54 protein-coding genes, 1 other RNA gene and 1 pseudogene (1 of these 56 running past the window's edge) are annotated in these 56,633 nt (G+C 60.8%); 21 read left to right on the top strand and 35 right to left on the bottom strand.

What is annotated here, in order from left to right; all coding sequences use genetic code 11:
* The 5 genes from norR to AC1RME_RS28760 form a co-directional block, all read left to right on the top strand.
* A protein-coding gene (gene norR / locus AC1RME_RS28780) for a nitric oxide reductase transcriptional regulator NorR (RefSeq protein WP_493092059.1) crosses the window boundary here: on the top strand, window positions 1–1,437 show its 3' portion. Its footprint begins 117 nt before the window's first position; 1,437 of the gene's 1,554 nt are visible here — the last part of the coding sequence; its start codon lies beyond the left edge, outside the window; the stop codon is at window positions 1,435–1,437.
* Between the two features lie 125 nt (window positions 1,438–1,562).
* Complete coding sequence (locus tag AC1RME_RS28775; RefSeq protein ID WP_096822815.1) at window positions 1,563–2,465, top strand: chemotaxis protein CheV; 903 nt, start codon at window positions 1,563–1,565, stop codon at window positions 2,463–2,465.
* 27 nt (window positions 2,466–2,492) lie between these two features.
* Window positions 2,493–2,951, top strand: a complete 459-nt coding sequence (locus tag AC1RME_RS28770; protein ID WP_192561003.1) for a GNAT family N-acetyltransferase — start codon at window positions 2,493–2,495, stop codon at window positions 2,949–2,951.
* Window positions 2,952–3,013: 62 nt separating this feature from the next.
* On the top strand, window positions 3,014–3,331 hold the full coding sequence (locus AC1RME_RS28765; protein WP_493092057.1) for a hypothetical protein: 318 nt from the start codon (window positions 3,014–3,016) through the stop codon (window positions 3,329–3,331).
* Between the two features lie 87 nt (window positions 3,332–3,418).
* Window positions 3,419–4,168 (top strand): YkgJ family cysteine cluster protein, encoded by a 750-nt coding sequence (locus AC1RME_RS28760; protein WP_493092055.1) that lies wholly within the window; start codon window positions 3,419–3,421, stop codon window positions 4,166–4,168.
* Here the strand turns inward: AC1RME_RS28760 and AC1RME_RS28755 are convergent.
* The 4 genes and pseudogenes from AC1RME_RS28755 to AC1RME_RS28740 all read right to left on the bottom strand — a co-directional run bounded on the left by AC1RME_RS28755 (window position 4,165) and on the right by AC1RME_RS28740 (window position 6,558).
* Complete coding sequence (locus AC1RME_RS28755) at window positions 4,165–5,229, bottom strand: methyl-accepting chemotaxis protein (RefSeq protein ID WP_425220395.1); 1,065 nt, start codon at window positions 5,227–5,229, stop codon at window positions 4,165–4,167. The genes AC1RME_RS28760 and AC1RME_RS28755 overlap by 4 nt on opposite strands.
* Before the next feature lie 243 nt (window positions 5,230–5,472).
* A pseudogene (locus tag AC1RME_RS28750) lies at window positions 5,473–5,754 on the bottom strand (PAS domain-containing protein); the annotation flags it as partial.
* Between the two features lie 147 nt (window positions 5,755–5,901).
* On the bottom strand, window positions 5,902–6,141 hold the full coding sequence (locus tag AC1RME_RS28745; protein WP_096822819.1) for a hypothetical protein: 240 nt from the start codon (window positions 6,139–6,141) through the stop codon (window positions 5,902–5,904).
* Window positions 6,142–6,252: 111 nt separating this feature from the next.
* A complete protein-coding gene (locus AC1RME_RS28740) occupies window positions 6,253–6,558 on the bottom strand; it encodes a fimbrial protein (RefSeq protein ID WP_096822820.1) in 306 nt (101 codons plus the stop codon).
* 89 nt (window positions 6,559–6,647) lie between these two features.
* On the opposite strand from AC1RME_RS28740, the gene AC1RME_RS28735 reads away from it, so the two are divergent.
* From AC1RME_RS28735 to AC1RME_RS28700, 8 genes are all read left to right on the top strand, one after another.
* Window positions 6,648–6,782, top strand: coding sequence for a hypothetical protein (locus AC1RME_RS28735; protein WP_493092053.1), 135 nt, complete (start codon window positions 6,648–6,650; stop codon window positions 6,780–6,782).
* Between the two features lie 440 nt (window positions 6,783–7,222).
* Window positions 7,223–8,383: an efflux RND transporter periplasmic adaptor subunit gene (locus AC1RME_RS28730; protein WP_096822821.1), complete on the top strand. Its 1,161-nt coding sequence runs from the start codon at window positions 7,223–7,225 to the stop codon at window positions 8,381–8,383.
* Window positions 8,380–11,481: a multidrug efflux RND transporter permease subunit gene (locus AC1RME_RS28725; protein WP_493092051.1), complete on the top strand. Its 3,102-nt coding sequence runs from the start codon at window positions 8,380–8,382 to the stop codon at window positions 11,479–11,481. The genes AC1RME_RS28730 and AC1RME_RS28725 overlap by 4 nt, the downstream gene beginning before the upstream one ends.
* An 8-nt stretch (window positions 11,482–11,489) precedes the next feature.
* Window positions 11,490–12,167 carry a heavy metal response regulator transcription factor gene (locus tag AC1RME_RS28720; RefSeq protein WP_053123617.1) on the top strand — a complete coding sequence of 226 codons (678 nt, stop codon included), beginning with the start codon at window positions 11,490–11,492 and terminating at the stop codon, window positions 12,165–12,167.
* The gene (locus AC1RME_RS28715; RefSeq protein WP_493092050.1) at window positions 12,157–13,521 is read left to right on the top strand and encodes a heavy metal sensor histidine kinase; all 1,365 of its coding nucleotides are present in this window, start codon (window positions 12,157–12,159) and stop codon (window positions 13,519–13,521) included. Before AC1RME_RS28720 ends, AC1RME_RS28715 begins: the two co-directional genes overlap by 11 nt.
* A 121-nt stretch (window positions 13,522–13,642) precedes the next feature.
* The gene (locus AC1RME_RS28710; protein ID WP_096822824.1) at window positions 13,643–13,864 is read left to right on the top strand and encodes a hypothetical protein; all 222 of its coding nucleotides are present in this window, start codon (window positions 13,643–13,645) and stop codon (window positions 13,862–13,864) included.
* A 196-nt stretch (window positions 13,865–14,060) separates the two neighbouring features.
* Window positions 14,061–15,377 (top strand): OprD family porin, encoded by a 1,317-nt coding sequence (locus AC1RME_RS28705; protein ID WP_096822825.1) that lies wholly within the window; start codon window positions 14,061–14,063, stop codon window positions 15,375–15,377.
* A gap of 112 nt (window positions 15,378–15,489) precedes the next feature.
* Window positions 15,490–16,998: a sensor domain-containing diguanylate cyclase gene (locus tag AC1RME_RS28700; RefSeq protein WP_493092048.1), complete on the top strand. Its 1,509-nt coding sequence runs from the start codon at window positions 15,490–15,492 to the stop codon at window positions 16,996–16,998.
* A gap of 61 nt (window positions 16,999–17,059) precedes the next feature.
* Here AC1RME_RS28700 and lpxC read toward each other — a convergent pair whose 3' ends face one another.
* The 18 genes from lpxC to rsmI all read right to left on the bottom strand — a co-directional run bounded on the left by lpxC (window position 17,060) and on the right by rsmI (window position 36,550).
* Window positions 17,060–17,971, bottom strand: coding sequence for a UDP-3-O-acyl-N-acetylglucosamine deacetylase (gene lpxC / locus AC1RME_RS28695; protein WP_007916984.1), 912 nt, complete (start codon window positions 17,969–17,971; stop codon window positions 17,060–17,062).
* Window positions 17,972–18,083: 112 nt separating this feature from the next.
* On the bottom strand, window positions 18,084–19,280 hold the full coding sequence (ftsZ, locus tag AC1RME_RS28690) for a cell division protein FtsZ (protein ID WP_025109282.1): 1,197 nt from the start codon (window positions 19,278–19,280) through the stop codon (window positions 18,084–18,086).
* Window positions 19,281–19,347: 67 nt separating this feature from the next.
* A complete protein-coding gene (gene ftsA / locus AC1RME_RS28685) occupies window positions 19,348–20,607 on the bottom strand; it encodes a cell division protein FtsA (protein WP_007956755.1) in 1,260 nt (419 codons plus the stop codon).
* 15 nt (window positions 20,608–20,622) lie between these two features.
* On the bottom strand, window positions 20,623–21,489 hold the full coding sequence (locus AC1RME_RS28680) for a cell division protein FtsQ/DivIB (RefSeq protein ID WP_096822827.1): 867 nt from the start codon (window positions 21,487–21,489) through the stop codon (window positions 20,623–20,625).
* A gap of 4 nt (window positions 21,490–21,493) precedes the next feature.
* A complete protein-coding gene (locus tag AC1RME_RS28675) occupies window positions 21,494–22,468 on the bottom strand; it encodes a D-alanine--D-alanine ligase (protein WP_096822828.1) in 975 nt (324 codons plus the stop codon).
* Entirely contained in the window at window positions 22,465–23,925 is a 1,461-nt protein-coding gene (murC, locus tag AC1RME_RS28670) for a UDP-N-acetylmuramate--L-alanine ligase (RefSeq protein WP_085733672.1), read from the bottom strand. The genes AC1RME_RS28675 and murC overlap by 4 nt, the downstream gene beginning before the upstream one ends.
* Window positions 23,918–24,988, bottom strand: coding sequence for an undecaprenyldiphospho-muramoylpentapeptide beta-N-acetylglucosaminyltransferase (gene murG, locus AC1RME_RS28665; protein ID WP_493092046.1), 1,071 nt, complete (start codon window positions 24,986–24,988; stop codon window positions 23,918–23,920). Before murG ends, murC begins: the two co-directional genes overlap by 8 nt.
* Entirely contained in the window at window positions 24,978–26,195 is a 1,218-nt protein-coding gene (ftsW, locus tag AC1RME_RS28660; RefSeq protein ID WP_096822830.1) for a putative lipid II flippase FtsW, read from the bottom strand. The genes murG and ftsW overlap by 11 nt, the downstream gene beginning before the upstream one ends.
* On the bottom strand, window positions 26,192–27,538 hold the full coding sequence (gene murD / locus AC1RME_RS28655; protein ID WP_493092044.1) for a UDP-N-acetylmuramoyl-L-alanine--D-glutamate ligase: 1,347 nt from the start codon (window positions 27,536–27,538) through the stop codon (window positions 26,192–26,194). Before murD ends, ftsW begins: the two co-directional genes overlap by 4 nt.
* 5 nt (window positions 27,539–27,543) lie before the next feature.
* Window positions 27,544–28,626 carry a phospho-N-acetylmuramoyl-pentapeptide-transferase gene (gene mraY, locus AC1RME_RS28650; protein WP_096822832.1) on the bottom strand — a complete coding sequence of 361 codons (1,083 nt, stop codon included), beginning with the start codon at window positions 28,624–28,626 and terminating at the stop codon, window positions 27,544–27,546.
* On the bottom strand, window positions 28,626–29,993 hold the full coding sequence (locus AC1RME_RS28645) for a UDP-N-acetylmuramoyl-tripeptide--D-alanyl-D-alanine ligase (RefSeq protein ID WP_102621246.1): 1,368 nt from the start codon (window positions 29,991–29,993) through the stop codon (window positions 28,626–28,628). The genes mraY and AC1RME_RS28645 overlap by 1 nt, the downstream gene beginning before the upstream one ends.
* Entirely contained in the window at window positions 29,986–31,449 is a 1,464-nt protein-coding gene (locus tag AC1RME_RS28640; protein WP_096822834.1) for a UDP-N-acetylmuramoyl-L-alanyl-D-glutamate--2,6-diaminopimelate ligase, read from the bottom strand. Before AC1RME_RS28640 ends, AC1RME_RS28645 begins: the two co-directional genes overlap by 8 nt.
* A complete protein-coding gene (locus AC1RME_RS28635; protein ID WP_173861365.1) occupies window positions 31,449–33,188 on the bottom strand; it encodes a peptidoglycan D,D-transpeptidase FtsI family protein in 1,740 nt (579 codons plus the stop codon). The genes AC1RME_RS28640 and AC1RME_RS28635 overlap by 1 nt, the downstream gene beginning before the upstream one ends.
* On the bottom strand, window positions 33,188–33,481 hold the full coding sequence (gene ftsL, locus AC1RME_RS28630; RefSeq protein WP_007956777.1) for a cell division protein FtsL: 294 nt from the start codon (window positions 33,479–33,481) through the stop codon (window positions 33,188–33,190). The genes AC1RME_RS28635 and ftsL overlap by 1 nt, the downstream gene beginning before the upstream one ends.
* Window positions 33,478–34,425, bottom strand: a complete 948-nt coding sequence (rsmH, locus tag AC1RME_RS28625; RefSeq protein WP_493092042.1) for a 16S rRNA (cytosine(1402)-N(4))-methyltransferase RsmH — start codon at window positions 34,423–34,425, stop codon at window positions 33,478–33,480. The genes ftsL and rsmH overlap by 4 nt, the downstream gene beginning before the upstream one ends.
* Window positions 34,422–34,877 (bottom strand): division/cell wall cluster transcriptional repressor MraZ, encoded by a 456-nt coding sequence (gene mraZ, locus AC1RME_RS28620; protein ID WP_003205355.1) that lies wholly within the window; start codon window positions 34,875–34,877, stop codon window positions 34,422–34,424. The genes rsmH and mraZ overlap by 4 nt, the downstream gene beginning before the upstream one ends.
* 403 nt (window positions 34,878–35,280) lie before the next feature.
* Window positions 35,281–35,634, bottom strand: an RNA gene (rnpB, locus tag AC1RME_RS28615) — RNase P RNA component class A.
* Window positions 35,635–35,707: 73 nt separating this feature from the next.
* Window positions 35,708–36,550 carry a 16S rRNA (cytidine(1402)-2'-O)-methyltransferase gene (rsmI, locus tag AC1RME_RS28610; protein WP_173861362.1) on the bottom strand — a complete coding sequence of 281 codons (843 nt, stop codon included), beginning with the start codon at window positions 36,548–36,550 and terminating at the stop codon, window positions 35,708–35,710.
* A gap of 240 nt (window positions 36,551–36,790) precedes the next feature.
* Between rsmI and AC1RME_RS28605 the strand changes: the two genes are divergently transcribed.
* The 4 genes from AC1RME_RS28605 to AC1RME_RS28590 all read left to right on the top strand — a co-directional run bounded on the left by AC1RME_RS28605 (window position 36,791) and on the right by AC1RME_RS28590 (window position 40,235).
* Complete coding sequence (locus AC1RME_RS28605; protein WP_096822837.1) at window positions 36,791–38,602, top strand: penicillin-binding protein activator; 1,812 nt, start codon at window positions 36,791–36,793, stop codon at window positions 38,600–38,602.
* A complete protein-coding gene (locus AC1RME_RS28600) occupies window positions 38,602–38,964 on the top strand; it encodes a YraN family protein (protein WP_096822838.1) in 363 nt (120 codons plus the stop codon). The genes AC1RME_RS28605 and AC1RME_RS28600 overlap by 1 nt, the downstream gene beginning before the upstream one ends.
* Window positions 38,965–39,066: 102 nt before the next feature.
* The gene (locus tag AC1RME_RS28595) at window positions 39,067–39,660 is read left to right on the top strand and encodes a phosphoheptose isomerase (protein WP_007928463.1); all 594 of its coding nucleotides are present in this window, start codon (window positions 39,067–39,069) and stop codon (window positions 39,658–39,660) included.
* Window positions 39,657–40,235, top strand: coding sequence for a BON domain-containing protein (locus tag AC1RME_RS28590; protein ID WP_096822839.1), 579 nt, complete (start codon window positions 39,657–39,659; stop codon window positions 40,233–40,235). Before AC1RME_RS28595 ends, AC1RME_RS28590 begins: the two co-directional genes overlap by 4 nt.
* Window positions 40,236–40,286: 51 nt before the next feature.
* On the opposite strand, the gene AC1RME_RS28585 is transcribed toward AC1RME_RS28590, so the two are convergent.
* The 7 genes from AC1RME_RS28585 to rplM all read right to left on the bottom strand — a co-directional run bounded on the left by AC1RME_RS28585 (window position 40,287) and on the right by rplM (window position 45,174).
* Window positions 40,287–40,700: a ClpXP protease specificity-enhancing factor gene (locus tag AC1RME_RS28585; RefSeq protein WP_065261496.1), complete on the bottom strand. Its 414-nt coding sequence runs from the start codon at window positions 40,698–40,700 to the stop codon at window positions 40,287–40,289.
* Window positions 40,701–40,716: 16 nt separating this feature from the next.
* Window positions 40,717–41,334 carry a glutathione S-transferase N-terminal domain-containing protein gene (locus AC1RME_RS28580; RefSeq protein ID WP_096822840.1) on the bottom strand — a complete coding sequence of 206 codons (618 nt, stop codon included), beginning with the start codon at window positions 41,332–41,334 and terminating at the stop codon, window positions 40,717–40,719.
* Between the two features lie 148 nt (window positions 41,335–41,482).
* A complete protein-coding gene (locus AC1RME_RS28575) occupies window positions 41,483–42,265 on the bottom strand; it encodes a cytochrome c1 (RefSeq protein WP_096822841.1) in 783 nt (260 codons plus the stop codon).
* Window positions 42,265–43,476 carry a cytochrome b gene (locus tag AC1RME_RS28570; protein WP_096822842.1) on the bottom strand — a complete coding sequence of 404 codons (1,212 nt, stop codon included), beginning with the start codon at window positions 43,474–43,476 and terminating at the stop codon, window positions 42,265–42,267. Before AC1RME_RS28570 ends, AC1RME_RS28575 begins: the two co-directional genes overlap by 1 nt.
* Window positions 43,476–44,069, bottom strand: a complete 594-nt coding sequence (gene petA, locus AC1RME_RS28565; protein WP_003228055.1) for a ubiquinol-cytochrome c reductase iron-sulfur subunit — start codon at window positions 44,067–44,069, stop codon at window positions 43,476–43,478. The genes AC1RME_RS28570 and petA overlap by 1 nt, the downstream gene beginning before the upstream one ends.
* 269 nt (window positions 44,070–44,338) lie before the next feature.
* Window positions 44,339–44,731 (bottom strand): 30S ribosomal protein S9, encoded by a 393-nt coding sequence (rpsI, locus tag AC1RME_RS28560; protein WP_007961615.1) that lies wholly within the window; start codon window positions 44,729–44,731, stop codon window positions 44,339–44,341.
* Window positions 44,732–44,745: 14 nt separating this feature from the next.
* Window positions 44,746–45,174, bottom strand: a complete 429-nt coding sequence (gene rplM, locus AC1RME_RS28555) for a 50S ribosomal protein L13 (RefSeq protein WP_003228062.1) — start codon at window positions 45,172–45,174, stop codon at window positions 44,746–44,748.
* A gap of 244 nt (window positions 45,175–45,418) precedes the next feature.
* Here rplM and AC1RME_RS28550 point away from each other — a divergent pair, with 244 nt between their 5' ends.
* Window positions 45,419–46,459, top strand: a complete 1,041-nt coding sequence (locus tag AC1RME_RS28550; RefSeq protein ID WP_096822843.1) for an NADP(H)-dependent aldo-keto reductase — start codon at window positions 45,419–45,421, stop codon at window positions 46,457–46,459.
* 49 nt (window positions 46,460–46,508) lie between these two features.
* Here AC1RME_RS28550 and AC1RME_RS28545 read toward each other — a convergent pair whose 3' ends face one another.
* On the bottom strand, window positions 46,509–47,645 hold the full coding sequence (locus AC1RME_RS28545) for an acyl-CoA dehydrogenase family protein (protein WP_096822844.1): 1,137 nt from the start codon (window positions 47,643–47,645) through the stop codon (window positions 46,509–46,511).
* 246 nt (window positions 47,646–47,891) lie between these two features.
* Between AC1RME_RS28545 and AC1RME_RS28540 the strand changes: the two genes are divergently transcribed.
* Window positions 47,892–48,788: a GlxA family transcriptional regulator gene (locus AC1RME_RS28540; RefSeq protein WP_173861364.1), complete on the top strand. Its 897-nt coding sequence runs from the start codon at window positions 47,892–47,894 to the stop codon at window positions 48,786–48,788.
* 62 nt (window positions 48,789–48,850) lie between these two features.
* Here AC1RME_RS28540 and zapE read toward each other — a convergent pair whose 3' ends face one another.
* From zapE to AC1RME_RS28525, 3 genes are all read right to left on the bottom strand, one after another.
* Window positions 48,851–49,945, bottom strand: a complete 1,095-nt coding sequence (gene zapE / locus AC1RME_RS28535) for a cell division protein ZapE (RefSeq protein WP_045121816.1) — start codon at window positions 49,943–49,945, stop codon at window positions 48,851–48,853.
* 90 nt (window positions 49,946–50,035) lie between these two features.
* On the bottom strand, window positions 50,036–51,391 hold the full coding sequence (locus AC1RME_RS28530; RefSeq protein WP_493092040.1) for a tryptophan--tRNA ligase: 1,356 nt from the start codon (window positions 51,389–51,391) through the stop codon (window positions 50,036–50,038).
* Window positions 51,392–51,415: 24 nt separating this feature from the next.
* Window positions 51,416–52,045, bottom strand: coding sequence for an alpha/beta hydrolase (locus AC1RME_RS28525; protein ID WP_493092076.1), 630 nt, complete (start codon window positions 52,043–52,045; stop codon window positions 51,416–51,418).
* A gap of 144 nt (window positions 52,046–52,189) precedes the next feature.
* Here AC1RME_RS28525 and AC1RME_RS28520 point away from each other — a divergent pair, with 144 nt between their 5' ends.
* A complete protein-coding gene (locus tag AC1RME_RS28520; RefSeq protein ID WP_096822847.1) occupies window positions 52,190–52,624 on the top strand; it encodes a Z-ring associated ZapG family protein in 435 nt (144 codons plus the stop codon).
* 68 nt (window positions 52,625–52,692) lie between these two features.
* Here the strand turns inward: AC1RME_RS28520 and AC1RME_RS28515 are convergent, their stop codons facing one another.
* Together AC1RME_RS28515 and AC1RME_RS28510 are read right to left on the bottom strand one after the other, a co-directional pair.
* Complete coding sequence (locus tag AC1RME_RS28515; protein WP_096822848.1) at window positions 52,693–53,430, bottom strand: YiaD family glycine zipper/OmpA-like lipoprotein; 738 nt, start codon at window positions 53,428–53,430, stop codon at window positions 52,693–52,695.
* A 115-nt stretch (window positions 53,431–53,545) separates the two neighbouring features.
* The gene (locus AC1RME_RS28510) at window positions 53,546–54,190 is read right to left on the bottom strand and encodes an MBL fold metallo-hydrolase (protein WP_096822849.1); all 645 of its coding nucleotides are present in this window, start codon (window positions 54,188–54,190) and stop codon (window positions 53,546–53,548) included.
* A 204-nt stretch (window positions 54,191–54,394) separates the two neighbouring features.
* Here AC1RME_RS28510 and AC1RME_RS28505 point away from each other — a divergent pair.
* Window positions 54,395–56,633: M10 family metallopeptidase C-terminal domain-containing protein (locus AC1RME_RS28505; RefSeq protein WP_493092038.1), on the top strand; the 2,239-nt coding region annotated here is incomplete at its 3' end.

Here is a 56,633-nt window from a genome sequence, read left to right as displayed (position 1 = left end):
TGCGACGCCGCTGCGCTGCTGCGCCTCGATGGCGAGTGGCTGGTGCCGCTGGCTGTCGACGGGTTGAGCACCGACACCCTCGGCCGCCGCTTCAAGGTCAGCGAACACCCGCGCTTTGGAGTGCTGCTGGCAGGCGCCGGCCCGACCCGTTTTGCCGCCGACAGCGATCTGCCCGATCCGTATGACGGACTGGTCGACGGCCTTGACGATCACCTCGAAGTCCACGATTGCCTCGGCTGTCCGTTGTTCGTCGATGAAAAGCTTTGGGGCCTGATTACCCTCGACGCACTCGATCCGGAGCGCTTCGAACCGATCGAACTCGATGCCCTGCAGGCCTTCGCCAGCCTCGCTTCGGCCACAGTGAACGCCGCTGAGCGCATCGAACGACTGGCGATCCGCGCCGAGGACGAACACCAGCGCGCCGAGGTGTATCGCCAGGCCAGCGGCCAGCAGAATCGCGAAATGATCGGCCAGAGCAAGGCCCACAAACGGCTGGTGGAAGAGATCAATCTGGTCGGCGGCAGCGACTTGACCGTGCTGATCACCGGCGAAACCGGGGTCGGCAAGGAGCTGGTGGCCCAGGCGATCCACGCCGCTTCCAAGCGTGCCGACAAGCCGATCATCAGCCTCAACTGCGCGGCCCTTCCGGACACCCTGGTGGAAAGCGAACTGTTCGGCCACGTGCGCGGCGCCTTCACCGGCGCCACCAGCGACCGCCGTGGCAAGTTCGAACTGGCCAATGGCGGCACGCTGTTTCTCGATGAGGTCGGCGAGTTGTCGCTGACCGTCCAGGCCAAGTTGTTGCGGGTTTTGCAGAGCGGCCAGTTGCAGCGTCTGGGTTCGGACAAGGAACACCAGGTCGATGTGCGCCTGATCGCCGCGACCAACCGCGACCTGGCCGAAGAAGTGCGCAGCGGTCGCTACCGCGCCGACTTCTACCATCGCCTGAGCGTATACCCGTTGCGGGTCCCGGCGCTGCGAGACCGGGGCCGCGATGTACTGCTGCTCAGTGGTTATTTTCTGGAACAGAACCGCTCGCGCATGGGCCTCAACAGCCTGCGCCTGAACAGCGACGCGCAAGAAGCGCTGCTTGCCTACACTTGGCCGGGCAACGTACGGGAACTGGAACACCTGATCGGACGCAGCGCGCTGAAGGCGCTGGGCAACTGCAAGGTTCGGCCGAAGATACTCAGTTTGAGCGCGATGGATCTCGACCTGCCGCGCGAGGTTGTGGATAACTCGCCGGAGCCGGCCAGTGCCGTCGTCGCGATGCCGTTGATTTCCGGGGATCTGCGCGCAGCCACCGAGCAATATCAGCGGCAGTTGATCAGCGCAGCACTTGAGCGTCATCGGGACAACTGGGCCAGCGCCGCGCGTGAACTGGGGCTGGACCGGGCGAATCTGGGGCGCATGGCCAAGCGGTTGGGGATGAAATGACAGTCCCGCCGTCGGATTGGCGCCAGAATCCCTAAAGCCTGCCGGTTACAAGTCGATAACCCGGCATCAATAGTTTTCGGCGATTTCCACCCTCGCCCATCACCTTTTTTCCACAGAAGGTTTTTATGTCTTCCAACAAAGCCCGCGCAGATTCACTTTCGCTTCTGCTGTTTACCTTGCGCAGCGGCAAGCTGATGGCGATCAACCTGCTGAAAGTCAGTGAAATCATCCCCTGCCCGCCGCTGACCAAGCTGCCGGAGTCGCACCCGCACGTCAAAGGCATCGCCACCCTGCGCGGTGCTTCGCTGTCGGTGATCGACCTGAGCCGTGCCATCGGCGAGCGTCCGCTGGAAGACCCGAACGGCGGCTGCCTGATCGTCACCGACGTCAGCCGTTCGAAACAGGGCCTGCACGTGCAGGCGGTGAGCAAGATCGTGCATTGCCTGACCACCGACATCAAACCGCCGCCGTTCGGCTCCGGCGGTTCCCGCGCCTACATCACCGGGGTGACCTCGGTCGACGGCACTCTGGTGCAGGTGCTGGACATCGAAAAGGTCATACACAGTATCGCCCCGGCGCAAATCGAGATGGCCCCGACCGACCTGAGCATGGAAGACGCCGAAGTGCTGGGCAACGCGCGGATTCTGGTGGTCGACGACAGCCAGGTGGCGCTACAACAATCGGTGCACACCCTGCGCAACCTCGGCCTGCAATGCCACACAGCGCGCAGCGCCAAGGAAGCCATCGACTGCCTGCTGGACCTGCAAGGCACGGCGCAGCAGATCAACCTGATCGTCTCCGACATCGAAATGTCCGAGATGGACGGCTACGCCTTCACCCGGACTCTGCGCGAGACCCCGGACTTCGCCCACCTCTACGTGCTGCTGCACACCTCGCTGGACAGCGCGATGAACAGCGAAAAGGCCCGTCTCGCCGGCGCCAACGGCGTGCTGACCAAGTTCTCTTCGCCAGAACTGACCCACTGCCTGATCGAAGCGGCCAAACACGTCGCCGCCCACGGACACTGAGCCTTGAGCGAAACGTTCTGTTTTCTGATGCGGCGCGACCTGAGCCAGGACGTGCCGGCCATCGAGTGGCCGAATGGCATCGAACTCACGACCTACAGCGCCGAACGGGCGCCCGCCGTGCATGAACTGATGCAAATCGGTTACCGCGAAGGTGGCGGCCGGGTGCCGGCACTGGACGTCTGGCAACAGCAGTTTGAAAACGATCCGGAATACGATCCCGCATTGTGCTTCATCGCCAGCGATGCAGACGGCGTCCTCGGCGTGGCGCAATGCTGGACCAGTTCCTACATCAAAAATCTGGTGGTGCATCCCCGCGCTCAAGGTCGTGGATTAGGCCGGGCGTTGTTGCTTCATGCGTTCAAGGCGTTTCGGGATCGGCGAGAAGGGTTTGTCGATCTGAAGGTACTGGAAGACAACCGTCGGGCGCAGAGCTTGTACGAAACGTCCGGAATGTATGTGGTCCGCCGGGAATTGGTGCCGGACTGACAAACTAAAATCCTGCGGCATACTCAAACCCTGGCGATCAACCCTCCAAGGATGCCCGAACCATGAAACGCCTCGCCCTCTCCGTGCTTTGTCTCATTGCCCCTCTCGCCCACGCCTCCAGCCCCGATGCCTGGGCCGCCCATGACAAAGCCGTACTCGCCAGCTGCACCAAGGCCAGCGGCCTGAAAGACGCCAAACCGGTCGGCAATGCCGCGCAATTCGACGACCGCGTCGGTTACACCGCGCTATTGCTGCAAGGTCAGTACCCGCAAAAACACATGAAGGGCCAGCAAGGCACCGAGTTGTGCCTGTACAACAAAAAGTCGAAAACCGCGTTCGTCACCGAATGGGACTCGATCCGCCCGACCGCCAAGCCCTGAGTGAATGGCGCACAACTTGCTTCAACCCAGGCCTGCATGGCGGTTTTACGTCGCCGTTTCACACCCTGATTGAAGATCGCCCGCTCAATGAATACGACGTTTTCCTGCGTAGGTTGCGGCAAATGCTGCACCGATCACCACGTGCCCCTGACGCTGGCCGAAGCCCGTATGTGGGCGGCTGACGGCGGTCAGGTGATCGTGTTGGTGGAGGCATTTCTCGCCAACGGCCTGGGCCTGCCGGAACAGCAGCGTGAGCATGCGCTGCGTCGTTCGGCGGTAGTGCGCAGCGGAAACTCCGACGCCCATGTGGCAATCACCTTCGCCGCCTACAACGTCGGTCCCTGCCGGAATCTTGACGAAGACAAGCTGTGCCGCATCTACGAGCGCCGGCCGCTGGTGTGTCGCATCTATCCCGCCGAAATCAATCCGCACATTCCGCTGAACCCTGCCGCCAAGGACTGCCCGCCGGAATCGTGGGAACAAGGGCCGGAGCTGATCGTCGGTGGTGAATTGGTGGATCAGGAACTGGTGACGCTGATCCAGCGCTCCCGTCAGGCGGATCGCGATGACATCCGGACCAAGGATGCGATTTGCGGGTTACTCGGCATCCGCACCACGGCACTCAAGGGCGACGGGTTTACCGCGTACCTGCCAGACATGGGCGTGTTTGCCTCGGTCATCGATCAGGTCACCGCGCAGCCATTGAGCGAAGTGTCCAGTGAATGGCTGTTTCACCTCTCCGGTGATGATGTCGCCGGGCAAGTGCTGGCGGCGGGTGCACACGTGGTCACCGAGCCGCCGCAGACTTACGCGTTCATTTCCCTGCGCGCGGCCTAGGATCCCTGTCGCCGCCCCCAGAACTCCCGCGCCAGCGAACGCAAATCCCCCGCCAGCCCCGCCACGTCCTGTGAGTTGAGCTGGCTCTGGCGCCCTTCATCCACCGTCAATTCACACGCGGTACGAATACTGACGATGTTGCGGTTGATGTCCTCGCTCACCGCGCTCTGCTCCTCGACTGCGGCAGCAATCTGCAGGCTCATCTCGGTGATCTGCTCGACCCGGCCGCTGATGCCATCCAATGCCCGCGCCGCACGCTGGGCCTGTTCAACACTGTTATCCACATGCTCGCTGCTCTGCTGCATCACCAGCACCGCATCCCGCGCACCGTTTTGCAGGGTGCTGATCATCCGCTGAATCTCGTTGGTCGACTGCTGAGTGCGCTGGGCCAGACCCCGCACCTCATCGGCCACCACCGCAAACCCACGCCCGGCATCCCCGGCCCGCGCCGCTTCGATCGCAGCGTTGAGCGCCAGCAGATTGGTCTGCTCGGCGATGCTGCGGATCACCTCCAACACTCCGGAAATCTCGCTGCTGTGGCCTTCGAGCTGATGAATCACCTCGGTGGCCCGCCCCAACTCTTCGGCCAGACGCAGCACGGCGCTACGACTCTCGCCGACCAACAGATGACCTTCACGGGTTTCCGTCCCCGCCATATCAGCCGCCACCGACGCCTGCTGCGCATGGCTGGCCACCTCGGCAACACTGGCCGCCATCTGATGAATCGCCGCCGCCACCTGATCGGTTTCCGCCTGCTGCGCCAGCGTGCTGGTGTGACTGCTGTGCAGATGATCCACCAGTTGCGCCGCATGCCCGGCCAGCCGTTGCGAGGCATCACCGATCCGCCCGACCACCGCGCCAACCTGGGCTTCGAGCATCTGCAAGGCAAACTCGATTTGCCCAAACTGATCCCGCCGCCCGGTATAAATGCCCTGGCTCAACGGATTATCGGCAATCTGCCGGGCACGCTCGGTCAGTCGCTCCAGCGGCCGCAGCAACCAGCCCACGCCCAGCGCACACGCGCCACTGCCGGCCACCAGCGCAGCGGCTTCGATGCCCATGGACTCCGGCCGCAGCCAGGCTTCAATCCCCAGTACCACCACCAGCACCGAACTGGTCAACGCCATGATCCGCGCCCGCAACCCCAACACCGGCAGCCGCTGCCAACGCGACACCCGCTCCCCGCGCAACTGCGCGTAAGCCCGCTCTGCCGCAGCGACCTGCCGCGCATCCGGTCGCGTACGCACCGACTGAAACTCCACCGCCGCACCGTTCTGCGTGACCGGCGTGACATAGGCACTGACCCAATAGTGATCACCGTTCTTGCAACGATTCTTCACCAGCCCCATCCACGACCGCCCGCGCTTGAGCGTCTGCCACATATGGGCAAACGCCTGCGCCGGCATGTCCGGATGACGCAACAGGTTATGCGGCGTGCCCAGCAGCTCGTCACGGCTGTAACCGCTGATCTTGATGAAGTCGTCGTTGGCGTAGGTGATCGCGCTGGTCAGATCGGTGGTCGAGAGAATGTTCGCATCCGGCGCAACATCGACATTGCGCCCGGTCACCGGGAGATTGATCTTCATGGAAAGCGCGCTCGTTTTATTGGAAAGAGTCGGCAGGGCTGCTGACTCTAAGCGCACTAACTGGTTAAACGTTGATCTGGCTCAGGAACTGAGCACTTAGCCATCACTGTGATCGAAAATCACAGCGACGGCCGAGGCGGGAATGAATCAGCGCTTGCCCATCGAACGACGGGTGCCCGACGGCGCCACGCCCGGGATCTTGGCATGACGGTCACCGTCCTTGCCCTTGAACTGCGGCTGCTTGGCCGCTTTGGCAGCCGCAAGGTCACCTGGCTTGAACGGGAACTTGAAGGCCGGGATCTTGGCTTTGGTTTCGTTGGTTTCAGCATGCTCGGCCGTGACGTCGCTGATAGCGTCATCAACTGGCGGTTGGGTCGGGGAAGTCATAAAAGCTCCGCAAAGCAAAAAGTCGGGCCCGAACAGTGAGCCGCGAAGGCGCGCAGTATACCCGCGCGCCCAATATCGGCACCTGAAGATTTACACGGCACGCCGAACGGCCTACAGATAACTGATGGTGACAATGCCCTTGTCGCTCGAAGTCTTCAGCGCCTCATACGTGACGGACAACGGCAACGCCTCATGACTGCACGCATTGCGATAGGAATCGACATCAAGCGTCAGGCCAGGCTTGACCTCAACCTGCCGCGACGCCTTCGAACCCAACGCCCCGACACGCCCCACCTCACAACCGGAATCGACAATCCGCCCGCTGAACCGGATCTCACCGGAACTCGTCTGCGGCGCGGCAAAGACACAAAGCGGAAGCAAAACAAGCCCAGCCGATATCGCGATATTCAACTTCATGGCAAAGACACTCCCGAAAGCCCCACCCCAATGGCGTCAGGGCCGTACACCGTGTATCCGCTGGTGGGGGCGGATCTTTAGAAGCGTAGATGGCGCGGGCCGGGAAAGATGAAAATCCAGAGATCGCCACCACCACCACCACCACCACCACCACCACCACCACCACCACCACCACCACCACCACCACCACCCTGCTCCTCACCACTCAACACGATGAGCGTTAGCTCAAGTACCGCTTTTGACGTACCGGCCCCTTCGGCAGGCTGAGTGGAGGGATTCATCCGGGGGTAGGCGCGTAGCGCCGTGCGGCGAAGCCGCATGCATCGAAAGGAGGTGCAGCGAAGCAAACCGTAGGCGATGCCCCCGGATGAATCCCGGAACGAAGGAACGCCGAGCCACAGCGAGGCGCCGTACGCCGGGGCCCAGCCTTTTGGTTCCTTTTTGGCGTTTGAAAAAGGGACTCGCCGTAAGGGCGAAACCGCCAGCTGCAACCCCCGCAGAAACGGATATTCACAAAGAACACCCAAAACCTGGTCGGCCCAAAGGCCGCCAAGTCAAAGCCGAAACTGACAGCCGCGACAGCTAGCCGTCACCCTCCTGACCCCCAAACAAGTTTATAAAGAACCAACCTGCCCAAACCCCGTCCCCCTGGCGCCCCACAAGCATGCAAATCCAGAAGAAAAAGGCCCTGCTCGCCACCCTGCTGATCGCCCTCGCAGCCGCTGGCCTGTGGTACGCGATAAAACCCGCACCGGCCAAACTCGCCGCCCCCACCGCCATCCCGGTCAGGGTCGTCGCCGTCAGCGAAAAAGACGTCCCCCGCTACACCAGCGGCATCGGCTCGGTCCTCTCGCTGCACAGCGTGGTGGTACGCCCGCAGATCGACGGCATCCTCACCAAACTTCTGGTCAAAGAGGGTCAACTGGTCAAACAGGGCGACCTGCTCGCCACCATCGACGACCGCTCGATCCGCGCCAGCCTCGACCAGGCCCGGGCACAATTGGGCGAAAGCCAGGCGCAACTGCAAGTGGCGCTGGTCAACCTCAAGCGCTACAAACTGCTCAGCGTCGACGACGGTGTATCGAAGCAGACCTACGACCAGCAACAGGCACTGGTCAACCAGCTCAAAGCCACCGCCCAAGGCAATCAGGCTTCGATTGACGCAGCGCAGGTACAACTTTCCTACACCCAGATTCGCTCCCCGGTCACCGGCCGCGTCGGGATTCGCACGGTCGACGAAGGCAACTTCCTGCGCATGACCGATACTCAGGGTCTGTTCACCGTGACCCAGATCGACCCGATCGCCGTAGAGTTTTCCCTGCCGCAGCAAATGCTGCCGACCCTGCAAGGTTTGATCAGCGATCCGCAGCGCGCCCAGGTCAAGGCCTACATCGGCGCCGACACCGATGGCGAAACCGGCAACCTGCTCGGCGAAGGTCACCTGACCCTGATCGACAACCAGATCAACGCCAACACCGGCACCATCCGCGCCAAGGCCGAATTCGACAACCCCAATCAGAAGCTCTGGCCCGGCCTGCTGGTGACGGTAAAGATTCAGACGGCGCTGGATAAAGATGCGCTGGTGGTCCCGCCCACTGTCGTACAGCGGGGCCTCGATCAACACTTCGTGTACCGGGTCAACGGCGACAAGGTGGAAGCCGTTCAGGTTCAAATGGTTTACCAGGGCAGCGGTCAGGACATCATCAAGGGTGTGAAACCCGGCGACGTATTGGTCAGTGACGGCCAGTCGCGGCTCAAGCCCGGTTCGACCGTGCAGGTCATGAGCGAGCCGCCGCAAGTGGTGCAAGCGGAGCCCAAGCCATGAAGCAGCACAAAGGCGTTTCGACCTGGTGCATCGATCACCCGGTGGCGACGATTCTGCTGACCATCGCATTGGTGCTGGTCGGGGTGATTGCCTTCCCGCGCCTGCCGATCGCCCCGCTGCCGGAAGCGGAATTTCCGACGATCCAGGTCTCCGCACAACTGCCCGGCGCCAGCCCGGACACCATGGCCTCGTCCGTGGCCACGCCGCTGGAGGTGCAATTCAGCGCCATCCCCGGCATGACCCAGATGACCTCCAGCAGTGCGCTGGGCTCCAGCCTGCTGACCCTGCAATTCACCCTCGACAAGAGCATCGACACCGCCGCCCAGGAAGTGCAGGCCGCGATCAACACCGCCGCCGGCAAACTGCCGAAAGACATGCCGACCCTGCCGACCTGGAAAAAGGTCAACCCGGCCGACAGCCCGGTGCTGATCCTCAGCGTCAGCTCGACCCAGATGCCCGGTACCGAACTCAGTGATCTGGTGGAAACCCTGCTTTCGCGTCAGATCAGTCAGATCGACGGCGTAGGCCAGATCAACATCACCGGTCAGCAACGTCCGGCGATTCGTGTACAAGCCTCGGCGGACAAACTGGCCGCCATCGGCCTGACCCTCGCCGACATTCGTCTGGCGATCCAGCAGACCAGCCTCAACCTCGCCAAAGGTGCGCTGTACGGCGAGTCGAGCATTTCCACGCTGTCGACCAACGATCAGTTGTTCCACCCTGAGGAATACAGCCAGCTCATCGTTTCCTACAAGGATGGCGCCCCGGTTCACCTGAAAGATGTCGCCAAAGTCGTCAACGGTTCGGAAGATGCCTACGTGCAAGCTTGGGCCGGCGATCAACCGGGGGTGAACCTGGTGATCTCCCGCCAGCCGGGGGCCAACATCGTCGAGACGGTGGACCGCATTCAAGCCGCCCTGCCCGGCCTCGAAGCCATGCTGCCGGCCTCGGTGCAGGTCAAAGTGCTGATCGACCGCACCCAGACCATTCGCGCCTCCCTGCATGAAGTGGAAATCACCCTGCTGATCGCGATCCTGCTGGTGGTGGCGGTGATGGCGCTGTTCCTGCGCCAGTTGTCCGCGACGATGATTGTGTCGGCGGTGCTCGGTGTGTCGCTGACCGCCAGTTTCGCCTTGATGTACCTGCTCGGTTTCAGTCTGAACAACCTGACGCTGGTTGCGATTGTGGTGGCGGTCGGGTTTGTGGTCGATGATGCGATCGTGGTGGTGGAGAACATTCACCGTCACCTGGAAGCCGGCGACAGCATGCGCGAAGCAGCGGTCAAGGGCGCCGGCGAGATCGGATTCACCGTGGTCTCGATCAGTTTCTCGCTGGTGGCGGCGTTCATTCCGCTGCTGTTCATGGGCGGCGTGGTCGGGCGCCTGTTCAAGGAATTTGCCCTGACGGCGACCTCGACCATCATGATTTCCGTGGTGGTGTCGTTGACGTTGGCGCCGACGCTCGCCGCGCTGTTCATGCGCAAACCGGTGCATCACGCCCATGACAAACCGGGGTTCAGCGAGCGCCTGCTCGGCTGGTACGAAAAAGGCCTGCGTCGCGCCCTCGCCCACCAGAAACTGATGATCGCGGTATTTGGTGTTTCTGTGGCGATGGCCATCGGTGGTTACATCTTTATCCCCAAAGGGTTCTTCCCGGTGCAGGACACCGGCTTCGTCCTCGGTACGACGGAAGCCGCCGCGGACATTTCCTACAGCGACATGGTGAAAAAACACCTGGCGATGGCCGAAATCGTCGCCGCCGACCCGGCCGTCCAGGCGTTTTCCCATTCGGTGGGTGTGTCCGGCAGCAACCAGACCATCGCCAACGGCCGCTTCTGGATTGCTCTGAAAAAACGCGGTGATCGCGACGTTTCGGCCAGCCAGTTCATCGACCGCATCCGTCCGCAACTGATGAAAGTCCCCGGCATCGTGCTTTACCTGCGCGCCGGCCAGGACATCAACCTCAGCTCCGGCCCGAGCCGTGCGCAGTATCAATATGTGCTCAAGAGCAACGACGGGCCGACCCTCGCCACCTGGACCCAGAAACTCACCGAAAAGCTGCGTAGCAACCCGGCGTTCCGTGACATTTCCAACGACCTGCAACTGGGCGGCAGCATCACCCACATCAGCATCGACCGCAGCGCCGCCGCGCGTTTCGGCCTGACGGCGAGTGATGTCGACGAGGCGCTGTACGACGCGTTCGGGCAACGGCAGATCAACGAGTTCCAGACCCAGGTTAACCAGTACAACGTGATTCTGGAGCTGGACACCAAACAGCGCGGCAAGGCCGAAAGCCTCAACTACTTCTACTTGCGCTCACCGCTGAGCGGGGAAATGGTGCCGCTGTCGGCGCTGGCCCGATTTGACGCACCGACCATCGGCCCATTGTCGATTGCCCACGACGGCATGTTCCCGGCCGCCAACCTGTCGTTCAACCTGGCGCCCGGCGTGGCGCTGGGTGACGCGGTGATCCTGCTCAATCAGGCCAAGGCCGAGATCGGCATGCCGACCGCGATCAGTGGCAACTTCCAGGGTGCGGCGCAGGCATTCCAGAGTTCGCTGGCCAGCCAGCCGTGGCTGATTCTGGCGGCGCTGGTGGCGGTGTACATCATCCTTGGTGTGCTTTATGAAAGCTTCGTCCATCCGCTGACGATCATCTCGACCTTGCCGGCAGCGGGCCTTGGCGCGGTGATCATGCTGTGGATCTGCGGCCAGGACTTTTCGATCATGGCGCTGATCGGGCTGGTGCTGTTGATCGGTATCGTCAAGAAGAACGGCATCCTGATGATCGACTTCGCTCTTGAAGCGCAGCGTCATCGCGGGCTGTCACCGCAGGACGCGATTTTCGAGGCGTGTATCACGCGGTTCCGGCCGATCATCATGACCACCCTCGCCGCCCTGCTCGGCGCCCTGCCGCTGATGCTCGGCTACGGCACCGGCGCCGAACTGCGCCAACCGCTGGGGATCGCGGTCGTGGGCGGCCTGCTGGTCAGCCAGATGCTGACGCTGTTCACCACACCGGTCATATACTTGTGGCTTGAGCGGCTGTTCCACAAGCCCAAACCAGCGCCCGTCGCGGCGCTGGCAACGACAGACTGAGGCGGGTCATGCGCGTTCTGATTATCGAAGACGAAGAGAAAACCGCGGACTATTTGCACCGCGGCCTGACGGAACAGGGTTACACCGTGGATCTGGCTCGCGACGGCATCGAGGGCCTGCACCTGGCTCTGGAAAGCGACTACGCGGTGATCGTCCTCGACGTGATGCTGCCGGGCCTCGACGGCTTCGGCGTACTGCGCGCGTTGCGTGCGCGCAAGCAGACGCCGGTGATCATGCTCACCGCCCGCGAACGGGTCGAAGACCGGATCAGGGGCTTGCGCGACGGTGCCGACGATTACCTCGGCAAACCGTTTTCCTTCCTCGAACTGGTGGCGCGCCTGCAAGCGCTGACCCGCCGCAGTGGCGGTCATGAACCGGTGCAAGTGAGCATCGCCGACCTGTGGATCGATCTGATCAGCCGCAAGGCCACCCGCGCCGGCACGCGACTGGACCTGACCGCCAAGGAGTTTTCGCTGCTCAGCGTTTTAGCCCGGCGTCAGGGTGAGATCCTGTCGAAAACCGCGATTGCGGAAATGGTCTGGGACATCAATTTCGACAGCGACGCCAACGTTGTCGAAGTCGCGATCAAGCGTCTGCGGGCCAAGCTCGACGGGCCGTTCGACGAGAAACTGCTGCACACCATCCGTGGCATGGGTTATGTGCTGGAGAGCCGTGGTGTCCAGTAATTCGATTGCGCTGCGCTTGAGCGGGATGTTCACGCTGGTGGCGCTGCTGGTGTTTCTGTTGATCGGCGGCGCGCTGTATCAGCAGGTGGACAAGGGCTTGGGGCTGCTGCCGGAAGCCGAGCTGGACGCGCGTTATAGCGTGCTGGAGTCGGCACTCAACCGATTCGGCACTCCCGAACATTGGGTGAAGATCAACGCCAAACTGAACTTGCTCGGCGAAGAAGACAAACGCATCCGCTTCTGGGTGGTGAGCGGTGACCCGAGTTATGAATATGGCCAGCCGGACGCCATGATCCGCGCCTTTGCCCAAGGCCCTCTGGGCATGCGCGACCTGCAACTGCCCAACCATGATTACCCGCTGAAAGTGCTGCTGACCGAACTGCCGGCCAAGGACCAACGCCCGCCCCTGCGGTTCATGATCAGCATCGACACCGAGACCTTTCACCAGACCCAGCACAACCTTCTTATCGCCTTGATCGGCCTGGCGATTGTCGGCGTGCTGCTGGCTTCGGCATTGGGTTATTGGGTAGCGCGGATCGGCCTCAAGCCGCTGATCAAACTGTCCCACGAGGCCCAGCGTCTGGCACCGCCGCTGCGGGCCGGGCGCTTGCGTCTGTCACCGTTGCCACCGGAACTGGAACAGTTTGTCGACTCGTTCAACTCGACACTGGAGCGGGTTGAACAAGCCTACTCACGGTTGGAATCGTTCAACGCTGACGTGGCCCATGAGCTGCGCTCACCGCTAACCAACCTGATCGGCCAGACCCAGGTTGCCCTCACTCGCGGGCGTTCTGCCGAACATTATTTCGAAGTGCTGCAATCCAACCTCGAAGAGCTGGAACGCCTGCGCTCGATCATCAACGACATGCTGTTTCTGGCCAGTGCCGACCAGGGCAGCAAGGCCACCAAACTGACCTCGACGTCACTCGCCGATGAAGTGGCGACCACCCTCGAATACCTCGATTTCATCCTCGAAGATGCACAGGTCGAAGTACGAGTGAGCGGCGACGCGCAGGTGCAGATCGAGATCGCTCATTTGCGCCGGGCGTTGATCAATCTGTTGAGCAACGCGGTGCAACACACCGCTCCAGGACAGGTGATCGAAGTGCAGATCACGGTCGAGGAACATCAGGTCAGCATCGGCGTCGCCAACCCCGGCTCACCGATTGCCAGCGAACATTTGCCGCGCTTGTTCGAACGCTTCTACCGGGTCGATGCGTCGCGCAGCAACAGCGGCAACAACCATGGTCTGGGGCTGGCGATCGTCAAGGCGATTGCGCTGATGCATGGCGGGGATGTGTTTGTGCGCAGTGATCGCGGAATGAACACTTTTGGCATTCACCTCCCGGTCTGAGGACCTGGATCGTTGCCATTCCCGCAACAGTCATTTATGAAAATCACGCTGTTTCCCGGCGCCCGGCGACCTTATCTTTGCCCGCACCAAACAGCACTTGCCAAGCAAGAAGGTTTTCAAGATGTCCAACAGTATGGGTATTGCCAGCGCTTTCGTTTTGTCCTCATTGATCCTGTCGCCGATGGCGATGGCTGAAGAATCGCAGTCGTTCGTAGCGCAAAACGCCGCTCGCGCCCAGGCATTCGAGCAGTATCAGGCAGACGTGATGGCCAAGGCCCAAGACGCCACGCAAGCCCCTCAGGCCGCAACTTCCCAGGTTCAGGCAGCCGAGAAAGACAGCTGAGTCGCGCACTACGCAACGTTTCCCTCGACGCGGTTGTTTGGCTCTTCCCGTTCAACCGTCGTCCTTCCAGGCCGCTGACTTTCAGCGGCCTTTTTTCGTTGTGGTGTGCAAGCGGACAGGTTCGTCTCTTACAATTAGAAACATCCCGCACCTCAAGACATTGAAGTGTCAGTTGACCCAAGGAGCTTTACCGCACGTGCGTTACCCAGTTCGCTTCACCCCGCTGTTCATTGCAATTGCCGCAACGATTGCCCCCGCCGCCCACGCCGCCGAACCCGAGAAAGAAGGCTTCGTCGAAGGCTCGAGCCTCAACCTCAATGCCCGCAACTACTACATGAACCGTAACCGTCTGCAGCAGACGGACGACAACATCGAGTGGGGCCAGGGTTTCCTCGGCAAATTCCAGTCGGGCTACACCGAAGGCACGGTCGGTTTCGGCATTGATGCCCACGCCATGCTCGGTCTGAAACTCGACGGTGGTGGCGGTACGGACAACTCCAGCATCCTGCCGGTCAGCGACGGCAACGGCAAAGCGCCGGGCTCGTTCTCCACCGCGGGTGGCACGCTGAAAGTGCGTGCGTTCGATACCGAACTGAAGGCCGGTGACCTGTTCCTCACCAACCCGGTGATCGCCGGCGGTGAAAGCCGCATGCTGCCGCAGACCTTCCGTGGCGTCAGCCTGACCAACCACAGCTTCGACGGCTGGATGATCGAAGGTGGCCAGGCCAGTTTCACCAAACCGTACAACCAGAGCGGTCACAAACGCATCGGCACCTCGTACGGCACGCTCGCCGAGCACGATGAAAGCCAGCACCTGAACTGGGCCGGCGTGGCCTGGAGCGGCGTCGAAGGCCTGACCAGCAGCCTTTATGCTTCCGAGCTGAAGGACATCTGGAACCAGTACTACTACGACCTCGACTACACCTGGGCGCTGAATGATCTGGTGACCCTCAACCCGGGCCTGCACTTCTATCACACGCAGGACACCGGCGACGCGTTGCTGGGCAACATCGACAACAACACCTACAGCCTGCATTTCACCGTCGGCATCGGCAGCCACAGCGTCACCGCCGCGTACCAGCGGGTCAACGGCAACACGCCGTTCGACTACATCAGCCAGGGCGACAGCATCTACCTCGACAACTCCCAGCAATACTCGGACTTCAACGGCCCGAACGAGCGCTCGTGGAAACTCAAGTACGCCTACGACTTCGCTGGTCTCGGCATGCCAGGCCTGACCTCGGCGGTGTCTTACTCGCGCGGCACACTGGACCTGACCAAGGTCGACCCGGACAGCAAAGGCTACGCCTCGTGGTACAGCGCCGAAGGTCGCAACGCCAAGCACTGGGAACGTGACATCGACCTCAAATACGTGGTGCAGAGCGGCCAGGCCAAAGACCTGGCGGTACGTCTGCAATGGGCCACCAACCGTGGCGGCAACGGTTACGGCGCGCTGGATACGGACACAGATGAATACCGCGTGATCATCGACTACCCGATCAACGTCTTCTAAGATCGGCGCTACAGTAAGAAGGCCAGCCTTATGCGCTGGCCTTTTTCTTGCGTGTGCGGCAGCGACGTTTGTACAACTACGCTTAGAAGACTCTTCAACCGATAACCCAACCATGATCGCGAGCCGTACCCCACCCGTTGCGGGCAAGACCGGACGCCCCGAGTTGCTGTTGATCCTCGGCAGTCTGCTGAGCGTCATCGCGATTGTGTGCATCGTCACTTTTTTGCTGATTCGTGAGCACGCCAACGCTCAGGAATCGGCAACGCGCAGTGCCACCACCATCGCCCAACTGATCGATGCCGATGTGTTGCGCACCGTTGAGCTGTACGACCTGACCCTGCAAGGGCTGATCGCAGCGGCCCAGCGCGATGACCTGAAAAGCGTGTCACCGCAGATTCGTCACCTGGCGCTGTTCGACCGCTCCACGACCGCGCGCTTCAAGGGCGACATCCTGCTGCTCGACAAACATGGCGAGGTCATCGCCGACTCCTCGCGGGTCGAACCGCTGCCGGGCAATTTCGCCGACCGCGATTACTTTCTCGCCCACGCCTTCAACCGCGACACCGGCATGTACATCAGCCGCCCGTTCAAGCCACGTTGCGACTGCGACGACGCCAACCAGTGGCGTGTCAGCTTCAGCCGGCGCATCTCTTCGGACACCGGTGAATTCCTGGGTGTGGCGGTCGCTTCGATGAAGCTCGATTACTTCGACCAGTTGTTCAACAGCCTCGACATCGGCGTCGACAGCACGCTGAACATCATCAACAACGACGGTATCCTGCTGGCCCAGAAGCCCTATCTGCAAAGCGATTCGATCGGCAAGAGTTTTGCCGCCCGTCCCAATGTGGTGCGGATTCTGCGCGACCGCAGCGGCAATGGCAGTTTCAGCAGCATTTCCAGCATGGATCACCAGCAACGGCTGTACACCTACTCTCAGGTCGGCAACCTGCCGCTGACCGTGATCGTGGCGCTGTCGAGCGATGAAGTGTTCGGGGCGTGGAAGCGCACGGCGATTCTGATCAGCGGCGCCACCGGCGTGCTTTGCCTCGGCCTGTTATGGCTGACCTGGCTGCTGGCCCGGGAGCTGCGCCTGCGGCAACGGGCCGAACGAGAACTGGCGCAACTGGCGGCCACCGATGCCCTGACCGGCGTCGCCAACCGGCGGATGCTCGATCAGGCGCTGCGACACGAATGGTTTCGTGCCCAGCGCTCGGGCAAGGCGTTGTCGGTGCTGATGGTCGATGCCGATCACTTCAAGGCATTCAACGACCGGCATGGTCATCAGGCCGGGGATCAGGCACTGCGCGAACTGGCCAAAGTGATTAGCGCCAATGTGCGGCGCCCGGCGGATCTGGTGGCACGTTATGGCGGTGAAGAGTTCTCGGTGATCCTGGCCGAAACCGACAGCGTCGGCGCGCAACAGATTGCCGAGCATGTGCGGGCGGCGGTGGAACAGTTGCCGCGCCTGGAGGGGGATGAAGTGCCGATGACCGTGAGCATCGGTATCAGCACCTGGACGGCGGCGAGCGAGATCAGTCTGGAGCAACTGATGTTTGCGGCGGACAAGGCGCTGTATCAGGCCAAGGAAGGTGGCCGGAATCGGGTGGTGATGGCGTCCTGAAAACAGGCATAAAAAAAGGCCACCCAAAGGTGGCCTTCAAAAAACTAGAGAGGTTTTTTACTTACACCGCCGCAACCGGGCGCATGTAAGAGATTGGTGCGGTGCTGGCGTCTTCGAACGTCACGACTTCCCAGGCATCTGTCTGCTCAATCAACTTGCGCAGCAGCTGGTTGTTCAGTGCGTGGCCGGACTTGAAGCCCTTGAACTCACCAATCAGGCTATTGCCCAGCAGGTACAGGTCGCCAATTGCATCGAGGATCTTGTGCTTCACGAATTCGTCTTCATAGCGAAGGCCGTCTTCGTTCAGTACGCCATCGGCATCGACCACGATCGCGTTTTCAACGCTGCCGCCGAGTGCGAGGTTGTGCTTGCGCAGGTACTCGATGTCACTCATGAAACCGAAAGTACGGGCGCGGCTGACTTCTTTTACGAACGAAGTGCTGGAAAAATCCACGCTTGCACTTTGGGTGCGGTCCCGGAAAACCGGGTGATCGAAATCGATCTCGAAGCTCACCTTGAACCCTTCGAAAGGGACGAAAGTGGCGCGCTTGTCGCCGTCTTCCACTGTCACTTCACGCAGGATGCGGATGAATTTCTTGGCGGCGTCCTGTTCTTCCAGGCCTGCCGATTGAATCAGGAATACGAAAGGTCCTGCGCTACCGTCCATGATCGGGACTTCGGACGCGGAGAGCTCGACGTAGGCGTTATCGATGCCCAGGCCAGCCATGGCCGAGAGCAAGTGCTCTACCGTGTCCACTTTGACGTCGCCGTTAATCAGCGTCGTCGACATAGTGGTTTCACCGACGTTTTCCGCGCGGGCAGGAATCTGCACCACAGGGTCGAGGTCAGCGCGACAAAACACAATGCCAGTGTCGACAGGCGCAGGCTTGAGGGTCAGGTAGACCTTCTCCCCGGAGTGCAGGCCTACACCTGTGGCACGGATAATATTTTTCAGTGTGCGTTGTTTAATCATGGCTTGGGCCGCTTCAGCGCAAATTGCGAACTGGTATCAACAAAGGCTGGCGATGATAGCAGACCATGCCTTTGCTGAACACCAATCACCTTCATAGCCCTGATACATTCCATCAATCAGCCTGACGACGCAGGAAAGCCGGGATGTCCAGGTAGTCCAGGTCATCTTGCGGATTCATCTTCGCGGCAGTCGCAGCACCGGCCTGAGCCTGGTTGCGCATGACGGTCGGACGGTCCAGGTCACGGTAGTTCACCGCTGGCGCTTCCTGACGGGCGGGAGCCGGTTGTTGCACCTGAGCAGCAGCCATGGAGGTGTGAACGGTGTTGTCGATGACCTTCACAGGCTTCTCGATTTTCGCGCCCAGACCGGTGGCAACCACAGTTACGTGCAGCTCGTCGCGCATGTCCGGATCGATAACGGTACCGACCTTGACCATCGCGTGCTCGGAGGCGAAGGCTTCGATGATCGAACCCACGTCGGAGTACTCACCCAGGGACAGGTCAGGACCGGCAGTGATGTTCACCAGGATGCCGCGTGCGCCTTGCAGGTTCACGTCTTCCAGCAGCGGGTTGCGGATGGCCGCTTCGGTCGCTTCACGTGCACGGTTCGGACCGCTGGCGCAGCCAGTGCCCATCATCGCCATGCCCATTTCGCTCATCACGGTGCGTACGTCGGCGAAGTCGACGTTGATCATGCCCGGACGCTTGATGATGTCGGAGATACCGCGAACGGCACCGGCCAGTACATCGTCAGCCTTGGCGAAAGCCGACAGCAGGCTTGCGTCTTTACCGAGGATGGTCAGCAGCTTCTCGTTGGGAATGGTGATCAACGAGTCGACGCTTTCGGAGAGCATGCGGATGCCTTCGTCGGCGATCTGCATACGCTTGCGGCCTTCGAACGGGAACGGACGCGTTACGACAGCAACGGTCAGGATGCCCATTTCCTTGGCCACTTCGGCGATGATCGGCGCAGCACCGGTACCGGTACCACCGCCCATGCCAGTGGTGATGAACACCATGTTGGTGCCGGCCAGCACTTCAGCGATGCGCTCGCGATCTTCCAGCGCAGCCTGACGGCCGACTTCCGGGTTGGCGCCGGCGCCCAGGCCTTTGGTCACGCCGGTGCCCAGTTGCAGAATGGTACGCGCGCCGATGTTTTTCAGCGCTTGAGCATCGGTGTTGGCGCAGATGAACTCGACGCCTTCGATGTTGCTCTTGACCATGTGGTTGACAGCGTTGCCGCCGCCACCGCCAACACCGATAACTTTGATTACCGGGCTTGCGGGGATGTTGTCTACGAGTTCGAACATTTTCCCTCTCCTTACATTCTCTAGTTTTTTCGCCTACTGCATTTTGTTGCGGTGCTGCGGTAAAGCTTTAGAAGTTGCCTTGAACCCACTTCTTCAATCGGTCCAGCAACGGCGCCTGTGGCTCATCGTTGCTGTAGCTGTCGCGGCTGCCGATGCCCGAGAACGAGATCCCGTCGGACTGCTTCTGCAGGCCGTACATCAACAAGCCAACGCCAGTGGAATAAATCGGGTTGCGCACCACGTCATCCAGACCTTTCACGCCATGGGGCACGCCCAGGCGCACCGGCATGTGGAAGATTTCCTCGGCCAGTTCGGTGGCGCCTTCCATTTTCGACGTACCGCCGGTCAGCACGATGCCGGCCGGGATCAGGTCTTCGTAGCCGCTGCGACGCAGCTCGGCCTGGATCAGGGTGAACAGCTCGTCGTAACGCGGCTCGACCACTTCGGCCAGGGCCTGACGGGACAGTTCGCGCGGTGGACGGTCGCCGACGCTCGGCACCTTGATGGTCTCGCCGGCACCGGCCAGCTTGGCCAGCGCGCAGGCGTAGCGGATCTTGATCTCTTCGGCGTACTGGGTCGGGGTACGCAACGCCATGGCGATGTCGTTGGTCACCTGGTCACCGGCAATCGGGATCACGGCCGTGTGGCGGATGGCGCCTTCGGTGAAGATCGCGATGTCGGTGGTGCCGCCGCCGATGTCGACCAGGCACACGCCCAGCTCTTTTTCGTCGTCGGTCAGGACCGAGTAGGCCGAAGCCAGTTGCTCGAGAATGATGTCGTCGATTTCCAGACCGCAGCGACGCACGCATTTTTCAATGTTCTGTGCGGCGTTGACGGCGCAGGTGACCACATGGACCTTGGCTTCCAGACGCACGCCGGACATGCCCAGCGGCTCGCGCACGCCTTCCTGGTTATCGATCACGTAGTCCTGCGGCAAGGTGTGCAGCACCCGCTGGTCAGCCGGGATCGCCACAGCCTGGGCGGCGTCGAGTACTCGCTCCAGGTCAGCCGAGCTGACTTCGCGATCACGAATCGCCACGATGCCGTGGGAGTTCAGGCTGCGGATGTGATTGCCCGCCACGCCGACGAACGCCGAGTGAATGCGGCAGCCCGCCATCAGTTGGGCTTCTTCGATCGCACGCTGGATCGATTGCACGGTGGACTCGATGTTCACCACCACGCCTTTCTTCAGGCCGCGGGACGGATGAGTGCCGATCCCGACGATTTCCAGCGAGCCGTCGTCCGCAACCTCGCCGACCAGCGCCACCACCTTGGAGGTGCCGATATCGAGACCGACGATCATTTTGCCGCTTTGCACGTTTGCCATGGGTCCTGCCTCTTCTTAATTCTTTGCGACAGCGGGTTGGGCTGTCGTCGGCGCTACTGGTTCCCGCCAGCCAACAGCGAGGCCGTTGGCATAGCGCAGATCGATGCGCGCAATGTTCGTAATCTGGTCTTTAAGCGTCTTGTCATAGATGGCAATGAAGCGGCGCATCTTTTCCACCAGGTTGCCGCGTCCCAGCAGCAACTCGATGCCGGGGCCGGAACTGCCGGCACCGGTAGTCAGGAACCAGCTGCCACGTTCACGCAGCTCAAGGCGCGCAATCGAGAAGCCCATTGGCCTGAGCATCTGGCTCAGCACCTGATACTGCTGCATCACTTGCTGCTGGGCCCGCTGCGGGCCGAACAGCTGTGGCAAGTGTTCGTAGTTCGCCAGTTCCTTGGGCGTGAACGCCTGGCCCTGGTTGTTGAGCAGCGACTCGTCGCCCCAACGGGCCACAGGCAGTTGCTCTTCGAGGCGGATCACCACCTGGTCCGGCCACACCCGACGGACTTCGGCGTGAGCGATCCACGGCATCTGCTCCAGCTCGGTGCGCATGCTCGCCAGGTCGATGGTGAAGAAGCTCGACGCCACGTACGGGGCGATTCGCTGCTGCACCGCTTGCTGGCTGATGTAGCTCAGGTCGCCCTGCACCGCGATCTTGGTGATCGGCCGGTCGGCGTACGGCAACAACCGCTGCGCGCCTTCGTAGGTACCGAACCCGAGCACCACCAGCAACACCGGCCAGAACAGGCTTTTCAGGAAACCGAAATTGGCTTTGGGCAGGCGCGCGGACATCGGCTCTTTGGCCACCATTCGGCTGGCACCCCGCGGCACCGGCTTGCGGCCGGGAGCGGGTGGCTGATGTCTGAGCTGTGCGCCTTGCATGGTCTTAACCTCGCGCCTCTTTCTTGCCATCGGCATCGACACTGGCGGCCAGAATGGCCAGGACCAGTTGCTGGAAATCCAGACCGGCCGCTTTCGCCGCCATCGGTACCAGGCTGTGATCGGTCATGCCGGGAGCGGTGTTGACTTCCAGGAACCAGAATTTGCCGTCGGCGTCCTGCATCACGTCCGCCCGACCCCAACCACCGATGCCCAGCGCCTCGCAGGCTTGCGCCGTGAGGTCCATGAGTTCTTTTTCCTTGGCGGCATCCAGCCCGCACGGAATCCGATACTGGGTATCGTTGGCGATGTACTTGGCGTCGTAGTCGTAGAACGTGTGTGGCGTACCCAGGGCGATAGGAGGCAACACCTGGTCACGCAGGGTGGCGATGGTGAACTCCGGACCGTGGATCCATTGCTCGACCAACACTTGCGAATCGTAGGTACTGGCCGCTTTCCATGCGTCGATCAACTCGGACGCAGAACTCACTTTGGCCATCCCGATACTTGAACCTTCATGCGCCGGTTTGACGATCAAAGGGAAGCCCAGTTCCGTCGCTGCCGAAATACAATCGGCCTCGCTGCGCAGCACGGCGTGACGCGGCGTCGGAATCCCCAACGTGTGCCAGACCTGCTTGGTGCGCAGTTTGTCCATCGCCAGCGCGGAAGCCAGGATGCCGCTGCCGGTGTACGGAATGCCGGCCACTTCGAGCAGGCCCTGCATGCTGCCGTCTTCACCGCCACGACCGTGGAGGATGATGAACGCGCGGTCGATTTTTTCGCTCAGCAAGCGCTGCAGAATGTCAGCGCCGACGTCGATCCCGAACGCGTCCACACCAGCGCTTTGCAGCGCAGTGAGCACAGCGTTGCCGGACTTCAGCGAGACTTCACGCTCGGCACTCAAGCCACCGAACAGCACGGCAACGCGGCCGAAGTCTTTCGGGGCAATGGTGGAGAACAGATTGGCGTAGGCAGCAGTCATTTCAACTTCCCCTCGACCGGCGCCGCCACGGCACCGGCGAATAACTCGCTTTTCAACAGTTTCGGTGCGAGGCCGCCGATGTCACCGGCGCCCTGGCACAGCAGAATGTCACCGGCACGCAGCAGCGGCTTGACCAGCGGCGCGAGATCGACACCGCGCTCGATGTAGATCGGGTCCAGCTGACCGCGCTGACGGATGCTGTTGCACAGCTTGCGGCTGTCAGCCCCCGGAATCGGCTCTTCGCCGGCCGGATAGACTTCCATCAGCAACAGCACGTTGGCGTCGGCCAGTACATTGACGAAATCGTCGTACAGGTCGCGGGTTCGGCTGTAGCGGTGCGGCTGGTAAACCATCACCAGGCGGCGCTCTGGCCACCCACCGCGCACAGCCTTGATCACGGCCGCGACTTCGGTCGGGTGGTGACCGTAGTCGTCGACCAGCATCACGTTGCCGCCGTCCACCGGCAGTTCGCCGTAGACCTGGAAGCGACGACCGACACCCTGGAACCCGGACAGCCCCTGAACGATGGCTTCATCACTGACGCCTTCGTCGGTGGCGATGCAGATGGTCGCCAGGGAATTGAGCACGTTGTGGTTGCCCGGCATGTTCACGGACACATCCAGTGGCTCGCGATCAGGGCGCAGCACGGTGAAGAAGGTCTGCATGCCTTGCTGGCGCACATTGATGGCGCGCACGTCAGCGTCTTCGCTGAAGCCGTAGGTCACGGTCGGACGTTTCACCTGCGGCAGGATTTCACGCACCACCGGGTCGTCCAGGCACATCACCGCCAGACCGTAGAACGGCAGGTTGTGCAGGAACTCGACGAAGGTTTTCTTCAGTTTGTTGAAGTCACCGTCGTAGGTCGCCATGTGGTCGGCGTCGATGTTGGTCACCACGGCCACCAGTGGTTGCAGGTGCAGGAAGCTGGCGTCGCTCTCGTCGGCCTCGGCGATCAGGTAGCGGCTGGTGCCGAGCTGGGCATTGGTGCCCGCAGCGTTCAGACGGCCACCGATGACGAACGTCGGGTCCAGGCCACCGGCCGCAAACACCGAAGCGATCAGGCTGGTGGTGGTGGTTTTGCCGTGCGTACCAGCAACGGCGATGCCGTGGCGGTAGCGCATCAGCTCGGCGAGCATCTCGGCACGTGGCACCACCGGGATACGGCGTTCCAGCGCAGTCGCGACTTCCGGGTTGGACGTATTCACGGCGCTCGACACCACCAGCACATCGGCGGCAGCGGCGTTCTCGGCACGGTGACCGATGAAGATCTGCGCACCGAAGGATTCCAGACGCTCAGTGACCGGCGAAGCCTTGAGGTCGGAGCCGGACACGGCGTAACCCAGGTTCAGCAGCACTTCGGCAATGCCGCACATGCCCACGCCGCCGATCCCGACGAAGTGGATGCGACGGATGCGGCGCATTTCCGGTTGCGGCATGGCTTTCTGATTCTCAACCATGGGCCACCTCCAGACAGGTATCGACCACGCTGCGGGTGGCTTCGGGTTTTGCCAGACGGCGGGCCGCTTGGGCCATTTCTTCGAGTCGTTGCGGTTGCATCAAGACCTCTGTCAGGCGCGCGGCAAGGTCCGCGGCACCAGTCGTTCTTTGCGGCATCAGGAAGGCAGCACCTTCGCGGGCCAAATAATCGGCGTTGCGGGTCTGGTGATCGTCGATCGCGTGGGGCAAGGGCACCAGCATCGAGGGCAGACCGGCGGCAGCCAGCTCACTGACGGTCAATGCGCCTGCGCGGCACACCACCAGATCAGCCCAGCCATAGGCCTGGGCCATGTCCTTGATGAAGGGCTGCACCTGCGCGTCCACGCCGGCGGCGCGGTAGCGCTCTGTAGTCACTTCATCGTGATTTTTGCCGGCCTGATGAAACACTTCCGGGCGCAAGTCGGAGGCGACTTGTGCCAGGGCTTCAGGCAGCAACTTGTTCAACGGTTCTGCGCCCAGGCTTCCGCCCAGGATCAGCAAACGCGCCTTGCGTCCGGCCAGTGCCGCACGCGGTGTTTCGAGGAACAGCTCGCTGCGCACCGGGTTACCGGTGGTACGGCGGCTGTCCGACAGGGTAAAGGTGTCGGGGAAGGCTTCACACACCCGGGCGGCGAACGGCACCAGCAACCGATTGGCGGTGCCGGCCACGGCGTTCTGCTCGTGAACGATCACCGGCACACCGGCCAGTTTGGCGGCGATGCCACCAGGGCCGGTCACGTAACCACCGAAGCCGACCACACACACCGGACGCAGCCGGCGAATGATCGCCCGCGCCTGCCACACCGACTTCAGCAGCATGAACGGCGCCTTGAGCAGCGACAGCTTGCCCTTGCCGCGCAGACCGCTGGCGTTGATGCGGTGCAATTCGAGGCCGGCGGCCGGCACCAGGTCGTTTTCGATCCCGCGTGGCGTGCCGAGCCAGTGCACGGTATAGCCGCGTGCCTGAAACTCACGGGCGCAGGACAGTGCCGGGAACACGTGGCCACCGGTACCACCGGCCATGATCAATACGTTAGCGCCCATGATTCGGCTCCTCCGCGAAGTCGCTCTCATGGAATTCCATCTCTTCACTGCCCAGGTGGGTCCGACTCTCCCACTCGATCCTCAGCAACAAGCCAAGGCAGGCACAGCAGATCACCAGGGAACTGCCGCCATAACTGAGGAACGGCAAGGTCAGGCCCTTGGTCGGCAGCAGGCCGACGTTCACGCCGATGTTGATCAGGAACTGACCGATCCACAGGAACGACAGACCGTAGGCAACATAAGCGGCAAAAAACTGTTTGGCTTTCTCGGCCCACAGACCGATGTACATGCCGCGAATACACACGAACACAAACAGCGCCACGGTGCACAGCGAGCCCACCGCGCCCAGCTCTTCAGCCAGTACCGAGAACACGAAGTCGGTGTGGGCTTCCGGCAGGTAGAACTGCTTCTGCACACTGTTGCCCAGACCCACGCCCAGCCACTCGCCGCGACCGAACGCGATCAAGGCCTGGGACAATTGATAACCGGCGCCGAACTGGTCGGCCCACGGGTCGGCGAAGTTGGTCAGACGCGCCATCCGGTACGGTTGCATCTGAATCAGCAACACCACCGCCGCCACCGCCAGCACCACCATCAGCGAGAACCGGAACAACCCGACCCCGCCGAGGAACAGCATCGCCGCCGCAGCGCCCATCATTACGACGGTGGCACCGAAGTCCGGCTCCATCAGCAACAGGCCGGCCATCGGCAGCAGCACGATGAACGGCTTGAAGAAGCCCATCCAGCTCTCGCGCACTTCCTTCTGGCGACGCACCAGATAACCGGCGAGGTAAATCACCACGAACACCTTGGCGATCTCGGACGGCTGAACGTTGAAGAAGCTGAAACCGATCCAGCGCATCGAACCGTTAACCTCACGGCCGATCCCCGGGACGATCACCATCACCAACAGACCGAACGCACCAATCAGCATCAGCCAGCCCAGCCGCTGCCAGGTGGCGATCGGAATCATCATGGTGACGATGCACGCGCCCAGGCCCAGCACCACGTAGATCAGGTGACGGGTCATGTAATAAAGAGCACTTCCCGACTGCACCGCACCGACTTCGGTCGATGCCGAAGCGATCATGATCAGGCCCAGGCCGAGCAGCGCCAGGCAACCGGCGAGCATCGGGAAGTCGAGGTCGATCCCGCGCCCGGTGATGATCGGCGACGGATACGGCTTGATGATGTTTCTCAGGCTCATGCCAGTTCCTCCACGGCGCGGACGAACTGGTGACCACGGTCTTCGTAATTCTTGAACATGTCGAAACTGGCGCAGGCCGGCGACAGCAGCACCACGTCACCCGGTTGGGCGGCGGCGCGGCATTGTTCGACCGCATCGACCAGCGAACTGGCTCGGATCAGCGGCACGGCGTCGCCGATGGCCTCGCCGATCTTGTCGGAGTCGCGGCCCATCAGGATCACGGCGCGGCAATGAGCGGCTACCGGGTCACGCAGGTCCTTGAACTCGGCACCCTTGCCATCGCCACCGGCGATCAGCACGACCTTGCCTTCGATGTCCGCACCCAGGCCTTCGATGGCAGCCAGTGCAGCGCCGACGTTGGTGGCTTTGGAATCGTTGTAGTAACCGACGCCGTCCAGATCACGCACCCACTGGCAACGGTGTTCGAGACCGGCGAAGGTGCGCAGCGCTGCCAGCATGGCGTCGAACGGCAGACCGACTGCATGTCCGAGCGCCAGCGCCGCGAGGGCGTTGGACTGGTTGTGGGCGCCGCGAATCTTCAGTTCACGCACTGGCATCAGGTTCTGGAATTCGAAGGCCAGGTATTTCTCGCCATTCTCTTCGCGCAGGCCGAACGCCTTGAAATCGGGTTTGGTGAGGCCGAAGGTCCAGCATGGCTGGCCCTCGCCCATCAGCGGACGGGTCAACGCGTCCTGACGGTTGACCACGAACTGCTTGGCGCCACGGAAGATCCGGTGCTTGGCCAGGTGATAGGCCGGCAGACCGCTGTAACGGTCCATGTGGTCTTCGCTGATGTTGAGCACGGTCGCCACTTCGGCGTTGAGCTGATCGGTGGTTTCCAGCTGGAAGCTCGACAGCTCCATCACGTACAGCTCGACGTCATCGCTGAGCAGGTCCAGCGCCGGCGTACCGAGGTTGCCGCCCACGGCCACGCGCTTGCCGGCCGCAGCCGCCATCTCGCCGACCAGGGTGGTGACGGTGCTTTTCGCATTGGAACCGCTGATGGCCACGATCGGCGCCTTCGCGTTACGCGCGAACAGCTCGATGTCGCCGGACAACTTCACGCCACGGGCTGCGGCGGCTTGCAGGGCCGGGGTCGCCAGCGCCAGGCCGGGGCTCACGTAGAGCTCGTCGGCACGGCACAGGAACTCGACGTCCAGCTCGCCACAACGCACTTCCACGTGCGGATAGTCACGCTGGAGCGTGGCCAGTTCCGGTGGATTTTCCCGCGTGTCGGCCACAGCAAACGCCACGCCCCGGTTCGCCAGGAAGCGAACCAGGGACATGCCGCTCTTGCCGAGGCCGACAACGATGCGGAAGTGGTCAGAAGCGATCAGAGACACTCGTTCTACCTCAGCTTCAGGGTGGCAAGGCCGATCAGCACGAGAATCACGGTGATGATCCAGAAACGGACGATCACACGCGGCTCGGGCCAGCCCTTGAGTTCAAAGTGGTGGTGTATCGGAGCCATGCGGAACACACGGCGACCGGTCAGCTTAAAGGAGGCAACCTGAATCACGACTGACAGGGTTTCCATCACAAACACGCCGCCCATGATGAACAGGACGATTTCCTGACGGACGATCACCGCGATGGTGCCCAGGGCTGCGCCCAGCGCCAGTGCGCCGACGTCACCCATGAAGACTTGCGCCGGATAGGTGTTGAACCACAGGAAGCCCAGGCCGGCACCGATCAGCGCGCCGCAGAACACGATCAGTTCGCCTGCGCCCGGTACGTACGGGATCAGCAGGTATTCAGCGAATTTCACGTTACCCGACAGGTAGCAGAAGATGCCCAGGCCACCGCCGACCATCACTGTCGGCATGATCGCCAGACCGTCGAGGCCGTCGGTCAGGTTGACCGCGTTGCTCGAACCGACGATCACGAAGTACGTCAGCACGATGAAACCGGCGCCCAGCGGAATGCTGTAGTCCTTGAGCATCGGCAGGATCAGGGTGGTTTCCACCGGAGTGGCGGCAGTCATATAAAGGAAGATCGCCGCGCCGAGGCCGAACACCGACTGCCAGAAATACTTCCAGCGACTCGGCAGGCCACGGGAGTTCTTCTCGATCACCTTGCGGTAGTCGTCAACCCAGCCGATGGCGCCGAACAGCAGGGTCACCAGCAGAACGGTCCAGACATAACGATTGCTCAGGTCAGCCCACAGCAACGTGCTGACGCCGATCGAAGACAGAATCAGCGCGCCACCCATGGTCGGCGTACCGGATTTGGACAGGTGCGATTGCGGGCCGTCGTTACGAACGGACTGACCGATCTGACGGTTCTGCAGGGTGCGGATCATCCACGGGCCATAGCACAGCGACAGGACCAGCGCGGTCAGCACACCGAGGATCCCGCGCAGGGTCAGGTACTGGAAGACCGCGAAGCCTTTGTAGAACTGTTGCAGATACTCCGCTAGCAGCAGCAGCATTAATGTTTCTCCAGACTGGACCCGCACAGGGCCGCAACGATGTTTTCCATCGCTGCGCTGCGCGAACCCTTGATCAAAATGGTGGTGTTTTTGTCCTGCTCGGCGCCGAGGGCCTGGATCAGTTCGGCCTGTGTGCCGAAGTGATGCGCCTCGTTGCCGAATGCGTTCACGGCGTGGACCATGTTCGGCCCGACGGCGTAAAGCGCGGAAACCTTGCCCCGGGCGTATTCGCCCACGTCGCGGTGCCCCTGCTCCGCCCAGTCGCCCAACTCGCCGATATCCCCGAGCACCAGAACGGTGCGGCCGGAAAAGCCGGCGAGTATATCAACGGCCGCACACATGGAGGTGGGGTTCGCGTTGTAAGTGTCATCGATCACGCGCATGCCGTTTTTCGCCAGTTGCGCGACGGTGCGACCCTTGACCGGTTGTACCGCGCCAAGCCCGGTGGCGATGCCGAACAGCGACACGCCCAAGGCGTGAGCGGCAGCGGCAGCGGCCAGGGCATTGGCGACGTTATGGGTGCCGAGCAGGTTCAGTTGAACCCGTTCCACACCTTCAGGACTGTGCAGGTTGAACGCCGGGCAGCCACGGGCGTCGGTGGCCAGATCGCTGGCGTGGAAATCTGCCTGGGTGTTGCTCAGGGCAAAGGTCAGCACCTTGCGACCGGCAGCGCGGGTCTTCCAGATACCGAACGCCTTGTCATCGAGATTCAGCACGGCGACGCCATCGGCCGCCAGCCCTTCGATGATTTCGCCTTTGGCTTCGACGATTTTCTCCGGCCCGCCGAACTCACCGACGTGAGCGGTGCCGGCGTTGTTGAGGATCGCTACGTGCGGCTTGGTCAGCCCGACGGTGTAGGCGATTTCACCCAGACGCGAGGCGCCCAGTTCGATCACTGCCGCGCTGTGTTCCGGGGCAAGTTCGAGCAGGGTCAGCGGCACGCCGAGGTCGTTGTTCAGGTTGCCACGGGTCGCGTGCACCGAGCCGCGCGTGCGCAGGATGCTCGCGAGCATTTCCTTGACCGTGGTCTTGCCGCTGGAGCCGGTGACAGCCGCAACCGGCTTGGTAAATGCGGCACGGTTCAGCGCGCCCAACTGGCCGAGGGCCTGACGGGTGTCCTTGACCAGCAATTGTGGCAGCGTGCTGTCGGCGACTTCACGCTCGACCAGCGCCGCGACCGCGCCTTTTGCAGCGACGTCGTTCAAATAGTCATGACCGTCGAAACGCGGGCCGGTCAGTGCAATAAACAGTTGGCCAGCCTTGATGGCGCGGCTGTCGATGCTCACGCCGTCAAAACTGGCGTCCGCGCTGATCAGCCGTGCGTCGAGTGCATTGGTCAGTTCGCTGAGTTTCAGGGCCTTAAGCATGGGCCACCTCCCACGCGGTCAGGGCGTGATCCGCCTCGACCAGATCAGAGAATGCGTGGCGCTCGCCGTTGATTTCCTGATAGTCCTCGTGACCTTTGCCGGCCAGGACAACCACGTCATCCGCCGAAGCGCTGGCGATCAATTGCGCGATGGCCTGGCCACGGCCGGCCACGAATGTCACGTTATCCACAGCCGTGAAACCGGCGCGGATGTCATCGAAGATCACCGCCGGATCTTCGGTGCGCGGATTGTCATCGGTGACCAGCACGCGGTCGGCCAGACGCTCGACCACTTCGGCCATCAACGGACGTTTGCCGCGATCGCGATCACCGCCGCAACCGAACAGGCACAGCAACTGGCCTTTGACGTGTGGACGCAGTGCGGTCAGAACTTTTTCCAGCGCATCCGGCGTGTGGGCGTAATCGACCACCACCAGCGGCTGAGTACCACCGCCGAGACGCTGCATGCGTCCGGCCGGGCCTTCGAGTTTCGGCAGCACCTTGAGGATTTCGTCGAGGGCGTAGTCCAGACCGAGCAAGGCGCCGACCGCAGCCAGTACGTTGCTCAGGTTGAAACGGCCCAGCAATGTGCTGCGCAGATGATGCTCGCCCTGCGGCGTGACCAGCGTGGCGCGCACACCATGGTCGTCGAACTGCGCTTCGCGGACATACAGATAGGCACTGCTGTCGAGCAAGCTATATGTAATCAAACGCGAATCACGCTTTTCAGCGGCCAGTTGCCGGCCGAAATCGTCGTCCAGATTGACCACGCGGCACTTCAGGTCATTCCAGGCAAACAGCTTGGCCTTCGCTTCGGCGTAGGCCTCCATGGTGCCGTGGTAATCGAGGTGATCGCGGGACAGGTTGGTCATCACCGCCACGTCAAACGCCAGTGCAGTGACCCGGCCCTGATCCAGACCATGGGACGAGACTTCCATGGCCACGGCTTTGGCGCCGGCCTTTTTCAGGTCGCCCAGGGTCGCTTGCATGGCGATCGGGTTCGGCGTGGTGTGCAGGCCGCTTTGCAGCGAGCCGTAGAAACCGGAGCCGAGGGTGCCGACGATGCCGCAATGCTGGCCGAGCAGGTCCAGCGCCTGCGCCACCAGTTGAGTCACGCTGGTCTTGCCGTTGGTGCCGGTCACGCCCACCAGGTTCAAGTGATGACTTGGCTCACCGTAAAAACGACCGGCAATATCCGACAGCTGCGCGGCCAGGCCTTTGACCGGAATCAGCGGCACGTCTGTGATCGGCAGCACGGTGGCGCCTTCCACTTCGTAAGCCACGGCGGCAGCGCCACGAGTGAGCGCGTCAGCAATATGCGCACGACCGTCGAACTTGCCGCCCGGCACCGCGAGGAACAGGTCGCCCGCGCGCACGTTGCGGCTGTCGAGTGCCAGTTCACGGATCAACAGATCGTGGCCGGCGTGGGGGAAAATCTTGTTCAGACTAAGAGACATCAGCCGCGCCCTCCATTGGCTTTCAGCGGAACGGCCGGGGTGGCGTTGGCCTGTTGTGTTGTCGGCAGGTTGTCCGGGGTCACGTTCATCAGACGCAGGGTGCCGGACATCACACGGCTGAATACCGGCGCCGAAACCAGACCACCGAAGTAACCGGCCTTGCTCGGTTCATCGATCACCACGACGATGGCGTAACGCGGATCGCTCATCGGGCCGAAACCGGCGAACAGCGAGCGGTACGAGTTTTCGGCGTAACCCTTGGTGCCCACCGACGTCTTGCGCGCAGTACCCGACTTGCCCGCCACGTGATACGCCGGCACCTGCGCACGGAACACACCGCGCGGGGCCTCGATCACCTGTTGCAGCATGCCTTGCATGGTTTTCGCGACGGCTTCCGGCAGTACCTGAGTGGTCTGCGGTGCCTTGTCGGTTTTGATCAGGGTCAGCGGCGCGAGGCGACCGTTGTTGGCCAGCGCCGAGAACGCGTGCACCAGCTGAATCGCGGTCACCGAAATACCGTAGCCGTAGGACAGCGTTGCGGTTTCGGCTTTACGCCACTCGCGGTAATTCGGCAGGTTACCGACACGTTCGCCCGGGAAGCCGAGGCCGGTGTCCTGGCCGAGGCCGACTTTCTGCGCGAGACGGAAAATGGTTTCGCCGCCGATATCGAACGCGACCTTACTCATGCCGACGTTACTGGAATTGATCAGAATGCCGGTCAGGTCGAGTACCGGACCTTCGGTTTTCGATACGTCCTTGATCGTGTATTTGCCGATCTGCAGGGAGCCCGGATACACCTCGACGGTGTCGCTCGGTTTCCAGCGGCCGGTTTCGATCGCGGCGCTCATCGAGATCGCTTTCATGGTCGAACCCGGTTCGAACACGTCGATCATCGCGCGGTTACGCATCATCGCCGGTTGCAGGTTGCGACGGTTGTTCGGGTTGTAGGTCGGCTGGTTGACCATGGCGAGGATTTCGCCGGTCTTCACGTCCATGATCACCAGGCTGCCAGCCTTGGCGCCGTTCTCGATGATCGCGTTACGCAGCTCGCGGTTGGCCAGGTATTGCAGGCGCAGGTCAATGGACAACGCCAAGGGCTTGCCGGCCTTGGCGTTTTTGGTGACCTGGACATCCTTGATCAGCCGTCCGCGCCGATCCTTGATGACTTGCCGCTTGCCGGGTACGCCGGCCAGCCACTCGTCGTAGGCCAGCTCGACGCCTTCACGACCGTGATCATCGATGTCGGTGAACCCGACCATGTGCGCGGTGACTTCACCGGCCGGATAGAACCGGCGGAATTCTTCGATGCCGTAGACGCCCGGCACTTTCAGGTCGAGCACGGCCTGGCCCTGCTCGGGGGTCAACCCGCGCACCAGATAAATGAATTCTTTGTTGGCCTGGGCTTCGAGGCGTTCGGCCAGGGCTTTCGGATCCTGCCCCAGCGCCGCCGCCAGTGCCGGCCACTTCTCTTTGGCCGTCTGCATTTCCTTGGCGTTGGCCCACAGCGTGGTCACCGGGGTACTCACGGCCAGAGGCTCGCCGTTGCGGTCGGTGATCAGGCCACGGTGTGCCGGAATCGGAATGTGACGAACGCTGCGCGCATCGCCCTGCCCCTTGAGGAAGTCACGGTCGACCACTTGCAGGTCAATGATCCGCCAGCAGATCGCGGCCACCATCACGCCGAGCAGACCTACCAACAGACGGAAACGCCACGGGAAGAGTGCCCCTTCGAGTTTCATCATGGCGCCACCATCTTCACGTCAGCTGCGCCTGGGATGTGCATCTTCAGTTGTTCGGTGGCCAGCACTTCGATCCGGCTGTGGGCGGTCCAGGTGCTTTGCTCCAGGATCAGGCGCCCCCACTCGGCCTGCGCCTTGTCGCGCACGCTCAGTTCGTTGTACAGGGTGTTGAGCAACTGCCGGTTCCAGTGGGCGCTGTAAGACACGCCGATGGCCGACACGAGCACGCCGATGAACAGCAGCAGCATGAAAAAGCTGCCGCCAGGCAGTGGCTTGGCGAAAAGCTTGCTCACCGCAGCTTCTCCGCGACGCGCATGACGGCGCTACGGGAACGTGGGTTGGCTTTGAGTTCGGCGTCGGAGGCCGTCTGCGCTTTGCCATGGACTTTGATTTTCGGTTCGAACGCGACGTGGCGAACCGGCAGGTTGCGCGGCAGGTTGTCGGCTTCGCCTTTCACCAGCTTGCGCATGAACAGTTTGACGATGCGGTCTTCCAGCGAGTGGAAGCTGATGACGACCAGACGGCCGCCGATTTCCAGGGATTCCAAAGCGGCTTCGAGGCCCGCTTCCAGATCGCCCAGCTCGTTGTTGACGTGAATGCGCAGGCCCTGGAATGCACGGGTTGCCGGGTTCTTGCCCTTTTCCCACGCCGGGTTGGCGACTTTCAGCACTTCGGCCAGATCGGCGGTGCGCTCGAACGGCGTGATGTCACGACGTTCGGCCACGGCGCGAGCCATGCGACCGGAGAAACGCTCTTCGCCATATTCCTTGAACACCCGGGCGATTTCTTCCACAGGCGCGGTATTGACGAACTCGGCCGCGCTGATGCCACGGGACGGATCCATGCGCATGTCCAGCGGGCCATCATTGAGGAAACTGAAGCCGCGTTCGGCATCATCGAGCTGCGGCGAAGACACGCCGAGGTCGAGCAGAATGCCGCTGACCTTGCCGGTCAGACCCTGTTCGGCAACCACCGAACCGAGCTCGGCAAAGCTGCGCTGCACAACGACAAAGCGGCCGTCTTCGGCCGCTAGCGTTTGCCCGGTGGCAATCGCTTGAGGATCCTTGTCGAATCCGATGAGCCGGCCGTCGGGACCGAGCTTGCTGAGGATCAACCGGCTGTGCCCGCCGCGCCCGAACGTGCCGTCCAGATAGCAGCCATCAGGACGTACGGCGAGAGCCTCGACGGCTTCGTCAAGCAGTACGGTGATGTGGTTAAAGCCGCTATCAATAGTCACAGGATCAAATCACGCAGTTCGTCAGGCATGGCGCCCGGTTGTTGTATGGCAGCCAGGTCAGCGGCAGAAACCGCGTTCCAGGCATCTTCGTCCCACAATTGGAACTTGTTCAGTTGGCCGACCAGCATCGCGCGCTTGTCCAGCTTTGCGTATTCGCGCAGACGCGGCGGAACCAGAAAACGACCACTGCCGTCGAGCTCGAGGTCAACGGCATTACCAATCAATAAGCGCTGCAGACGACGGTTCTCTTCGCGGAGCGAAGGAAGCGCGCGCAACTTGGTTTCAATAATTTCCCACTCATCGAGCGGGTAGACACACAAACATGGATCAACGGCATCAATGGTCACGATCAACTGGCCGGAACTACGCGAAACGAGCTCGTCACGGTACCGGCTCGGCATGGCGAGACGGCCCTTTGCGTCGAGACTGATAGCGTTAGCTCCGCGAAACACGTCTGCGTTTCTCCAATTTTTATCGTTTTGAGCTCAAAAAACCCACTTCATGCCACTTTCCGCCACTTGCGCACACTATAGGAATGCGCCCACCACACCGTCAAGGCGCGGATTAAAGGAAAACCCTTACAGAACGGAGATTTAGGAGCATAAAAGGAGGCGCAACGAGAATCTGGCGGATGCTTTTATCCAATAACTTGAAGCAGCACTGAAAGCTGCGCTCGAAAGTTAAAGTAATTTGTTAAGAGTAAGATTTTTTCGGTATTACAAAAGCGCTTCTGCTGTTGATTGAAGCAAGGTGGGAAATGGCTATTACTGCGGTTGCCGCTGCCGGATTTCCAGAGCAGGCCTGCTGATAATAAACAGCCCTGTCGCCTTTAATTCAAGCAGGGAAAAGAAAAAGGTGGAGAGTCGATCTGTAAGCCGGGTTCTGTCTTGAACAGTCATTCGTCTACGATGGCCATCACTGGACATCTTTAGCAACCTACCCGGTCCCAGCGCGGGCCACGCCTTGGGACCCTATTTGGTCTTGCTCCAAGTGGGGTTTACCTAGCCACGAACTGTTGCCAGACGTGCGGTGCGCTCTTACCGCACCTTTTCACCCTTACCGGCGCCGAAGCGCTTAGGCGGTTATTTTCTGTGGCACTTTCCGTAGGCTCACGCCTCCCAGGCATTACCTGGCACTTCGCCCTATGGAGCCCGGACTTTCCTCCCCCCCCTAATTTTCATAGAGGGCAGCGACTGTCCGATCGACTCTCCGCCGCGCAGGTTAACGGCAGAGCGCCCGAAGAACAAGCGCTAATAGCCCGCAAACCGGTCTGCGCGACGGGTTACGCGTCTTTTTGCTGATCCAGCGCGACCTGATACAGCACGTTTTTGCGCTCACCGGTGATTTGCGCCGCCAGAGCCGCGGCACGCTTGAGCGGCATCTCTTCGAGCAACAGATTGAGGATGCGCATCGCCTCGCTGCTGACGGCATCTTCGGATTCCGGCGCAGTCCAGCCAGCCACCACAACAACACATTCGCCACGCTGTTGATTGCTGTCCGCCTCGACGAATGCGCGCAACTCGGCCAGCGGCAGGCCCTTGAGCGTTTCAAAGGTCTTGGTGATTTCACGGGCGAGCAACGCCGGGCGATCAGCGCCAAACACGGCTTCCATATCCTGCAGACACTCAAGAATACGATGAGGCGCCTCGTAGAAAATCAGCGTGCGCGGCTCTTCCTTGATCGCCTCAAGACGCGCCTTGCGCCCCACCGCCTTGGCCGGCAGAAAGCCTTCAAAGATGAAACGATCGGACGGCAGACCGGCAGCCGACAGTGCCGCAATCAACGCGCAGGCACCCGGTACCGGCACCACATTGATCCCGGCGGCACGAGCCTGACGCACCAGGTGATAACCCGGATCGGAAATCAGCGGCGTACCGGCATCGGAAATCAGCGCCACGTTATCGCCAGCCAACAGACGGGTGATGAAGCGACTGCCTTCGTCACGCTCATTGTGTTCGTGACAGGCCGCCAGCGGTGTAGTGATGCCGAAGTGCTGCATCAGACGCTGGGAATGGCGCGTGTCTTCGGCAGCAATCAGCGCCACTTCGCGCAGGATTTTCAACGCCCGGGCGCTGATGTCATCCAGGTTGCCGATGGGCGTCGCCACCACATAAAGCGAGCCCATAGCGGAATTCAAAGCACCTGGAGCAGTCAAAGCGCACACCTCATGATCGGTAAAAACCGCCATTGTAGCGCGTCGAGCGACCGGCGATGCGGTCGCGGCAGACACGGTTTGTCGCACCATTGTGCGGTCGCGCAACATTTGTATCAGCTAAATTGACGGTTTCACGCCAGTAACATCGCGCCCCGGCCAGCGCTTGGGTACAATTCGACGCTAATTTGATCGAGTATCAGGAACACTTACATGATCGCTTGCCTGCGGCTGTTCACTGCCCTCTGCCTCGCTGCCTTGCTGGCGGCTTGCGCCAGCTCCCCTTCCTCCAGCCTTGGCGAACTTCCACGGACTCCGGATGCCAGCATCGAGCAACTGCTCGAACAGGCCGCCCAGGCCAAATCGCCGGACAAGGCTGCACTGCTGCGCCTGAGTGCGGCGGACATGGCTTACCGTCAAGGCAATGCCGGACAGTCCGCGCAGATCCTGCAACAGGTGCCAATGGAGCAACTCCAGCCGGGCCAGCAGGCATTCGCCAGCACCTTGGCCGCTGAACTGGCCATGACCCGCAACCAGCCGAAAGCCGCGCTGGCAGCCTTGAACCATCCAAGCCTGCAACGCCTGAGCGAAATGTCGATTCCGCTGCAGGTTCGCGCCGGCACCGTTCACGCTCGCGCCCTTGAAGCCGACGGCCAGACACTGGCTGCCGCTCGCGAGCGCATCTTCATCGCACCGATGCTGGAAGGCGAAGCCGCCAGCAAGAACCACGAAGCGATCTGGACCCTGATTGCATCGCTGCCGACCGATCAACTGCAACCGAACACCACCGATGACCTCGGTGGCTGGATGAGCCTGGCCCTGGCGGTGAAAACTGCCGGCACCCTGGAGCAACAGCAGGCCGCCATTGATGCCTGGCGCTCGCAGCACCCGAAACACCCGGCCGCGATCAACCTGCCGCTGCCACTGACCAAGCTCAAGGAACTGGCCAGCCAGCCTCTGAGCAAGATTGCCCTGCTGCTGCCACAGGACGGCCAACTGGCCTCGGTCGGCAAGGCCCTGCGTGACGGCTTCATGGCCGCGCACTACCAGGCTCAGCAAGCCGGTCAGAAACCACCGGCCATCGTGTTCTACGACAGCTCGCACCTGACCAACATGGACGAGTTCTACCGCAAGGCCCAGGCCGACGGCGTGCAACTGGTTGTCGGCCCACTGGAAAAACCACTGGTCAAACAGCTGAGCACCCGCCCGCAACTGCCGATCACCACCCTCGCGCTGAACTACAGCGAAGGCGACCAGGGCCCGGCGCAACTGTTCCAGTTCGGCCTGGCTGCTGAAGACGAAGCCCGCGAAGTGTCCCGCCGCGCCCGTGCCGACGGTCTGCACCGCGCCGCGATCATGGTGCCGAAAGGCGAATGGGGCGACCGCGTCCTGCGTGCGTTCAGCCAGGACTGGCAAGCCAACGGCGGCAGCATCGTCGCCACCGAGCGCGTCGATCAGCCTGTGCAACTGGCCCAACAGATCGCCGACATGTTCCAGCTGCGCCAGAGCGAAGCCCGCGCCAAGAGCCTGCAGAATGCTGCCGGCACGAACGTCGCCGCCCAGCCTTCGCGTCGCCAGGACATCGAGTTCATCTTCCTCGCCGCGACCCCGCAACAGGCGCAGCAGATCAAGCCGACCCTGAACTTCCAGTACGCCGGCGACGTGCCGGTCTACGCGACCTCCCACGTGTTCAGCGCCAGCGGCGACGTGAACCAGTACAACGACATGAACGGTGTGCGCTTCTGCGAGACCCCATGGTTGCTGGATGCCAACGACCCGCTGCGCAAGCAGGTCACCGCACAGTGGCCACAAGCCTCCGGCAGCCTCGGCCGCCTGTATGCGATGGGTGTTGATGCCTACCGCCTGGCGCCACGCCTTGATCAACTCAAGGCGCTGCCGGACAGCCGCATCGACGGTCTGTCGGGCAGCCTGGGCATGACTCAGACACAACGTGTCGTGCGTCAACTGCCATGGGCCCAGTTCGTCAGCGGTCAGGTTCAGCGCCTGCCGGACACTCCGCGCTGATGCCCGACAGGTCACACCTGCAAAGCGGCAAGGATGCCGAGCGCCAGGCGCTCAAGCATCTGCAACACCAGGGTCTGCGCCTTCTGGCGCAGAACTGGTTATGCAAACGCGGCGAGCTTGATCTGGTCATGCTTGATGGCGATACAGTAGTATTCGTCGAAGTACGTTACCGAAAGAACACTCAATGGGGTGGAGCGCTCGACAGTATCGATGGGCGCAAACGGCAGAAACTGATTTTCGCCGCACAGTATTTTCTTCAGCGCGAGTCGCGTTGGGCCAATTCCCCCTGCCGCTTCGACGTGGTGGCCATCGACAGCCACCAGGGTCAGCTGAACTGGTTGCAGAATGCGTTCGACAGTTGAGCGCCTGCGCCGACCTGGACATTTTCACTCAACACTTTTGCTCTTTGCTTTGCGGGCTGCACATTCACGTGCCGGACAGCCGCGCTAATTAAGGTCACACAGATGGACATGCAATCCCGAATTCGCCAGCTTTTTCAGGCCAGTATCGACACCAAGCAACAGGCGATGGACGTACTTGCACCGCACATCGAGCAAGCCAGCCAAGTGATGGTCAACGCCTTGCTCAACGAGGGGAAGATGCTCTCGTGCGGCAACGGCGGTTCGGCCGGCGACGCCCAGCACTTCTCCTCGGAACTGCTCAACCGCTTCGAGCGCGAGCGCCCGAGCCTGCCAGCAATCGCCCTGACCACCGACAGCTCGACCATCACCTCGATCGCCAACGACTACAGCTACAACGAAGTGTTCTCCAAGCAGATCCGCGCGCTCGGCCAGCCAGGCGATGTATTGCTGGCGATTTCGACCAGCGGTAACTCGGCGAACATTATTCAAGCGATCCAGGCCGCACATGATCGCGAAATGATTGTCGTAGCATTGACCGGCCGCGATGGCGGCGGCATGGCGTCGTTGCTGTTGCCCGAGGACGTCGAGATTCGCGTACCGGCCAACGTCACCGCACGTATTCAGGAAGTCCACTTGCTGGCGATCCATTGCCTTTGCGATCTGATCGACAGCCAACTGTTCGGGAGTGAAGAATGACCCCTAATCGCCTTGGCCTTCTGGCCTTGACCCTGTGCCTCGGAATTACTGGCTGCACCTCCGTGGTGAATGCCAGCCGCGAAGCACCGATCGAAGACGATCGCGGCACCCGCACCTTCGGCAGCAAGATCGACGACTCACTGATCGAAACCAAAGTCGGCGTCAATGTGTCCAAGGCCGATCCGAACATGGACAAAAAATCGCACATCGTCGTCACCAGCTTCAACGGCGTCGTGCTTCTGGCCGGCCAGACCGAGAACGCAGACCTCAAAGCCAAGGCCGAACAGGCTGCCGCCAACGTGCAACGAGTGAAGACGGTGCACAACGAGCTGCAATTGATTGCACCTTCAAGCTTCCTCGCACGCCAGAATGACTCCTGGCTGACGACCAAGATCAAAACCCAGATGCTTGCCGACGCCAACATTCCCGGCTCGCGCATCAAGGTCGTGACCGAGAACGGTATCGTCTATCTGCTCGGCCTGCTGACCAAGCAGGAAGCGGCCCAGGCCACCAATCTGGTGCAGGGTGTTTCCGGCGTGCAGAAAATTGTGAAGCTGTTCGAATACATCGACTGATACGCAAAGCGCAGGCACAAAAAAGGCGATCCGGTTGGATCGCCTTTTTTATTACTTCACCACTTTCAGGCTTGGCCGGCCGCTTGGGCGTGGCGGCTCGCTGTCCGGCGGCGGAATATCGTCATCCTGTTCGATCTCGTCTTCGTCATCCATCGGCGACTCCAGATCGAACACCATGCCCTGACCGTTCTCCCGGGCATAAATACCCAGGATCGCGGCAATCGGCACATACAGGCTGTGCGGAACGCCACCGAAGCGACCTTCGAAGGTCACGACGTCGTTGTCCATGTGCAGATGACGCACGGCACTCGGCGAAATGTTCAGGACAATCTGCCCGTCACTGGCAAAACCCTGCGGCACCTGCACTGCCGGGTATTCGGAATTGACCAGCATGTGCGGGGTGCAATCGTTATCCACAATCCACTCGTAGAGCGCGCGGACCAGATAAGGTCGACTGGAGTTCATAGCGGCTCCTTAAGCCTTAGCGCATGTCGCGTTCGACACCAGACAGACTCGCCTGGAAAGCCTCACGCGCAAACTGACGCTCCATATAATCAAGCAGCGGCTTGGCTGGCCGCGGCAGTTCTATACCCAGAATCGGCAAACGCCAGAGTATTGGCAATAGGCAGCAATCCACCAGACTTTGTTCCTCACTGAGGAAAAACGGCTTGTCGGCAAACAACGGCGACACGCCCGTCAGGCTTTCGCGCAATTCCTTGCGCGCCACGACACGCGCGGCTTCCTTGGTGCGTGAATCCAGAATCAGATCCACCAGACCACACCAGTCGCGCTGGATACGGTGTATCAACAGACGACTGTTGGCACGCGCCACCGGGTACACCGGCATCAATGGCGGATGCGGGTAACGCTCATCCAGATATTCCATCACCACGGTCGACTCCCACAACGCCAGGTCGCGATCGACCAGCGTCGGGAGACTCCCGTAAGGGTTCACCTCAATCAGTTTAGGCGGCTGACGACCAGCCTCCACATAAATGATTTCGGCGCTGACACCCTTCTCTGCAAGCACGATGCGCACTCGGTGGGAATAGTGGTCGGCGGGGTCGGAGTAACAGGCCAACCGATTGGTCACGCCCATGGCGATCCTCCTCGCTTGTTGAAATTGTCGGAGCCGGAAAAACGCGCGCGCCCAGAGGGCGCCTCCCGCAATACCTGACAGACCAGGCGTTGCGTTTTCAGAGGCGCCCTTGGGCGCGCGCGATTAACAGCAATTGCTTGAAGCGTTATCAGTGCACGTCTTTCCAGTATTCACGCTTGAGCAGGTAGGCGAACACAAAGAAGAACGCCAGGTACAGCAAGACGTAAGTACCGATGCGCTGATGTTGCAGCTTAACCGGGTTAGCCGAGTAAGCCAGGAAGGTTACCAGATTCTTGACCTTCTCATCGAACTGCTCTTCGTTCAGGGCTCCGGTTTTCGGCACGATGGTCAACTGATCGCACGCTTCATGAGTCAGAGGCGTACCGGTCAGCGGGTCATATTGCTTCTTGCCGTTTTCGACGATCTGCACCTGCTTGCAACCCACGACCTGACGACCTTGCAGGCCGACCAGCACGTTTGGCATGCCGACGTTCGGGAAGACCTTGTTGTTCACGCCCCATGGACGCGCAGGGTCTTCGTAGAACGACTTGAGGTAACCATAAAGCCAGTCAGTGCCACGAACACGAGCCACCAGGGTCAGGTCCGGCGGCGCTGCGCCGAACCAGGTCTTGGCGTCGGCCGGCTGCATGCCGATGGTCATGTGATCGCCGATCTTGGCGCCAGTGAACACCAGTTTCTGCAGCATCAGGTCATGCGGCACGCCGAGGTCATCGGCAACACGCTCGTAACGCTGGAACTTGGCACTGTGGCAACCCATGCAATAGTTGGCAAAGGTACGCGCACCATCCTGAAGGGCAGCCTTGTCGGAAACGTCGATGTCGACTTTTTCCAGTTCCGGACCACCGTGTTCGGCAGCGAAAGACAGCACTGGCAGCGCAGCAAAAATCAGAGCAAAAAATAACTTTTTCATCAGCCAGTCACCCTTTCCGGAACCGGTTTGGTCTTCTCGAGCCTGGTGTAGAAAGGCATCAGAATGAAGTAGGCGAAGTACAGGAAGGTACATACCTGCGACAGCAAGGTGCGCTCCGGCGTCGGGGCCAGAACGCCCAGAATGCCGAGGATCACGAACGAAATGCAGAACACCACCAGCCAGATCTTGCTCATCCAGCCTTTGTAGCGCATCGACTTGACCGGGCTGCGGTCGAGCCATGGCAACACAAACAGCACCGCAATCGCCGCGCCCATGGCGATAACGCCCATGAGCTTGTCAGGGACCGCACGCAAGATCGCGTAGAACGGTGTGAAGTACCAGACGGGTGCAATGTGCTCAGGCGTCTTGAACGGGTTGGCTTGCTCGAAGTTTGGTTTTTCGAGGAAGTAGCCGCCCATTTCCGGGAAGAAGAACACAATGAAGCAGAAGATGAACAGGAACACCACGACGCCGACAATGTCCTTCACGGTGTAGTACGGGTGGAAGGCGATGCCGTCCAGCGGGATACCGTTTTCGTCTTTGTGCTTCTTGATGTCCACGCCGTCGGGGTTGTTTGAACCGACTTCGTGCAACGCCAGGATGTGCAGCACCACCAGACCGAGAATCACGATCGGCAGGGCCACAACATGCAGGGCGAAGAAGCGGTTCAGGGTGATTCCGGAAATCAGGTAGTCACCACGAATCCACTGGGTCAGGTCGTTGCCGATGACCGGAATCGCGCCGAACAGCGAGATGATCACCTGGGCGCCCCAGTAGGACATCTGGCCCCATGGCAGCAGGTAACCCATGAAAGCTTCAGCCATCAGCGCCAGGTAGATCAGCATGCCGAACACCCACACCAGCTCGCGCGGCTTCTGGTACGAACCGTAAAGCAGGCCACGGAACATGTGCAGATAGACCACGATGAAGAACGCCGAAGCGCCGGTGGAGTGCAGCAAACGCAGGATCGAGCCGTACTCGACGTCGCGCATGATGTATTCGACGGAGGCAAACGCCTCTTCCGCCGACGGGGTGTAGCTCATGGTCAGCCAGACACCGGTGACGATCTGATTGACCAGAACGAGCAGTGCCAGCGAGCCGAAGAAGTAGAAGAAGTTGAAGTTTTTTGGAGCGTAATACTTGCTGAGATGGTCTTCCCACATCTTGGTGGCGGGGAAGCGCGCATCAACCCAATCCATGAACTTGCTCATCACGCTTTCTCCGTATCGACGCCAATGACAATCAGGTCATCGGTCTCATAGGAATGCGGGGGTACTGGCAGGTTCAAAGGCGCAGGTTGCGACTTGTAGACGCGGCCAGCCAGATCGTAGTGGGAACCGTGGCAAGGGCAGAAATAGCCGCCTACCCAGTCTTTTCCCAGATCCGCGGGTGCCACTTCGGGACGGAAGGTCGGTGAGCAACCCAGGTGAGTGCAGATCCCGATCAGCAGCAGAATTTCCGGCTTGATCGAACGCACTTCAGGGTCGACATAGGTAGGTTGCGTGGAGTTTTTGGAGGTCGGATCGGAGAGCTGGCCCTCGATCTTCTTGAGATTCCCCAGGATTTCCGCAGTACGGCGAACAATGAATACCGGCTGGCCGCGCCATTCAGCAATCATCTGCTGTCCGGGCTCGATTTTGCTGACATTCACTTTCACCGGTGCACCGGCAGCTTTCGCCTTGGCACTGGGAAACCATGACCCCACGAACGGGACCGCAGCCCCCACCGCTCCTGCAGCACCCACCACGGATGTGGCTGCTACCAAGAAGCGACGCCGGCCTGCATTCACGCCGTCATTGCTCATTCAGTCCTCTCCCATCAGCTTTGTGGCCTGTTAAATCAGGCATCTACTAAATATGAATCTATGTACTTATAAAAATTTTGCCGAATGGTAATGAAAAGCCCCAATTCTGACAAGGTAATTACCCGGAGGGGTGGCCCCCAAGCCTTGTAGTATAGGGGGTCTACGAATGTGGCAAGTTGTCACAGCGCAATTATTCGAGAAATCGCACGCATAAAAAAACGCCCGGTTCCGTGAGGAATCGGGCGTTCTTTTTGAACGTGGAAGCGAAATTAACGCTTCGAGTACTGCGGACGCTTACGCGCTTTACGCAGACCAACTTTCTTACGTTCAACTTCACGGGCGTCGCGGGTAACGAAGCCAGCTTTGCGCAGAGCGCTACGCAGGGTTTCGTCGTAGTCCATCAGAGCGCGAGTGATGCCGTGGCGGATTGCGCCAGCTTGACCACTTACACCACCGCCGATCACGGTGACGTAGATGTCGAATTTCTCGACAGTCTCGGTCAGTTCCAGCGGCTGACGAACTACCATGCGGGCAGTTTCGCGGCCGAAGAACGAATCCAGCGAACGGTTGTTGATGGAGATGTTACCAGTACCCGGACGCAGGAAAACGCGTGCGGTTGCGGTCTTGCGACGGCCAGTGCCGTAATTTTGAGTCGCCGACATAATGAACTATTCCGTTAAATCTTCAGTTCTTGGGGCTGCTGAGCAGTATGAGGGTGTGCAGCGCCCGCATAGACTTTCAGCTTACGGTACATGTCGCGACCCAGTGGGTTCTTAGGCAGCATGCCTTTAACCGCGGTCTCGATCACGCGCTCAGGGGCTTTGGCGATCAGCTTTTCAAAGTTGATCGACTTGATGCCGCCCGGGAAACCGGAGTGGGAGTAGTACATTTTGTCAGTGGTTTTAGCACCGGTAACACGGATCTGCTCGGCGTTGATTACGACGATGTAGTCGCCGGTGTCAACGTGAGGAGTGTACTCAGGCTTGTGCTTGCCACGCAGACGGCTCGCGATTTCGGTGGCCAGACGACCCAGGGTCTGACCAGCAGCGTCGACGACAAACCAGTCGCGCTTTACTGTTTCCGGTTTAGCAGTAAAAGTTTTCATTCTTTATAGCCTCAGGGGCCGCCTGTAAATAAGACGGCGGATCTTACTGAATAGTGCGTACTTTGACAAGTCAAAGGCAGCCGGATACAGACGCTTTCGGGGGCTCGGGTCGGCGCGTCCGTTCAACGGCAAGATTCTTCGGCGGCGGCGCATCACTTCCACTGCAGAAAGAGGTCGGCAATTATGCAGATTGCGAAAAAAATTTCAACCTGCTTTTATGCTTGTTTTGCCCAAGGAGCACCCGATGGACTATCGCCAGCTAGGCCGTACCGACCTGAACGTGAGTGCAATCTGCCTCGGCACCATGACCTGGGGCGAGCAAAACACTGAAGCTGAAGCCTTCGCCCAGATCGAACGGGCCAAGGGCGCCGGGATCAATTTCATCGACACCGCCGAGATGTACCCGGTGCCGCCGAAAGCCGAAACCTATGCCACCACCGAGCGCTACATCGGCAATTACTTCAAGAGTCGCGGCGACCGCGCCGACTGGATCCTCGCCAGCAAGATCGCCGGTCCCGGTAACACCATCGACTACATCCGCGACAAGAACCTGCGCCACAACCGCCAGCACATTACCGAAGCCGTGGACGCCAGCCTCAAGCGCCTGCAGACCGACTACATCGACCTGTATCAATTGCACTGGCCGGAGCGCAGCACCAACTTTTTCGGACAACTGGGCTACAAACACAAGATCGAAGCCAACCTCACCCCGCTCGAGGACACCCTCGAAGCGCTCGACGAGCAAGTGAAGGCCGGCAAGATCCGCCACATCGGCCTGTCCAACGAAACTCCGTGGGGCACCATGCGCTTCCTCGCCCTGGCCGAAGCCCGTGGCTGGCCGCGCGCGGTGTCAATCCAGAACCCCTACAACCTGCTCAACCGCAGCTTCGAAGTCGGTCTGGCGGAAATCGCCATTCGCGAACAGTGCGGCCTGCTCGCCTATTCGCCGCTGGCGTTCGGTTTCCTGTCGGGCAAGTACGAAGGTGGCGCCCGCCCACCAAAAGGTCGCCTGAGCCTCTACAGCCGCTTCAGCCGCTATTTCAACCCGCAATCGGAAGCGGCGTGCAGCCGTTACGTGGCACTCGCTCGGGAGCACGGCCTGGATCCGGCGCAAATGGCGTTGGCCTTCGTCAATCAGCAACCGTTCGTCACCAGCAACATCATCGGGGCGACGACGCTTGAGCAACTGGACAGCAACATTGCCAGTTTCTACCTGAATCTTTCAGACGAAGTGCTTGAAGGGATTGAAGCGATTCACAAGGATCATCCGAACCCGGCACCTTGATCCGGCGCTAAAAGCCGCGCTCCCACGCACAAGCGTGGGAGCGCCCAGGTCATAGCGACCGCGCAATGATCTCTTTCATGATTTCGTTGGTGCCGGCATAGATCCGCTGCACCCGCGCATCCGCCCAGGCCCGGGCCACCGGGTACTCCCACATGAAACCGTAGCCGCCATGCAGTTGCACGCACTCGTCGAGCACCTTGCATTGCAGGTCGGTGCCCCAGTACTTGGCCATCGCGGCGGTCGGTACGTCGAGCTTGCCTTGCAGGTGCAGCTCCAGGCAGCGATCGACGAACACCCTGCCGATCTGAATCTCGGTGGCCATTTCCGCCAGCTTGAAGCGCGTGTTCTGGAAGTCGGCGATTGCCTTGCCGAACGCCTTGCGGTCACGGGTGTACTCCAGCGTCCATTGCAGCGCCGCCTCGGCCGAGGCCAGCCCGCCAATGGCCACGGTCAGACGCTCCTGCGGCAATTCCTGCATCAGATAGGCAAACCCGGCCCCGGCCTGACCCAACAGGTTTTCCTTCGGCACTCGCACGTCCTGGAAGAACAATTCCGACGTGTCCTGAGCCTTCATTCCGACCTTCTCCAGGCGCTTGCCCTTGTCGAAGCCCGGTGTGTTCGCCTCCACCAGAAACAGGCTGGTGCCCTTCGCTCCAGCCTTGGGATCGGTCTTGGCGACGACGATCACCAGATCCGCCAGGAAGCCATTGGTGATAAAGGTTTTCGAGCCGTTGATCACATACTCGTCGCCGTCCAGCACGGCGGTGGTCTTGACCCCCTGCAAGTCGGAACCCGCGCCTGGCTCGGTCATGGCGATCGCCGTAACCATCTCGCCGGACACCAGTTTCGGCAGGTACTTGTGCTTCAACGCCTCGCTGCCGTAATGCAGGATGTACGGCGCGACAATGTCCGAATGCAGCGAAAAACCGATGCCGGTCAGCCCCAGCCGTCCGACTTCCTCGATCACTACGGCGCTGTACAGAAAGTCCGCCCCCAGCCCGCCGTACTCCTCCGGCAGGTGTGAGCAGAGCATCCCCGCCTCCCCTGCCTTGTTCCACAATTTGCGGTCGATGTAGCCTTGTTTTTCCCATTGCCCGTGGAACGGCACGGCCTCTTTTTCAAGGAATGTCCGCACGCTGTCGCGGAACAATTCGTGCTCGGAGCTGAACAGGGTTCTGGGGATCATGCGACACCTTTTCTTTATTGTTGAAGGGATCAGACCTTCAGAGACTAAGCCTCGCTTCCGATACAGGACACTGGACACATCCGACAAAAAATAAGACGATCCAGCCGTCTGGTGACCACTTTCCCTTATAAAAACAAAAGTTGAATTATGTCCAAGCAAGTCTCCACGCCCTTGCGGCGCGTCAGCATCCTGGCGATCGACCGGGTTTTCGCTTCCACCCTCATGCAAGCCAAGGATTTCTTCCATCTGGCCAGCCTGCGTTACGGCAAACAACTGGGCCACGGCCTGACTCCGGCGTTCGAAACCCGCCTGGTCAGCCCCGACGGCAAACCGGTGAACAGCTTCAGCGACGTGGTCATGCCGGTGGACGGCGGCCTGGAAAACGCCGACGTCATCATCCTTCCAGCGTTCTGGGATGACTTCGACACGCTGTGCCAACGTTATCCACAGGTGCTGCCGTGGCTACGCGAACAGCACGCCCGCGGCGCCGTACTCTGCGGCGAGGCCACCGGGGTGTTCTGGCTGGCCGAAGCCGGCCTGCTCAACGGCAAGGAAGCGACCACCTACTGGCGCTTCTTCAATGCCTTCGCCGAGCGTTTCCCGCAGGTCTATCTCAATCAGGACAAGCACCTGACCGACGCCGACAACCTTTACTGCGCCGGTGGCACCACCTCGGCCTGCGACCTCTATATCTACCTGATCGAGCGCTTCTGCGGCGCCAATGTGGCGCAAGCTGTAGCCCGCGACATCCTCTACGAAGTACAGCGCAGCTATTCGCCGGGCCGCATCGGCTTCGGCGGGCAGAAACTGCACCAGGACGTGATCATCCTGCAGATCCAGCACTGGCTCGAAGAGCATTTCGCCGACAAGTTCCGCTTCGAAGACGTGGCCCGCGAGCACGGCATGAGCATCCGCAACTTCATGCGCCGCTTCCAGACCGCCACCGGTGACAAGCCGCTGCATTATCTGCAACGGCTGCGCATCGAGACCGCCAAGGGCTTGCTCTCCGGCAGCCGCAAGAGCATCAAGACCATCAGCTACGAAGTCGGCTACGACGATGCGAGCTTCTTCGCACGTCTGTTCCGCCAGCACACCGAACTCTCGCCGAACCAGTATCGACAGCAGTTCCAGCAAGCTGCCTGACGATTCGACCAGACACAAAAAAGGGCCTGCATCTGCAGGCCCTTTTTGTTTGCCGAATCCGCTTAAGGCTTGTGTGCCCGGGACAGGAATTCGTGGGATTGCATTTCCAGCAGACGGCTGAGGGTCCGCTGGAATTCGAACGTCAGACGCCCGCCGGTGTACAGGTCTTTCAACTCGACTTCGGCAGAAATGATCAGCTTGACGTTACGGTCGTAGAACTCGTCGACCATGTTGATGAAACGTCGGGCGATGTCGTCGGTAGCAACGCTCATCTGCTCCACGCCACTGAGCAACACGGCGTGGAAAATCTTGCCGAGTTCAATGTAGTCGTTCTGGCTACGCGGGCCGTCGCACAGTTCGCGGAAGTCGAACCAGGCCACGTCATCGCAGGTGCGCAGCGCGCGGATTTCGCGGTTTTCGATGATCAGCACATCGTTTTCCACGGCAGCCGTGCATTCCGGCGTCAGCGCACGGAAGCTCTTGCGCAGGCTTTCGTGAGCAGCTTCGTCGAGCGGGAAGTGGAACAGCTCCGCTTGTTCGAGGTGGCGCAGACGGTAGTCGACGCCGCTGTCGACGTTGACGATCTCGGTGTTCTGCTTGATCAGCGCGATGGCCGGCAGGAAGCGCGCGCGTTGCAGGCCGTCCTTGTACAAGCCGTCCGGCACGATGTTCGACGTGGCGACCAGGGTCACGCCGTTCTTGAACAGCTCTTCCATCAGCGTGCCGAGGATCATGGCGTCGGTGATGTCGGAAACGAAGAATTCATCGAAGCAGATGACCCGCGATTCAGTGGCGAAACGCTTGGCGATGATGGTCAGCGGGTTTTTCTCGCCGCCGAGGGTCTTCATCTCTTCGTGCACACGCTTCATGAAGCGGTGGAAGTGGGTGCGGGTCTTTTCCTTGAATGGCAGCGCTTCGAAGAAGGTGTCCACCAGGTAAGTCTTGCCGCGACCCACGCCGCCCCAGAAGTACAGGCCCTTGACCGGGGTCTGATCCTTTTTGCCAAACAGTTTGCCCAGCAAACCCGGCTTGTTCTGCTCTGCCGCGATCAGATCGTCGTACAGGCGTTGCAAGTGACGCACGGCAGTTTCCTGCGCCGCGTCATGGAAGAAGTCCGGGCGTTTCAGATCAGCTTGATATCGTTCTAGGGGCGTCATAATTCGTTAGCAAGGCAACAAAAACGGGCCGTCACTGTAGCGATGGCCCGTGGGAATGGCAATCGGCCCTTGGTCGGGCCGGCCCGTTGATTATTCCTGAACCGGTGTCAGAGCGATCCGCAAAGCTCCGACAGCCGCATCCCGCGCAGCCACGTCGGCGAACACCGGGCTGTCGCCGACACACTCGCCTTCCAGCCAGACGCTGAAGCTCAGGTCTTCGCTGCGCACATCCAGCGCCTGACCCGATTGCAGCTGCTTGGTCACCTGGCCCGCGGTCTTGCCGTCGGCGAAGTTGCGCGAGAGCAGCAATTGCTCGCCATCGGCGGCCAGCAGACGGAAACGGAAGCTGCCGTCGTCTTCGCGGAAACTGACGAAACGCGCGGCTTTCGCAGCCTTCTTCTTGGTGGTCGCGGCAACCTGAACCTGATTGACGAACGAGCGCAGGCCAACCGCTTCACGCAATTCATTAAGGAACGGCGTCGCTACCGCACGGGCCTTCTTGGCGCCGTGTTGCAGAATGTCTTCCAGATCCGCCGGACGCTCGATCAACTGGTGATAACGCTCGCGGGACTCGCCCAACTCGTTGTCCAGCAGCTGGAACAGACGGTTCTTCGCCTCGCCCCAACCCAGACCGCCCAGCAGCTCGCTGCGGAACTCGTCGGCCTGCGTCGGCGTGGAGAACGCCTGGAACAGGGTGAACAGGTGCGAATTGTCAGGATCTTTCGCTTCGCCCGGCGCGCGGGAGTCGGTAACGATGCGCGAGATCGCGTCCTTCATTTCCTTGGCGCTGGAGAACAGTGGAATGGTGTTGTCGTAGCTCTTGGACATCTTGCGACCGTCCAGGCCAGGCAAGGTGGCGACGCTTTCCTCAATCAGCGCTTCGGGCATGGTGAAGAACTCCTTGCCCTGGCCGAACAGGTGGTTGAAGCGCTGGCCGATGTCACGCGCCATTTCCACGTGCTGGATCTGGTCGCGACCGACCGGCACCTTGTGTGCGTTGAACATCAGGATGTCCGCTGCCATCAGCACCGGATAGCTGTACAAGCCCATGGTGATGCCGGCATCCGGGTCTTCGCCGGTCTCGACGTTCTTGTCCACCGAAGCCTTGTAGGCGTGGGCGCGGTTCAGCAGGCCCTTGGCAGCGACGCAGGTCAGCAGCCAGGTCAGCTCGGGGATTTCCGGGATGTCGGACTGGCGGTAGAAGGTCACGCGGTCCACATCCAGACCACCGGCCAGCCAGGTCGCGGCGATTTCCAGACGCGAGCGCTGAATGCGCAGCGGGTCATCGCACTTGATCAGGGCGTGATAGTCGGCCAGGAAGTAGAACGAGTCGGCATTGCTGTCGCGGCTGGCGAGAATCGCCGGGCGGATGGCGCCGGCGTAGTTGCCCAGGTGCGGGGTGCCGGTGGTGGTGATGCCGGTGAGGATGCGGGTACGGTTCGTCATGGGTAATCGCTTGTCAGACTGCAATCAATTCGAGAGACGCGGCAGGATCAGATCCTTGAGATCGGTCAGCTTGCCATGAAAAAAGTGTCCGCATTCTGCCACTTTCAGCAGCTCATGGGGGCGCTGGAGTTTGTCAGACCAGTCGTAGACCAGCTGCGGATCGATCACTTCGTCGGTTTCCGGCTGGATCACCGTGAGTTCGCCCTGCTGCGGCAACTGATCCTGATCGCCCAGGCGCATCACCGCTGGCGCGACCATGAACAGGTGCTTGAGCTGTACGCCCTGGGCTTCGAGTCGGCCGCCGAGACGTGCTGCAACAAATCCGCCGAAGGAGAAACCGAACAGGGTCAGCGGCAGATCCGGGTGTTTTTCCAGCAACCAGGCAGCGGCTGCCTGGGCGTCGTCGACTTCACCGCTGCCCATGTCATGGGAACCTTCGCTGGCACCGACGCCACGGTAGTTGAAGCGCAAGGTGATCAGACCCGCGTCGCGCGCGGTGCGCTGCAGGGTCGAGACGACCTTGTTGAGCATGGTGCCGCCCTGCACCGGGTTGGGGTGGCAGATCAGCGCGATGCCGCGCGGCTGCTCGTTGTCCAGGTACAGGGATTCAAGTTGACCCACCGGGCCATCAATCACTACAGGGGTTTCACGCATCAGCAAGGAAGGAACTCCGTGACCTCGAATCGGGTCGACTCGTCTAGCAAATTGTCTGTGCCGATCTATTGCGAGTGAATCGCGGTATACAGCGCAGGTTCGAGCCGTTAACGTAAAGCAAAGCCGTTTATAGAGGAAGGACTCGTGGAACACTCGCTCTTAGTTTGGTTGTTACCGACTCTTGCCCTGGTTGTGGGTGTCGCCATTGGTTTCCTGATCGCACGCGTTGCGCCGAACGCCGCGCCCAGCCGCACACAGCGTCAACTGGACGACATTCAGGAACGCTTCGACAGTTATCAGAACGAAGTGGTAACCCACTTCAACAGCACCGCCAATCTGGTCAAGAAGCTGACCCAGAGCTATCAGGAAGTGCAGGATCACCTCGCCGAGGGCGCCAATCGTCTGGCCCTGGACGAACAGACCCGTCAACGTCTGCTCGCCTCTCTGCACGCAGAGGCTGCGCAGGCCCCACGCGAACGCCTGACGCCACCGCGCAATCAGGAACCGCCGCGCGACTACGCGCCGAAGACTCCGAACTCGCCGGGCATGCTCGATGAGCATTACGGCCTGAAGAAGTAATCAGTCTTCAGCGCAAATAAAAAGCCCCCGGACAATCACTTGTCCGGGGGCTTTTTTGTGCCTGACGGTTACGGATACTGCTGAACCGTACCCGGCTGCTGTTGCTGCTGACCACCGTACTGCTGGCCCGGGATCGCCTTCAGGTTGACTTCAACGCGGCGGTTCTGCGCCCGGCCGTTGACGTCACCGTTGCTGGCAATCGGATTATCCGGGCCGGCACCGCGGGCCGACAGGTTGGCACCGCTGACACCTTGCGAAGTCAGGTAGGTCGCCACGCTCTGCGCACGACGCTGGGACAGGTCCATGTTGTGCTGGCGGCTGCCGGTGCTGTCGGTGTAGCCGACGATCTCGATCTGGTTCTGGCTGAACTCCTTGAGCGAGCCGGCCAGGTTGTTCAGCGGCTGGTAGAAGCTTGGGGCGATGTTCGCCGAATCGGTGGCGAAGGTGATGTTGCCCGGCATGATCAGTTTGATCTGATCGCCCTGACGCTGCACCTCGACACCGGTGTTGGCCATGCTGGCGCGCAGCTTCTTCTCTTGCTGGTCGGCGTAGTAACCGTAACCGGCTGCCGAAGCACCGACGACGGCGGCACCGATCAAGGCGCCCTTGCCACGGTTGTTGTGGTCGATGGCAGCACCGGCCAACGCGCCGGCCAGTGCGCCGAGGCCACCGTATTTGGCGGTTTTGCTCATGCCCTGGGAGCCGCCGTCGGCCTGGCCCTGATTGTCATACGGGTTGGGCGAGGCGCAGCCGGACAGCACGGCGACGGCAGTAGCGACAATAATCAAACGACGCGTGGTGAACATGGAGAGCTCCTACTTTTTGCATTCTGTGGTGCAACGGCCGTTTGGCAATGGACCTTTGCGGGCGTTGGATCATGACAATGCACAAAAATTCCACCGCGCACTCGTGACAAAATGTTTAGGCGCGCACGAACGGATTTTCCCGCATTTCATCGCCCAGACGCGTGTCCGGGCCATGTCCGGCCACAACGATCGCGTCTTCGTCCAATGTATATAGCCGCTGCTTGATCGATCGCACGATGGTCGCCTGATCGCCGCCCCACAAATCCGTGCGCCCTACTCCGCGCCGGAACAACGTGTCGCCGGCAATCAACAGCTTAGCCTCGGAAAACCAAAAGCTCATGGAACCGGGTGTATGTCCCGGCGTGTGCAGTGCCACGCCGCAGCCGCAGGCCAGTTCCTCGTCGTCGCTCAGCCAGCGATCCGGTGACGGCACCGGGGTGTAGGGCACGCCGAACATCTGGCATTGCATTTCGAGGTTGTCCCACAGGAACTGATCTTCCTTGTGCAGATGCAGGGTCGCGCCGGTTTTCTCTTTCATCTGACCGGAGGCCAGAAAGTGATCGAGGTGCGCATGGGTGTGGATGATGCTCACCACTTTCAGACCCAGCGCATCGAGGCGCGCCATGATCAGATCGGGGTTGCCACCCGGGTCGACGACAATGGCTTTTTTCGTGACCGGATCACCGATGATCGTGCAGTTGCACTGCAGCGGGCCGACGGGGAAGGTTTCGCGAATCAGCATGGAGTTGGGGGCACTCATGGGAATTCCTGGACGAACGGTAGTGAGGTTGGTTTCAGAATTCTACTGCACAGGCCGATACAGATCGCCCGGTCAGTTATTTGACGCCAGCGATCAGAAAAATGATGGCTTAATGATGTCAAACTTCCTGTTTCTGGTGCAAAATCGCATTTTTTGTAGCGGTCGCATTCAGGAAGGGCCGCAGCGCACTCAGGAAATCCCCGCATGCCTACGCCCAAGACTTACTCCATCTCGTTCCCCGCTACTCTGACCGGCAATGCCATTGTTGACAGCCTCATTTCCGGCACCTACTGGCTGGGATCCAACTGGGGCAAAGGTGGAACCAGTCTGAGCTATAGCTTCATGGCTCCTGGCACCTCGTACTTTGTCACCGACTACAGCCCCGACAATGAATACAACGCGCTGTACGAGCTCACCCCGGGTCAGAAGGCAGCGGTGAACTACTCACTGGGGACTTGGGCAGCCGTCACCAATCTCAACTTCAGCTTTACCACAGACACGCTGACCAACGTGGGTGACCTGCGCTTCGGCGGCTATCGGCTGATGGACAACAAGACCGCTGCCTGGGCTTATTTCCCTGCCAACTCCCCGGCCGGTGGCGATGTCTGGATTGGCCCGCAGACGGGCGAAGCCACCCCGCTGAAGGGGTCTTATGATGTCATGACCTTCATCCATGAGATCGGTCACGCACTGGGTCTCAAGCATCCGTTCGACGCCAGCTCGACCAACAAGACACTGCTGGATCCTTCACTGGACGACGTTCACTTCACGGTGATGAGTTACAGCAGCAATTACTCGTACCAGCCGACGACACCGATGGTTCTCGACATCCTCGCGATTCAGAGCCTGTATGGCGTCAACACGATGTGGCAGACCGGCGACAACGTCTACAAGTGGGCACCTGACCAGTCGATTTTTGAAACCATCTGGGATGCCGGCGGTAACGACACCATTGATGGCAGCAATCAACTTGCCTCCGTGAAAATCAACCTGAATGAAGGGGCCTACAGCCAGATCGGCAAGACCTTCACTGACCTGAACACTCAGGCTGCGATCAATGACGGCCTGGCGATTGCCTATGGCGCAAAAATCGAGAATGCCATCGGCTCGGCATTCGATGACATCCTGATCGGCAACGCACTGAACAACACCCTTAACGGCATGGCAGGTGCAGACTCCATGACCGGGGGCGACGGTAATGACACCTACTACGTCGATAACGCGGGCGATACCGTGGTTGAACTGGCAAACGTCGGCTCGGGTATCGATACCGTCATTTCCTCCCTCAGCTACACCTTGGGCAACAACGTCGAAAACCTTACGCTGGTGGGCACCGACAATCTGACGGCCACCGGCAATGCGCTGAACAACGTATTGAACGGCAACAGTGGCAACAACTTCATTGATGGCGGTGCCGGCGCGGACTTCATGGCCGGCGGCGCGGGCAATGACACCTACATCGTCGACAATGTCGGCGACGTGGTCAGCGAATCCAGTACCGTAGCCGGTGAAATCGACACCGTTCGCTCTTCGGTCAACTTCATCCTGGGTGCCAACCTCGAAAACCTCACCCTCACCGGTACTGGCGACATTTTTGCCTTGGGCAACTCCCAGGACAACGTGCTGATCGGCAACGACGGCAACAACCAGCTGTCCGGTGCCGGCGGCCTCGACACCATGATCGGCGGCAAGGGCAACGACACCTATGGCCTCGATCAGGCCGGCGAACTGGCCCTGATCCAGGAGCTGGCCAACGAAGGCACCGACACCCTGCTTCTGACCTATGCCGCCACCTCGCAGATCGTCGATATGACCATCAGCAACCTGCAGAACGTGGAAAACGTGACAGTGCTGGGCAGCGGTGCTTTCGCAGTGCTCGGTAACAGCCTGGACAACGTGCTGATCGGTAATGCCGACAACAACATTCTCAACGGCGGAGCGGGCGCGGACATCCTCAATGGCGGCGCAGGCAATGACACCTATGTAGTCGACAACGTCGGTGACGTGGTTATCGAAAACGGCACCTCGGCGACGGAAATCGACCAGGTTTACTCCTACATCAACTACACCCTGGGCAACAACGTCGAAAACCTTTCGCTGGTGGGTACTGACAATATCAACGCGACTGGCAACGTCCTGAATAACGTGTTGAACGGCAACAGCGGCAACAACATTCTCGACGGCGGTGCCGGCGCGGACTTCATGGCCGGTGGCGCCGGCAATGACACCTACATCGTCGACAATGTCGGCGACGTGGTCAGCGAAACCAGCACCGTAGCCGGTGAAATCGACACCGTTCGCTCTTCGGTCAACTTCATCCTGAGTGCCAACCTCGAAAACCTCACCCTCACCGGCACTGGCGACACCTTTGCCTTGGGCAACTCCCAGGACAACGTGCTGATCGGCAACGACGGCAACAACCAGCTGTCCGGCGCCGGCGGCC

It is taken from the genome of Pseudomonas sp. GW822-FHT03F08 (assembly GCF_058801265.1).
Note: the sequence above shows the minus strand (reverse complement) of the source record. Positions and strands in the feature narration are given on the sequence as shown.

What these genes read in the sequence shown, in the direction of transcription:
- AC1RME_RS28720 (WP_053123617.1), top strand. Translation starts at nt 11,490, where the DNA reads ATGCGCGTTCTGATTATCGAAGACGAAGAGAAAACCGCGGACTATTTG.
- AC1RME_RS28595 (WP_007928463.1), top strand. Translation starts at nt 39,067, where the DNA reads ATGGACATGCAATCCCGAATTCGCCAGCTTTTTCAGGCCAGTATCGAC.
- AC1RME_RS28740 (WP_096822820.1), bottom strand. Translation starts at nt 6,558, where the DNA reads ATGAAGTTGAATATCGCGATATCGGCTGGGCTTGTTTTGCTTCCGCTT.
- lpxC (WP_007916984.1), bottom strand. Translation starts at nt 17,971, where the DNA reads ATGATTAAACAACGCACACTGAAAAATATTATCCGTGCCACAGGTGTA.
- murG (WP_493092046.1), bottom strand. Translation starts at nt 24,988, where the DNA reads ATGGGCGCTAACGTATTGATCATGGCCGGTGGTACCGGTGGCCACGTG.
- AC1RME_RS28545 (WP_096822844.1), bottom strand. Translation starts at nt 47,645, where the DNA reads ATGATCCCCAGAACCCTGTTCAGCTCCGAGCACGAATTGTTCCGCGAC.
- mraY (WP_096822832.1), bottom strand. Translation starts at nt 28,626, where the DNA reads ATGCTGCTGCTGCTAGCGGAGTATCTGCAACAGTTCTACAAAGGCTTC.
- ftsZ (WP_025109282.1), bottom strand. Translation starts at nt 19,280, where the DNA reads ATGTTCGAACTCGTAGACAACATCCCCGCAAGCCCGGTAATCAAAGTT.
- ftsA (WP_007956755.1), bottom strand. Translation starts at nt 20,607, where the DNA reads ATGGCAAACGTGCAAAGCGGCAAAATGATCGTCGGTCTCGATATCGGC.
- AC1RME_RS28675 (WP_096822828.1), bottom strand. Translation starts at nt 22,468, where the DNA reads ATGACTGCTGCCTACGCCAATCTGTTCTCCACCATTGCCCCGAAAGAC.
- AC1RME_RS28640 (WP_096822834.1), bottom strand. Translation starts at nt 31,449, where the DNA reads ATGTCTCTTAGTCTGAACAAGATTTTCCCCCACGCCGGCCACGATCTG.
- AC1RME_RS28755 (WP_425220395.1), bottom strand. Translation starts at nt 5,229, where the DNA reads ATGGGCATCGAAGCCGCTGCGCTGGTGGCCGGCAGTGGCGCGTGTGCG.
- AC1RME_RS28645 (WP_102621246.1), bottom strand. Translation starts at nt 29,993, where the DNA reads ATGCTTAAGGCCCTGAAACTCAGCGAACTGACCAATGCACTCGACGCA.
- zapE (WP_045121816.1), bottom strand. Translation starts at nt 49,945, where the DNA reads ATGACGCCCCTAGAACGATATCAAGCTGATCTGAAACGCCCGGACTTC.
- AC1RME_RS28575 (WP_096822841.1), bottom strand. Translation starts at nt 42,265, where the DNA reads ATGAAAAAGTTATTTTTTGCTCTGATTTTTGCTGCGCTGCCAGTGCTG.
- murC (WP_085733672.1), bottom strand. Translation starts at nt 23,925, where the DNA reads ATGGTTGAGAATCAGAAAGCCATGCCGCAACCGGAAATGCGCCGCATC.
- rsmI (WP_173861362.1), bottom strand. Translation starts at nt 36,550, where the DNA reads ATGGGCTCGCTTTATGTGGTGGCGACGCCCATCGGCAACCTGGATGAC.
- AC1RME_RS28510 (WP_096822849.1), bottom strand. Translation starts at nt 54,190, where the DNA reads ATGAGTGCCCCCAACTCCATGCTGATTCGCGAAACCTTCCCCGTCGGC.
- AC1RME_RS28635 (WP_173861365.1), bottom strand. Translation starts at nt 33,188, where the DNA reads ATGAAACTCGAAGGGGCACTCTTCCCGTGGCGTTTCCGTCTGTTGGTA.
- AC1RME_RS28760 (WP_493092055.1), top strand. Translation starts at nt 3,419, where the DNA reads ATGAATACGACGTTTTCCTGCGTAGGTTGCGGCAAATGCTGCACCGAT.
- AC1RME_RS28590 (WP_096822839.1), top strand. Translation starts at nt 39,657, where the DNA reads ATGACCCCTAATCGCCTTGGCCTTCTGGCCTTGACCCTGTGCCTCGGA.
- AC1RME_RS28700 (WP_493092048.1), top strand. Translation starts at nt 15,490, where the DNA reads ATGATCGCGAGCCGTACCCCACCCGTTGCGGGCAAGACCGGACGCCCC.
- ftsW (WP_096822830.1), bottom strand. Translation starts at nt 26,195, where the DNA reads ATGAGCCTGAGAAACATCATCAAGCCGTATCCGTCGCCGATCATCACC.
- rplM (WP_003228062.1), bottom strand. Translation starts at nt 45,174, where the DNA reads ATGAAAACTTTTACTGCTAAACCGGAAACAGTAAAGCGCGACTGGTTT.
- AC1RME_RS28730 (WP_096822821.1), top strand. Translation starts at nt 7,223, where the DNA reads ATGCAAATCCAGAAGAAAAAGGCCCTGCTCGCCACCCTGCTGATCGCC.
- AC1RME_RS28680 (WP_096822827.1), bottom strand. Translation starts at nt 21,489, where the DNA reads ATGCAAGGCGCACAGCTCAGACATCAGCCACCCGCTCCCGGCCGCAAG.
- AC1RME_RS28745 (WP_096822819.1), bottom strand. Translation starts at nt 6,141, where the DNA reads ATGACTTCCCCGACCCAACCGCCAGTTGATGACGCTATCAGCGACGTC.
- rpsI (WP_007961615.1), bottom strand. Translation starts at nt 44,731, where the DNA reads ATGTCGGCGACTCAAAATTACGGCACTGGCCGTCGCAAGACCGCAACC.
- AC1RME_RS28735 (WP_493092053.1), top strand. Translation starts at nt 6,648, where the DNA reads ATGGCGCGGGCCGGGAAAGATGAAAATCCAGAGATCGCCACCACCACC.
- petA (WP_003228055.1), bottom strand. Translation starts at nt 44,069, where the DNA reads ATGAGCAATGACGGCGTGAATGCAGGCCGGCGTCGCTTCTTGGTAGCA.
- AC1RME_RS28525 (WP_493092076.1), bottom strand. Translation starts at nt 52,045, where the DNA reads ATGCGTGAAACCCCTGTAGTGATTGATGGCCCGGTGGGTCAACTTGAA.
- AC1RME_RS28775 (WP_096822815.1), top strand. Translation starts at nt 1,563, where the DNA reads ATGTCTTCCAACAAAGCCCGCGCAGATTCACTTTCGCTTCTGCTGTTT.
- AC1RME_RS28580 (WP_096822840.1), bottom strand. Translation starts at nt 41,334, where the DNA reads ATGGGCGTGACCAATCGGTTGGCCTGTTACTCCGACCCCGCCGACCAC.
- AC1RME_RS28765 (WP_493092057.1), top strand. Translation starts at nt 3,014, where the DNA reads ATGAAACGCCTCGCCCTCTCCGTGCTTTGTCTCATTGCCCCTCTCGCC.
- AC1RME_RS28770 (WP_192561003.1), top strand. Translation starts at nt 2,493, where the DNA reads ATGCGGCGCGACCTGAGCCAGGACGTGCCGGCCATCGAGTGGCCGAAT.
- AC1RME_RS28550 (WP_096822843.1), top strand. Translation starts at nt 45,419, where the DNA reads ATGGACTATCGCCAGCTAGGCCGTACCGACCTGAACGTGAGTGCAATC.
- AC1RME_RS28515 (WP_096822848.1), bottom strand. Translation starts at nt 53,430, where the DNA reads ATGTTCACCACGCGTCGTTTGATTATTGTCGCTACTGCCGTCGCCGTG.
- AC1RME_RS28725 (WP_493092051.1), top strand. Translation starts at nt 8,380, where the DNA reads ATGAAGCAGCACAAAGGCGTTTCGACCTGGTGCATCGATCACCCGGTG.
- AC1RME_RS28570 (WP_096822842.1), bottom strand. Translation starts at nt 43,476, where the DNA reads ATGAGCAAGTTCATGGATTGGGTTGATGCGCGCTTCCCCGCCACCAAG.
- AC1RME_RS28530 (WP_493092040.1), bottom strand. Translation starts at nt 51,391, where the DNA reads ATGACGAACCGTACCCGCATCCTCACCGGCATCACCACCACCGGCACC.
- AC1RME_RS28605 (WP_096822837.1), top strand. Translation starts at nt 36,791, where the DNA reads ATGATCGCTTGCCTGCGGCTGTTCACTGCCCTCTGCCTCGCTGCCTTG.
- AC1RME_RS28600 (WP_096822838.1), top strand. Translation starts at nt 38,602, where the DNA reads ATGCCCGACAGGTCACACCTGCAAAGCGGCAAGGATGCCGAGCGCCAG.
- AC1RME_RS28585 (WP_065261496.1), bottom strand. Translation starts at nt 40,700, where the DNA reads ATGAACTCCAGTCGACCTTATCTGGTCCGCGCGCTCTACGAGTGGATT.
- AC1RME_RS28710 (WP_096822824.1), top strand. Translation starts at nt 13,643, where the DNA reads ATGTCCAACAGTATGGGTATTGCCAGCGCTTTCGTTTTGTCCTCATTG.